The 57,671-nt window shown below is 48.8% G+C and carries 57 protein-coding genes, 1 other RNA gene, 1 pseudogene and 1 riboswitch (2 of these 60 cut by a window edge); of the genes and pseudogenes, 25 read left to right on the top strand and 34 right to left on the bottom strand.

The features are described from left to right. The 10 genes and pseudogenes from IE064_RS10880 to IE064_RS10835 form a co-directional block, all read right to left on the bottom strand. Window positions 1-342, bottom strand: partial view of a GDSL-type esterase/lipase family protein gene (locus IE064_RS10880; RefSeq protein ID WP_229799979.1) — the 5' portion only. It extends 261 nt beyond the left edge of the window; only the first 342 of its 603 coding nucleotides appear in the window; it begins with the start codon at window positions 340-342; its stop codon lies off the left edge, out of view. Window positions 343-767: 425 nt separating this feature from the next. Then, a pseudogene (locus tag IE064_RS10875) lies at window positions 768-913 on the bottom strand (IS4 family transposase); the annotation flags it as partial. A gap of 226 nt (window positions 914-1,139) precedes the next feature. Further along, window positions 1,140-3,086: a TonB-dependent receptor gene (locus IE064_RS10870; protein ID WP_189617836.1), complete on the bottom strand. Its 1,947-nt coding sequence runs from the start codon at window positions 3,084-3,086 to the stop codon at window positions 1,140-1,142. Between the two features lie 84 nt (window positions 3,087-3,170). Beyond that, window positions 3,171-3,373: riboswitch (cobalamin riboswitch) on the bottom strand. Window positions 3,374-3,493: 120 nt separating this feature from the next. After that, the gene (locus IE064_RS10865; protein WP_189617835.1) at window positions 3,494-3,853 is read right to left on the bottom strand and encodes a DUF805 domain-containing protein; all 360 of its coding nucleotides are present in this window, start codon (window positions 3,851-3,853) and stop codon (window positions 3,494-3,496) included. Between the two features lie 215 nt (window positions 3,854-4,068). Beyond that, complete coding sequence (locus IE064_RS10860) at window positions 4,069-4,590, bottom strand: DUF2059 domain-containing protein (RefSeq protein WP_165900125.1); 522 nt, start codon at window positions 4,588-4,590, stop codon at window positions 4,069-4,071. Window positions 4,591-4,669: 79 nt separating this feature from the next. Then, window positions 4,670-6,652, bottom strand: a complete 1,983-nt coding sequence (locus tag IE064_RS10855; protein WP_189617834.1) for an amylosucrase — start codon at window positions 6,650-6,652, stop codon at window positions 4,670-4,672. Window positions 6,653-6,673: 21 nt separating this feature from the next. Next, window positions 6,674-7,585 (bottom strand): PfkB family carbohydrate kinase, encoded by a 912-nt coding sequence (locus IE064_RS10850; RefSeq protein ID WP_189617833.1) that lies wholly within the window; start codon window positions 7,583-7,585, stop codon window positions 6,674-6,676. Next, window positions 7,578-8,435 carry an HAD-IIB family hydrolase gene (locus tag IE064_RS10845; RefSeq protein ID WP_189617832.1) on the bottom strand — a complete coding sequence of 286 codons (858 nt, stop codon included), beginning with the start codon at window positions 8,433-8,435 and terminating at the stop codon, window positions 7,578-7,580. The genes IE064_RS10850 and IE064_RS10845 overlap by 8 nt, the downstream gene beginning before the upstream one ends. Continuing rightward, the gene (locus tag IE064_RS10840; RefSeq protein WP_189617831.1) at window positions 8,428-10,617 is read right to left on the bottom strand and encodes an HAD-IIB family hydrolase; all 2,190 of its coding nucleotides are present in this window, start codon (window positions 10,615-10,617) and stop codon (window positions 8,428-8,430) included. The genes IE064_RS10845 and IE064_RS10840 overlap by 8 nt, the downstream gene beginning before the upstream one ends. A gap of 426 nt (window positions 10,618-11,043) precedes the next feature. Further along, window positions 11,044-11,922 (bottom strand): prohibitin family protein, encoded by an 879-nt coding sequence (locus IE064_RS10835; RefSeq protein WP_189617830.1) that lies wholly within the window; start codon window positions 11,920-11,922, stop codon window positions 11,044-11,046. A 270-nt stretch (window positions 11,923-12,192) separates the two neighbouring features. Here IE064_RS10835 and IE064_RS10830 point away from each other — a divergent pair, with 270 nt between their 5' ends. Next, window positions 12,193-13,059, top strand: a complete 867-nt coding sequence (locus IE064_RS10830; RefSeq protein WP_189617829.1) for an AraC family transcriptional regulator — start codon at window positions 12,193-12,195, stop codon at window positions 13,057-13,059. Window positions 13,060-13,121: 62 nt separating this feature from the next. Here IE064_RS10830 and IE064_RS10825 read toward each other — a convergent pair whose 3' ends face one another. Continuing rightward, window positions 13,122-13,361 (bottom strand): DUF3624 domain-containing protein, encoded by a 240-nt coding sequence (locus IE064_RS10825; protein WP_189617828.1) that lies wholly within the window; start codon window positions 13,359-13,361, stop codon window positions 13,122-13,124. 253 nt (window positions 13,362-13,614) lie between these two features. On the opposite strand from IE064_RS10825, the gene IE064_RS10820 reads away from it, so the two are divergent. Next, window positions 13,615-15,642, top strand: coding sequence for a methyl-accepting chemotaxis protein (locus IE064_RS10820; RefSeq protein WP_229799977.1), 2,028 nt, complete (start codon window positions 13,615-13,617; stop codon window positions 15,640-15,642). 51 nt (window positions 15,643-15,693) lie between these two features. Then, a complete protein-coding gene (locus IE064_RS10815; protein ID WP_189617827.1) occupies window positions 15,694-16,620 on the top strand; it encodes a ketopantoate reductase family protein in 927 nt (308 codons plus the stop codon). A 72-nt stretch (window positions 16,621-16,692) separates the two neighbouring features. Here the strand turns inward: IE064_RS10815 and IE064_RS10810 are convergent, their stop codons facing one another. Further along, window positions 16,693-17,448, bottom strand: coding sequence for an acyl-CoA dehydratase activase (locus tag IE064_RS10810; RefSeq protein WP_229799975.1), 756 nt, complete (start codon window positions 17,446-17,448; stop codon window positions 16,693-16,695). 11 nt (window positions 17,449-17,459) lie between these two features. After that, window positions 17,460-18,737, bottom strand: a complete 1,278-nt coding sequence (locus tag IE064_RS10805; RefSeq protein WP_189617825.1) for a double-cubane-cluster-containing anaerobic reductase — start codon at window positions 18,735-18,737, stop codon at window positions 17,460-17,462. Window positions 18,738-19,402: 665 nt separating this feature from the next. On the opposite strand from IE064_RS10805, the gene IE064_RS10800 reads away from it, so the two are divergent. Then, on the top strand, window positions 19,403-20,698 hold the full coding sequence (locus tag IE064_RS10800; RefSeq protein WP_189617824.1) for an L-cysteine desulfidase family protein: 1,296 nt from the start codon (window positions 19,403-19,405) through the stop codon (window positions 20,696-20,698). Window position 20,699: 1 nt separating this feature from the next. Here IE064_RS10800 and IE064_RS10795 read toward each other — a convergent pair whose 3' ends face one another. Beyond that, complete coding sequence (locus IE064_RS10795; protein ID WP_189617823.1) at window positions 20,700-21,158, bottom strand: Lrp/AsnC family transcriptional regulator; 459 nt, start codon at window positions 21,156-21,158, stop codon at window positions 20,700-20,702. 233 nt (window positions 21,159-21,391) lie between these two features. Here IE064_RS10795 and trxC point away from each other — a divergent pair, with 233 nt between their 5' ends. The 3 genes from trxC to IE064_RS10780 all read left to right on the top strand — a co-directional run bounded on the left by trxC (window position 21,392) and on the right by IE064_RS10780 (window position 24,548). Continuing rightward, window positions 21,392-21,832: a thioredoxin TrxC gene (trxC, locus tag IE064_RS10790; RefSeq protein ID WP_189617822.1), complete on the top strand. Its 441-nt coding sequence runs from the start codon at window positions 21,392-21,394 to the stop codon at window positions 21,830-21,832. Window positions 21,833-22,433: 601 nt separating this feature from the next. After that, window positions 22,434-23,477, top strand: a complete 1,044-nt coding sequence (gene rsgA / locus IE064_RS10785) for a ribosome small subunit-dependent GTPase A (RefSeq protein WP_189617821.1) — start codon at window positions 22,434-22,436, stop codon at window positions 23,475-23,477. Between the two features lie 114 nt (window positions 23,478-23,591). After that, window positions 23,592-24,548 carry a GGDEF domain-containing protein gene (locus tag IE064_RS10780; RefSeq protein ID WP_189617820.1) on the top strand — a complete coding sequence of 319 codons (957 nt, stop codon included), beginning with the start codon at window positions 23,592-23,594 and terminating at the stop codon, window positions 24,546-24,548. Window positions 24,549-24,581: 33 nt separating this feature from the next. On the opposite strand, the gene IE064_RS10775 is transcribed toward IE064_RS10780, so the two are convergent. Further along, window positions 24,582-25,271, bottom strand: coding sequence for a VIT1/CCC1 transporter family protein (locus tag IE064_RS10775; protein ID WP_189617854.1), 690 nt, complete (start codon window positions 25,269-25,271; stop codon window positions 24,582-24,584). Window positions 25,272-25,508: 237 nt separating this feature from the next. Here IE064_RS10775 and IE064_RS10770 point away from each other — a divergent pair, with 237 nt between their 5' ends. Next, on the top strand, window positions 25,509-25,703 hold the full coding sequence (locus tag IE064_RS10770; protein WP_133039297.1) for a hypothetical protein: 195 nt from the start codon (window positions 25,509-25,511) through the stop codon (window positions 25,701-25,703). A 194-nt stretch (window positions 25,704-25,897) separates the two neighbouring features. On the opposite strand, the gene IE064_RS10765 is transcribed toward IE064_RS10770, so the two are convergent. After that, window positions 25,898-26,236 carry a zinc ribbon domain-containing protein YjdM gene (locus IE064_RS10765; protein ID WP_133039298.1) on the bottom strand — a complete coding sequence of 113 codons (339 nt, stop codon included), beginning with the start codon at window positions 26,234-26,236 and terminating at the stop codon, window positions 25,898-25,900. Window positions 26,237-26,677: 441 nt separating this feature from the next. On the opposite strand from IE064_RS10765, the gene IE064_RS10760 reads away from it, so the two are divergent. From IE064_RS10760 to IE064_RS10750, 3 genes are all read left to right on the top strand, one after another. Beyond that, a complete protein-coding gene (locus tag IE064_RS10760; protein ID WP_189617819.1) occupies window positions 26,678-27,445 on the top strand; it encodes a substrate-binding periplasmic protein in 768 nt (255 codons plus the stop codon). 191 nt (window positions 27,446-27,636) lie between these two features. Next, the gene (locus tag IE064_RS10755; RefSeq protein ID WP_189617818.1) at window positions 27,637-28,098 is read left to right on the top strand and encodes a carboxymuconolactone decarboxylase family protein; all 462 of its coding nucleotides are present in this window, start codon (window positions 27,637-27,639) and stop codon (window positions 28,096-28,098) included. Window positions 28,099-28,119: 21 nt separating this feature from the next. Further along, the gene (locus IE064_RS10750) at window positions 28,120-28,851 is read left to right on the top strand and encodes an AraC family transcriptional regulator (RefSeq protein WP_189617817.1); all 732 of its coding nucleotides are present in this window, start codon (window positions 28,120-28,122) and stop codon (window positions 28,849-28,851) included. Between the two features lie 287 nt (window positions 28,852-29,138). Here IE064_RS10750 and IE064_RS10745 read toward each other — a convergent pair whose 3' ends face one another. Continuing rightward, window positions 29,139-29,336, bottom strand: coding sequence for a hypothetical protein (locus IE064_RS10745; protein ID WP_189617816.1), 198 nt, complete (start codon window positions 29,334-29,336; stop codon window positions 29,139-29,141). Between the two features lie 25 nt (window positions 29,337-29,361). Continuing rightward, window positions 29,362-29,763 carry a glutaredoxin family protein gene (locus IE064_RS10740; protein WP_189617815.1) on the bottom strand — a complete coding sequence of 134 codons (402 nt, stop codon included), beginning with the start codon at window positions 29,761-29,763 and terminating at the stop codon, window positions 29,362-29,364. Between the two features lie 392 nt (window positions 29,764-30,155). Here IE064_RS10740 and IE064_RS10735 point away from each other — a divergent pair, with 392 nt between their 5' ends. Then, window positions 30,156-31,694, top strand: coding sequence for a phospholipase D family protein (locus IE064_RS10735; RefSeq protein WP_189617814.1), 1,539 nt, complete (start codon window positions 30,156-30,158; stop codon window positions 31,692-31,694). A gap of 159 nt (window positions 31,695-31,853) precedes the next feature. Here IE064_RS10735 and IE064_RS10730 read toward each other — a convergent pair whose 3' ends face one another. From IE064_RS10730 to IE064_RS10720, 3 genes are read right to left on the bottom strand one after another with little or no spacing between them, the layout of a single operon-like run. After that, a complete protein-coding gene (locus tag IE064_RS10730; RefSeq protein ID WP_189617813.1) occupies window positions 31,854-32,660 on the bottom strand; it encodes an ImmA/IrrE family metallo-endopeptidase in 807 nt (268 codons plus the stop codon). After that, window positions 32,641-33,072, bottom strand: coding sequence for a hypothetical protein (locus IE064_RS10725; RefSeq protein WP_189617812.1), 432 nt, complete (start codon window positions 33,070-33,072; stop codon window positions 32,641-32,643). Before IE064_RS10725 ends, IE064_RS10730 begins: the two co-directional genes overlap by 20 nt. Next, entirely contained in the window at window positions 33,069-33,611 is a 543-nt protein-coding gene (locus IE064_RS10720; protein ID WP_189617811.1) for a hypothetical protein, read from the bottom strand. Before IE064_RS10720 ends, IE064_RS10725 begins: the two co-directional genes overlap by 4 nt. Before the next feature lie 228 nt (window positions 33,612-33,839). Between IE064_RS10720 and IE064_RS10715 the strand changes: the two genes are divergently transcribed. The 6 genes from IE064_RS10715 to IE064_RS10690 all read left to right on the top strand — a co-directional run bounded on the left by IE064_RS10715 (window position 33,840) and on the right by IE064_RS10690 (window position 38,013). Next, complete coding sequence (locus tag IE064_RS10715) at window positions 33,840-34,205, top strand: metal-dependent hydrolase (protein ID WP_189617810.1); 366 nt, start codon at window positions 33,840-33,842, stop codon at window positions 34,203-34,205. Window positions 34,206-34,217: 12 nt separating this feature from the next. Continuing rightward, window positions 34,218-35,468 carry a nucleotidyltransferase domain-containing protein gene (locus IE064_RS10710; RefSeq protein ID WP_189617809.1) on the top strand — a complete coding sequence of 417 codons (1,251 nt, stop codon included), beginning with the start codon at window positions 34,218-34,220 and terminating at the stop codon, window positions 35,466-35,468. Next, a complete protein-coding gene (locus IE064_RS10705) occupies window positions 35,458-35,949 on the top strand; it encodes a type II CBASS E2 protein (protein WP_189617808.1) in 492 nt (163 codons plus the stop codon). Before IE064_RS10710 ends, IE064_RS10705 begins: the two co-directional genes overlap by 11 nt. Then, window positions 35,946-37,049: an SAVED domain-containing protein gene (locus tag IE064_RS10700; RefSeq protein WP_189617807.1), complete on the top strand. Its 1,104-nt coding sequence runs from the start codon at window positions 35,946-35,948 to the stop codon at window positions 37,047-37,049. Before IE064_RS10705 ends, IE064_RS10700 begins: the two co-directional genes overlap by 4 nt. A 26-nt stretch (window positions 37,050-37,075) precedes the next feature. After that, window positions 37,076-37,321: a hypothetical protein gene (locus IE064_RS10695; RefSeq protein ID WP_229799973.1), complete on the top strand. Its 246-nt coding sequence runs from the start codon at window positions 37,076-37,078 to the stop codon at window positions 37,319-37,321. Window positions 37,322-37,470: 149 nt separating this feature from the next. Then, the gene (locus IE064_RS10690) at window positions 37,471-38,013 is read left to right on the top strand and encodes a YniB family protein (RefSeq protein WP_189617806.1); all 543 of its coding nucleotides are present in this window, start codon (window positions 37,471-37,473) and stop codon (window positions 38,011-38,013) included. A gap of 264 nt (window positions 38,014-38,277) precedes the next feature. On the opposite strand, the gene gcvP is transcribed toward IE064_RS10690, so the two are convergent. The 6 genes from gcvP to IE064_RS10660 form a co-directional block, all read right to left on the bottom strand. Further along, window positions 38,278-41,166, bottom strand: a complete 2,889-nt coding sequence (gene gcvP / locus IE064_RS10685) for an aminomethyl-transferring glycine dehydrogenase (protein ID WP_189617805.1) — start codon at window positions 41,164-41,166, stop codon at window positions 38,278-38,280. 109 nt (window positions 41,167-41,275) lie between these two features. Further along, window positions 41,276-41,665 carry a glycine cleavage system protein GcvH gene (gcvH, locus tag IE064_RS10680; protein WP_189617804.1) on the bottom strand — a complete coding sequence of 130 codons (390 nt, stop codon included), beginning with the start codon at window positions 41,663-41,665 and terminating at the stop codon, window positions 41,276-41,278. Window positions 41,666-41,688: 23 nt separating this feature from the next. Beyond that, window positions 41,689-42,783 carry a glycine cleavage system aminomethyltransferase GcvT gene (gcvT, locus tag IE064_RS10675; protein WP_189617803.1) on the bottom strand — a complete coding sequence of 365 codons (1,095 nt, stop codon included), beginning with the start codon at window positions 42,781-42,783 and terminating at the stop codon, window positions 41,689-41,691. Between the two features lie 241 nt (window positions 42,784-43,024). After that, on the bottom strand, window positions 43,025-44,248 hold the full coding sequence (locus IE064_RS10670) for an FAD-dependent monooxygenase (RefSeq protein WP_189617852.1): 1,224 nt from the start codon (window positions 44,246-44,248) through the stop codon (window positions 43,025-43,027). Beyond that, window positions 44,248-45,492, bottom strand: a complete 1,245-nt coding sequence (ubiH, locus tag IE064_RS10665) for a 2-octaprenyl-6-methoxyphenyl hydroxylase (RefSeq protein WP_189617802.1) — start codon at window positions 45,490-45,492, stop codon at window positions 44,248-44,250. Before ubiH ends, IE064_RS10670 begins: the two co-directional genes overlap by 1 nt. Window positions 45,493-45,526: 34 nt before the next feature. After that, window positions 45,527-46,102: a UPF0149 family protein gene (locus IE064_RS10660; protein ID WP_133040189.1), complete on the bottom strand. Its 576-nt coding sequence runs from the start codon at window positions 46,100-46,102 to the stop codon at window positions 45,527-45,529. 226 nt (window positions 46,103-46,328) lie between these two features. On the opposite strand from IE064_RS10660, the gene zapA reads away from it, so the two are divergent. The 4 genes from zapA (at window position 46,329) to sodC (ending at window position 48,175) form a co-directional block, all read left to right on the top strand. Further along, complete coding sequence (gene zapA / locus IE064_RS10655; protein ID WP_189617801.1) at window positions 46,329-46,637, top strand: cell division protein ZapA; 309 nt, start codon at window positions 46,329-46,331, stop codon at window positions 46,635-46,637. A 32-nt stretch (window positions 46,638-46,669) separates the two neighbouring features. Continuing rightward, a non-coding RNA gene (gene ssrS / locus IE064_RS10650) (6S RNA) lies at window positions 46,670-46,853 on the top strand. A 25-nt stretch (window positions 46,854-46,878) separates the two neighbouring features. Further along, window positions 46,879-47,544, top strand: a complete 666-nt coding sequence (locus IE064_RS10645) for a 5-formyltetrahydrofolate cyclo-ligase (RefSeq protein ID WP_189617851.1) — start codon at window positions 46,879-46,881, stop codon at window positions 47,542-47,544. Between the two features lie 103 nt (window positions 47,545-47,647). Then, window positions 47,648-48,175: a superoxide dismutase family protein gene (sodC, locus tag IE064_RS10640; RefSeq protein WP_189617800.1), complete on the top strand. Its 528-nt coding sequence runs from the start codon at window positions 47,648-47,650 to the stop codon at window positions 48,173-48,175. Between the two features lie 72 nt (window positions 48,176-48,247). Here sodC and IE064_RS10635 read toward each other — a convergent pair whose 3' ends face one another. Next, window positions 48,248-49,204: a DUF808 domain-containing protein gene (locus IE064_RS10635; RefSeq protein WP_189617799.1), complete on the bottom strand. Its 957-nt coding sequence runs from the start codon at window positions 49,202-49,204 to the stop codon at window positions 48,248-48,250. A 167-nt stretch (window positions 49,205-49,371) separates the two neighbouring features. Between IE064_RS10635 and rpiA the strand changes: the two genes are divergently transcribed. Next, on the top strand, window positions 49,372-50,028 hold the full coding sequence (gene rpiA, locus IE064_RS10630; RefSeq protein ID WP_189617798.1) for a ribose-5-phosphate isomerase RpiA: 657 nt from the start codon (window positions 49,372-49,374) through the stop codon (window positions 50,026-50,028). Window positions 50,029-50,118: 90 nt separating this feature from the next. Here the strand turns inward: rpiA and IE064_RS10625 are convergent, their stop codons facing one another. The 6 genes from IE064_RS10625 to brnQ form a co-directional block, all read right to left on the bottom strand. Continuing rightward, entirely contained in the window at window positions 50,119-50,430 is a 312-nt protein-coding gene (locus IE064_RS10625) for a cupin domain-containing protein (RefSeq protein WP_189617797.1), read from the bottom strand. Continuing rightward, the gene (locus IE064_RS10620; RefSeq protein ID WP_189617796.1) at window positions 50,427-50,972 is read right to left on the bottom strand and encodes a hypothetical protein; all 546 of its coding nucleotides are present in this window, start codon (window positions 50,970-50,972) and stop codon (window positions 50,427-50,429) included. The genes IE064_RS10625 and IE064_RS10620 overlap by 4 nt, the downstream gene beginning before the upstream one ends. 199 nt (window positions 50,973-51,171) lie before the next feature. Then, window positions 51,172-52,902 carry a single-stranded-DNA-specific exonuclease RecJ gene (recJ, locus tag IE064_RS10615; protein WP_189617850.1) on the bottom strand — a complete coding sequence of 577 codons (1,731 nt, stop codon included), beginning with the start codon at window positions 52,900-52,902 and terminating at the stop codon, window positions 51,172-51,174. Between the two features lie 87 nt (window positions 52,903-52,989). Next, complete coding sequence (gene dsbC, locus IE064_RS10610) at window positions 52,990-53,706, bottom strand: bifunctional protein-disulfide isomerase/oxidoreductase DsbC (RefSeq protein ID WP_133040197.1); 717 nt, start codon at window positions 53,704-53,706, stop codon at window positions 52,990-52,992. A 98-nt stretch (window positions 53,707-53,804) separates the two neighbouring features. Then, entirely contained in the window at window positions 53,805-54,710 is a 906-nt protein-coding gene (gene xerD, locus IE064_RS10605; RefSeq protein ID WP_189617795.1) for a site-specific tyrosine recombinase XerD, read from the bottom strand. 65 nt (window positions 54,711-54,775) lie between these two features. Next, window positions 54,776-56,170, bottom strand: coding sequence for a branched-chain amino acid transport system II carrier protein (gene brnQ, locus IE064_RS10600; protein ID WP_189617794.1), 1,395 nt, complete (start codon window positions 56,168-56,170; stop codon window positions 54,776-54,778). Between the two features lie 388 nt (window positions 56,171-56,558). On the opposite strand from brnQ, the gene IE064_RS10595 reads away from it, so the two are divergent. Both IE064_RS10595 and srmB read left to right on the top strand, forming a co-directional pair. After that, window positions 56,559-57,260: a tRNA1(Val) (adenine(37)-N6)-methyltransferase gene (locus tag IE064_RS10595; RefSeq protein WP_189617793.1), complete on the top strand. Its 702-nt coding sequence runs from the start codon at window positions 56,559-56,561 to the stop codon at window positions 57,258-57,260. Between the two features lie 79 nt (window positions 57,261-57,339). After that, window positions 57,340-57,671, top strand: the beginning of a protein-coding gene (gene srmB / locus IE064_RS10590) for an ATP-dependent RNA helicase SrmB (protein WP_189617792.1). 889 nt of this gene lie beyond the right edge of the window; the window shows 332 of its 1,221 coding nt (coding positions 1-332); the start codon lies at window positions 57,340-57,342; its stop codon lies beyond the right edge, outside the window.

Below are 57,671 nucleotides of genomic sequence, written 5' to 3'. Positions count from 1 at the left end.
CAGGTTATCTTGGATCTGCTGTGGTGGCACACCTTGTAAAATATCGTTACCACCTTCGAGCAAAATCAGCAGATCCGGCTGCATTTCATCTAATAGCGCTGGCAACCTTTTACGACCTTCGGCAGTTTGTTCGCCAGAAACCCCAGCATTAACAACTTCGCACCCACACAGTTTAGCCAACTGTGTCGGATAATCCTCATCTTTAGCAGCACCTTTCCCGGCAGTAAGGCTGTCACCAAACGCCAGAATGCGCCCCGTGGGTCCAAGATAGGGTAATGATGGTTCTGAGCAGGCGCTCAAACCCAACAGCAAGAAAAGAGATAAGGCAACACGCGGTAGCATAAGCATCTCCATTGCAATGATTGCCAGCATGGCTCCATCATGCGCATAAAAAAACCAGCAAGCAAGCCCATTTAGCTATCAACACTTGCCATAGGTTTTAACCCATTTGGCTGTAGAAGTGTTGACACAAATCGGCACTACTGTGCTTAAAACTCGGCGGCTTTATGCTGAAAATCGAGATGAAAGGAATACAGCCCAAACTCTGGTTAGAAAGTGGTGAGCTACCGCGCTCACACTGTGGCCAAGGGGGGATGCTCGGCCCTCGAACGACATCCTTGTCTTACGGCCAGCTCGCCATGCTTGGCTCACGCTCATAAGCTCACTCATCGACGATAAGTATTTGCCCTTATAATCCCTAAAGACGCCCCCACGTTGCTGACAACTCCTCGGGTTTATGGTGAAAATGGCTACACTCAGGATTCGCGGCCAATCAACCTATCTATCCGTTTGATGTTGTGCTTTGGTGCCACGGCGACAGCGATATTATGGCCAAGTTGAATCAGTACAGTTGATTGTTATCCAGCAATACTGCTGTTGCAACCATCAGAGAATTAAGCTGTTTTTGATGCATTTACGGACATTGCTTTTTGAGTAAATAGTGTAAGATGTGGACATCACTTATGGCGTTGGGTCTGCTAGTTTTTTGGCGAAATCAATTAAATCAATCAACACCATGCGGGTCTACTGAATTGAATAAAAAGGGAATTATCTGGGGATTCCCCAGCGTTGGTGTTATACGAATTTAAAATACAAACCGGGCAATTAAGCCCGGTTTGTATTGATTACCGTGACTCAGTTCAGAAGCGGTAGTTGATGCTGGCTTTTACACTGCGGCCGTCACCGACATAGTAGCCATTGCCCCAACTGCTGTAATAGCCGGAGCTGACGTAATCCTTGTCAAACAGGTTGTCGATACGCAGACTGGCTAGCCAGGCGTTACGGCGGTAGTTTAGCGCCAGATTACCCAGCCAGTAGCTATCAATCTGTGCCCCTTCGTTGGCATCATCACCTTCCATATAACGTTTACCAAGGTATTGCGCCTCTAGGTACAGCTGCCAGTGACGGGTCATATCAATGCTGGTGTAAGCACGGCCAGCATGTTTGGCAACCCAGGACAGCTGTTTACCATCATTAGCCCCAGCGGTGAACTCGGCATCCACATAGTGGTATTCGGCCCCTAACTGCCACAGACTGAACGGTTGCCAGGCCCATGACACATCGGCGCCATAGCGGCGGGATTTATCGGCATTAACATTGGCACCATCGAACAGGCCACCCACAGGTTTTGCAGCGCTCATGTCATAAACAATTTCATCTTCTAGCTTAAGCCGGTACAGTTTCACGCCCAACTGCTGGGTACTGGCCTGCCAGTCCCATCCCGCTTCTATTGAGTCACCGGTTTGTGGTTTCAGGCCATTCACCCCTGGCGAGGTATAAGCCTGTTCATCGACTTTAGCAAAGCGGAAATTTTGATCGGCCCGCAGATAAAAACGCTGACTGGTGGTGGGACGATAGTTGACCCCCAACTCCAGCGCATGAGCATGTTCATCCAGCACAGTGCCATCGGCATACACTGCTGCGTCACGCAGTTCATCCTTCACCTTGGCATAGCGACCACCCACCACATATTCCAGTGTGGAAGTTAACGGCACTGTGGCTTGGGCGTATGCACTGGTCATGGTCTGCGTATTGCTGCGGTTGGTGCTTGTGAGATCAAAATCGGCTTCGCCGCGATGCAGATCGGCGCCTAACACCCATTTCAGATTGCCCACGTTAGTGGCGTAATTCGCTAGGAATTTGGGGTTGAATTCCAGCAATGAACGGCTATTCTGGCCGCGACTGCCATAGTTGACACTACTTACCTGCGAGTCACTGTAGTTGAGATCGGCTACCATCTGCCAATGTGTGTCTAACTTCTGTTGTAACTGAGCGCGCCAGGCATCGGTCATTTCATGAAGGTAATCATCAGGCTGATAGATGGATGCCTGCCGTGGGTTACTATGCAGTTGCTCTTCGGTCAATGCACCGGGATTTTCACGCTTGTTGTCGTAATAACTGCCTTCAACGAAAAACTGCCGTTCATCGGTACGATATTGCAGTCGTCCCAGCAGTGAGCCGGTATGATTGGCATTGTGATCACGGTAATTATCGCTGCGGTTATAGGCACCTGACAGGTAGTAGCGCCAGTTATCACTGACGCTGCCAGCCACATCGCCACGACCTTCTGCGGTATTGAAACTGCCAGCCGCCAACGCCACATTTCCTCCCGTGGCTTGCGGTGCTTTGGTGACAATATTAATCACCCCGCCCACGGCCTGATCGCCGTATAACACGCCAGCACTGCCAGAGAGGATTTCTACCCGCTCTATCTGACTAAGCGGTATGGCGCTAAGACTGGCAGCCGCGATATCCATATTGTTGAGGCGACGCCCGTCCAGCAGGATCAAGGTGTTATTCGCCGCTTGAGTGCCACTAAAGCCACGCATTGCCAGCGTTGGCCCGGTGTTGCTATCTGACACCTGAATGCCACTGCGCCCCCGCAGCAACTCTGTCAGTGACGTCACACCACTTTGCTCAATCTCGGCAGCATCAATCACGGTAACATTGGCGGCAATATCCAATGGCGTTTCTGCCTGACGGCCAATCACGACGATAGTGTCATCAATTTTCTGGGGTTCGGCATAGACGGTGCCGCTGATGGCGATGCTGCAAAGCAGCGCCAGAGAAGAAGGTTTGAATCCCATTTCCTTAGCTCCTTAAGGGAACGGGGCAAGATGCCACGGCAGAAGCACTAGCCCTGCCGCATTTCGCGATATGCCCACCGAAATCAGCGAAATCCCTTCAGGGCCGGTCTCCGGACTTTGGCTATGCAGCAATCAATGCTGCGCGACAAGCGACTTTAAACGTCTCCATTTTGCAGAAACGCGCCGTTGTCTCACCATTTACCGTTGCGGGGGCAGTGCCGGAATTACGCCGGCTTCCCGATTATCCCAACCAGTAATCGTTGGGCACCACAGAAGGTTGACGAGTATTATCCCTCGGTTGAGGGACGGGCATTATAGACATCTAGGCGTATAAAAGTCTAACTGACAACCATGACTCACCGATAAAAAAAGCAGACAGATGTCTGCTTTTGAAGAACTGGGCGGGCTTATTCAATCGCCACATCCAAGGCTTTGGGATTGCTACCATACTCGTTTTCACCGGCATCACTGTCTTGGCACAGAAAAACTATCAGCACAATCCAGCCAACAACCGGGATCAACCATAGCAGTTGCCACCAGCCACTGCGGCTGGTGTCATGCAGACGGCGCGCTGTGACCGCCAGCGATGGCAGCAGTAACACCAACCCGTAAACGATACCCAACCATTTGGAATTACCCGCAACATCAATTGCCGAAATAATCAGTGAAATGATGTTGTAGATCAGCACATACATCCAGAAATTGCGGCGACGGCAGCGACCGGTAAAATCAGCATAACGCCGGATCGGGTCTAAAAAGTAATCCATGATAACTCCTGTTTTAATGATTACCTGGCTCGGCAGGCTTGTCCTGTTAAGCAATAAATATTAGCTAATTCAAATGGATATTTTTATTAGTGGGCTTACTTTATCACAAGAGGAATTGTTTAAAATCTGTTGCCTGCGAAATTTTAATCCCGGTAATGCTAACTGAGGTAAAAAAAGCCGCAATTGCGGCTTTTAGTCAAAAGCTGAACAGATGATCAGTGAGCAGAATGTTCGCTACGTCTTTCTTTGAGTTTTTCGGCAAACTCTTTTTGCAATTCGGTCATCTTCGGCAATATGGATGCCATAAAAGACTGCGAGGCAGCCATACTTTCCTGCATCACCTGTGGCATTTTAGCCACCATAGAGCGGCCACTCTCACTGGCATAAAAGGCGGCCATATCGGCAATTTCCTTGTCAGTGTAATGCTTGACATAGATATCCACCAGCGGCTGCTTCATCTTGTCCCAGCTCAGTTCCTCACGCATCATTTTGGTGTATTTATGCGCAAATTCTTCAAACAAGGGCTTTTCATCTTCGCTAATATTGAGCTGCTTTTGCATATTCAACAGCATCTGTTCCATCTGGTCGTACATGCTGTTGAGGGTGGTGTCCATGTGCATTTCTAACAGCAACTGCTCGACCTGCGCTCGGCGATTGTTCTCATCGGCGTGAGTGAGGGGCGCCAACAGCAAAGATGCGCCTAACAGCACAACGGCCAAACTTTTATGTGATTTCATTAAGTGCCTCCATGGCATATAAAAACAGCAGGCAATCTAGCACAATTCTACCGGATGCGGTCAATTGATAATTGATTACTTATCGACGTGCGCTGTTTGCCCGATAACTATTCAGAACCAACCAATAGAAGCGAAAGCCACTGAGCACCAGTTGGTTGGAGAAAATAGACGGTGGGCCTTCAGTCCATAGATCCTCTAGCATGGTTGGTTCCACGTAAGCCGTTTGTCGCAGTTGCTCCAGATCTATGCGTTGCGGTTCTGCTGACAAGTTAGCAATCACCACCACTTTCTCAGATGGATTGATATAGTTGTATCGCACATACCCAAACACCGCATCGTTACCGAGTTCCAGCAAGTCACGATTGTTGAAATCAGCAAACGCATCCGTTTGTTTACGCAGGCTGATCAGCCGCTGCATGTCGCTGAAAATCTGGTTTTCAAGGGTTCCCGGTTGATGGCGCCGTGCCATTTTCTGCCAGTCCAGCGTGGGGCGATGCAACCAGCGGCTGTCGCTGGATTTATCGGTATCACGCTCATAGTTATAATCATTGAGCGTGGCCACTTCATCGCCGTAGTACAGCAACGGGATGCCCCCAAATGACATGATCAGACTGTGTAACATAATGATATGTTTGTGGCTGTTGCGAATGAGCTGCTCATCGCCGGACTCAATCCCCGCTTGCAGCCCAACCAGCGAAGCCAGCGAACCGGAAATCCGCGCATCTCCGGTCTTGTCATTTTTGCCAAATGGCCGACCACGTGCAGAGCTGTTCTCAAAGTCACCAGTGAAGTAATCCACCAGGAACCTGCGGTGCATTACTGGGTTATAGCCGACACTGGCAATATCACGGTCGTCAAAGCCAAAACCGATATCATCATGACAACGCAGATAGTTGAGCCAAGTGGCGCGCTCCAGCTTCATCGGCAAACTCTTAAGCCCTTGATTTAGCAGTTTGGCATTTTTGGTGGCAACGGTTTCCCACAGCAATGCCATAAAGGTGGCGTTGTAGGCGATGTCGCACTCTTTGGCGACCACCGCATCTTCGCCGAAATATTTGATAATTTCCGAGGGCGACACAATCGCTTCCGCAATGAAAATCACCCCCGGTGCCACCACCTGGCAACAATCTTTGAACAGCTGCAATACCTTGTGGGCTTCGGCTTCATTCTGACAGGCACTGCCAATTTTCTTCCACAGAAATGCCACTGCATCCAAACGCAAAATATCTACACCGTGATTGGCCCAATACAGGATCACATCCAGCATCTCGATAAATACCTCGGGATTGCTGTAATTCAGATCCCATTGGTATTTGTGAAACACCGTCATCACCCATTTCTGCGCTTGCTCATTCCAGCTGAAATTACCGGGATCCGTTTCCGGGAAAATCTCCGGCATGGTCTGTTCAAACATGTCAGGGATGGTGCGGTCATCGAACATGTAGAAATAATTCTGATAACGTGCATCGCCAGCCATCGCCTGTTTTGCCCAGGCGTGTTGATCCGAGGTGTGATTGACCACAATATCCAGCGCAATCAAGGAGGATTGCCGATGCAGACCATCGATTATCTGTTGCAATTGGGCATTGGTACCCATGCGCGAATCCACTTTGCGAAAATTACTGACCGCATAACCGCCATCACTTTTCCCCAATGGGCATTCACAAATTGGCAGAATGTGCACCAGATTGACGCCGAGCTCGGCAAAATAGTCCACTTTGTCACATAAGTCGCTGAGGTTTTTGGCAAAGCCATTGGCATATAGCGCCATTCCTACCCAGCGCTGATGCAAAAACCAGTTGTGATCTGCCTCCCGCTGCCGATCTACCTGCTTCAATGGGGCACTGCGCTCGATATAGTTGCGCACCATCACTTCCACCAGTTGTCCCAACTGCTGCTCAAAGTCACGGCGGTTGCCATAGAGCCGCTGGAATAAGTTGTAAATACCGTAAAAATTGGCACCGAGACGGCTGTAAAAAAAACGCAGATCTTTAGGCTCAATGGCAGGTTTGAGCTCATCCAATATCCGGTTCAGCAGGGTATGAGATACCTCTTCATACATGTTTTTGCCCTCGCTACTGGATTAAATCAGGCCCCAAAGGCGTTTGAAATCACAATAAATGGCTGGATTATCTGACAACGCCCCCTGTTGCCCGACAATGAAACCAGCAAACTGTTGCGCCCGCTCAAGCGTGGTACGCCAGTCCCACTGATGCAGCATTCCCAGCAGCAAAACCGCCGAAAACGCATCCCCTGCGCCCACGGTATCCACAATATTGCTGGTTTGTGGTGTCAGTTCTGGCGTGACCACATTGCCGGTCTCATCCACCAAGAACGCCCCAGCGGCACCGAGGGTTACAATCAGGTGGGTAATGTTATTGGTCAGCCGATAATTAAGCGCGAGTTCTTCTAAATCACAGTGTTCGCTAGGTGCGTCGTCAAGGGCAGCCAGTTGCGCCAATTCATGTTGATTCAGCTTTACGCAGTAGGCCCCATGAACCATAGTTCGCAGCCAGGTTTTATCCCACCACGGCGCACGTAGGTTGACATCGATAAAGGTTTTTTGCCCAGGCAATCCGTGCAAACGCTCCAGGGCGGTTCTACTGCCGGGACAACGTGCGGCCAGCGAGCCGTGGTAAAAAAAGTGCTCACCGATGATCTGCGGTAACTGTTGCTCGCTGATATGATCATATGCAGCGTTAAGCACTATGTCATAGCTAGGTTCGGCATCAACAATGGTGACATTAACCGTACCGGTTGGATGTTGTCGATCCTGTTGGATCTGTGTGGTGTCCAAGCCCCACTGCTGCATTTGCTGGCAAATATTCTTACCCAAGGCATCATCACCGACCGCACTTATCATCACTGGCGCCACATCAAACGCCTGTAGATGCCAAGCGACGTTGAACGGCGCGCCGCCTAACATGGGAGCATTTTCGGGGAAGCAGTCATACAACACCTCCCCGAAGATATACACAGGTAATAATTCATTCATCGCCTTGCCTCTTTGCCGTCAACCAAGATTTCAACTCTGGGAAGAAATGCAGTAACCCTTCCACAATGCCCGCGCTGTAGTTGCCATTAAGCCCCAGCTCCGGCAGCCCTTGTGCCAGATACAAATGATGCTGATTACCCTGTGCCTTACTGCCTTGCAAGGCATTAGTCACCACTTCGGCAGTGGCATTTTTTACCAGCACTGTGCGATAAGGACTAATCAACACATCCAGATCGTTACCACTGTCGCCACTGAAAAAAACCTGCGATGCCACCAAGGACAATGACTGCACCAGAAAATCGATAGCTTGGCGCTTACCTGCGCTGGCGGGCAGCAAATCGACTAACCCTATGTCTTGGGTTTCATCCACGCTGCCGATAAGTTGCCAGCGGATTGGCAATGCCTGTAATTGCTGCTCCAACTGCGCCATGCCAGCCGCCATGTCAACGGCCGGAACACACTGATAGCTGAGCTTATACTGCTGCTGTTGCTGTGCAGACTGCAACTGTAACGGCGACGGCGTCAGCAACTTTGCTAAGTCACGGCTGTCAATACCGGGCCAGTCCTCAGCAATGTGCTGTTGCCAGCCGGATAACGGCTGATAATCGTTGCCAATACGCTGATAAATCCTGCTACCGACATCAGTGACCATATAATCCGGTTGTGGCAGTTGATAGTCGGCTATCGCCTTTAGTACCAGCGTCAAATCTCGGCCACTGACATAAGCCAACCGCAGGCCCGGATAACTTACCGCCCGAGCAAACCACCGTCGAGCATGGGGTGATTCCGCCTGTAAGCCGTTCGGCAGTAAAGTGCGGTCAAGGTCGGTACACAGCAATATTTCAGGCATCTGGCGCGGCTACCTCGACCCCGGGAATTTCATCAAAGAAATGGTAATGTTCAATCGCTTCCAAGATGCCCAGGGCATTAGGTTGAGTCGCAAAAAACACATTGTGCCCTTCTTGCTGATTTTCCAATGTTTCATGTTGGCGATTATGCACCACCACCGATAAGGTGTTGCCGGTGATCATATCTTCATCGGTACCAGCGCCAGCCGCCACCAACACCCGTTCTAACGGAATGCCCCAGATTTGTGCCACATAGCGCAAGGCTAACCCTTTGGAGACTCGCGCGGGCGTAATATCCAGATTTTGTCCTGCAGAAACAAAGACATTGACGCTCTGTTCTTCTTGGCGCAGCAATGACACTATTTTTTCCTTGGTGAGGATGCCCTGCTCTGAGGGATCAATATGAAAGGAGATTTTGAACTTACTCTGTTCAGAATCTTCCTGCAGTGTCAGCCCGGGAACGTCACGCAGAATGCGGCGGATAGCCCGTGGGTTCCAGTCATGATCCACATGAGATTCCCAATCGGTACTGACTTCTAACTCGCGGCCATAGTGGATTTGAGAGCCCAGACTGGAGATCAAGATATCCGGTTTGGGGATCCGATATTTCTTCAGCAATTTCAGCACCGAATCCAGCCTTCTAGCGGTGGCAATCCCAAACGCTACCTGTTTGCGACGCTCCCGCAGCATCTGACAAAATTCCCGCAAGCCAGTAGGGTTGCTCAGCAAGGTTTTATCCAGATCCGACACTATCAAACGGTCAGCAAAGCGAGAAGCTCGTAGAATAGCCGGCGAGAATTGCTGCGGTTTATGGGCTTCCACCAGCGGTTTTATCTGTTTTAAATAGCTGCGGGCATGGGCATCCCAAGAGTATTTCAGCGCGACATTTTTAATGCCATTGGCGGAAAATTTGCGCCACAGCTCACCGTCCAGCAGCAGGGTTTTCATGGTTTTACCAAGATCGTTGGCACTTAACGGATCGACCAGAATGCCCGTCTCACAGTTTTCCACAATATCCTGCGGGCCACCGTTTTCAGTGGCAATAAAGGGCAACCCGGTAGCGGCGGACTCCAGTAATGTCAGGCCAAAGGGTTCGGTTAATGCCGGATTGATAAAAATACCACAAGAGCGCGCGGCCATGCGGTAAATGGCAGGCACTTCGCTGGGTAGATGTTTTTTCGGTAACGCCAGTTTGCCATACAGATCGTAGTAATCGAGTAACACCAGCAATTCGGTGAGGACTTCTTGGGCACCATCATTCATCTCTCGGATATCATCGCGATTCCCAGCCACAATGACCAGATTGGCCATGGTGCGCAGCTCTGGCGATTCACCATAGGCGCGTACCAGTGTGGCAATATTCTTGCGCGGATCGGGCCGTGACAGCGCCAGGATCATCGGTTTATCCGGTTCATCCAGAAAGCGACGAATGGCACTGGCAATTTGGGTCTGAGCCTCTCCCAACTGCGGTGGATGAAACTGGCTTAAATCGGTGCCGGGCGGGATTACCCGCATACTCTCTGGACAGTAGTAATCATAGAGCTCGTACTGCGATTCAATCTCCTGACGGGTACTGGTGATCACCAGATTAGCATTGGCCAGCACCTGTTCTTCCGCTTCAATGCGGCGCTGCATATTGTATTTCTGTTCCACTTCAGACGAAGGCATACCTGATGCCATCAGGCGTTTACGTTTATCACGGCCTAAAGAGTGGCCGGTATGTACCAGCGGCATCCCGAGAACATGGCTAATCTGAGTTGCCACATAACCAGCATCGGCATAATGGCTGTGAAGCAGATCTGGCATACGCTGCTGTTGCTGAAAGAATCGCAGTAGATTGTCAGAAAAGGTATCGAGGTGTTCCCAGAGTTTTTCTTTGGCAATGTATTGTCTGGGACCACAGTCGATGCGGATGATCTGCGCCCCAGGGGCTTCCAACGGTTCCTGCTCTTCGCTGTAACTGCTATCAAGCCGTTCATCGATAACCCGCCGGGTGATTAAATCGACCCGAGCAACCCCAGGTTGCCGAACCAGCGCATTGGCGAGATCCACCACATATTTGGTTTGCCCACCGGTATCGGCATCTCGCCCCAGTTCTAAATCGCGCCCACGGATCAATCCATGAATACTGATGAGCGCAATATATAAACCATCAGCGGAGCCGTTGTTCTGATTTTGCTGCATAGACGTCTTCTCCGTAAGATTAGTCAATATGCGCCGCCTGGACAGAAGGGAAATAGGCTCCCGAAGGAACCGGAAAATTAAGAACCACCCGTGATATCTGTCCCAAAAGTTATGACAGTGTTGGACACCTTGCTGGTGCCCAATAATCACTTAGAAAACAACTGAGGTAGCGCTTTGCCAAAATCTGCAATGACCTAGAATGGCGGGCAGACTTGACGAAAAACATCCATAACTGCTGCTTTTTTCACCCTAACATAAACCATCAGGATCACCAAATGACCTGCAACCCAACACTGAGCGAGGGGCACGGGCAGATAAAATCAGGAGGGGTAAGAAGCTAACTCATGGAATATGAAGCAGTCATTGCGAGTTAACGCGGGGGATACTCGTCGGAGACAGCATAATCTGTCTCCGACGTGCATCATCTTATTTATTCGTTTCAAAAAATGGCAGGGTGCTGTTGGGCAACATGGTGCTCGGTAACTTGCCGTCCCATTTTTCAGCTTTTGTCAGTTCAATCAGATCTTTATTTTTTGCCAACGCATCAGCGCGACTCTTGATGGCTGACGCTTCCGCTTCCCCTTTGATGCGAATGGCTTCGGCCTCTGCTTTAGCGCGCGCCAGTTGCGAATCCGCTTCGGCCTGAGCTTTAGTGACAGCAATCTGGGCACTTACCCGCTCTTTTTCCAGATTCTGTTTCTGGGTCTGAACTTCCACTTCAGCCCGCATACGATCTTCTACTGATTTTTCATATGCATTTGAAAAATCGATATTTTCAACTTGTACTGAGGTAATATCGATGGGCCCATGCACGGAGTTTTTCAACGCCTGGTTGATATCCATGACAAATTTAACACGCTCCTGTACGGCAGAAATGGCGGTGTACTGACCAAAGATATTCTCAATCTGGGTCGGCACCTGGCGGTCCACTAATCGGTCAACCATGCCGTCGATGCTTTTAAATTCGGCATACACCTCTGTCACTTTATCTTCTGGCACGCGGAATGTAACAGACACGCGGATAGTGGCCGGTTGCTGATCACGGCTGTACGCCTGTAATTTGGGGTAACTCACGGTGTGAGTCTGGGTGGAAATCTTTACTATTTTATCAAACATCGGCAGCTTGAAGCCCATACCTGGCTCGGCGGTGCCGATTACTTTACCATTGCGCAAGTGTACCCCGCGCTCCCCCTGATCCACCGTAAACCAACTGCCAAAACCTATAACGACCAGCAAAATGATCACCAACAGTGGCACCAGTTTAGCCACGCTAAAATTTGCAGGAGTACTATATTGAATCGCCATTACCACTTCCTTTTTTCTTGCGGGGCTTAATCCCTGCGCCTGTTGTTACGCCGAACATGTTAACAATGGTTCAGCTGGCATAAAATGTTAACCATATGAAACGAATTAACTATTTAACCACAACAGGATTAACTTTGCGCTGTCGATTGTCCTTTTTTCATTTGGGGATGCGATGCGTTCGACTACAGCTTGGGAAAATGCGCAATATCAATCAGGTATTGCTTTCAGGCAACTGGCACACTGGCCGCAGTTTCTGAAGAGGGAAGCCGCATGAAAGTACTCAGTGAACGACATCAACAAAGCATCCTGCGGGTATGTGAATATATTCAGCAGCATCTGGATGATGAGCTAACCGCAGAACAACTGAGCGATATTGCCGCCTGTTCCAGATTTCATTTTCACCGGGTGTTTATGGCGTTTATGGGATTGAGCACGACGCGCTACATGCAGTTGGCTAAATTGCGGTGCGCATCATTCCGGCTGGCATTTGAACAACACAAGATTATTGATATTGCGTTGGAAACAGGCTTCAGCAGTAGTGAAGCCTTTACTCGTGCGTTTAAAAGCAGTTTTGTACAGACTCCCTCCCAATTCAGGAACCAACCTAACTGGCAGCACTGGCATAGTGTGTTGCAGTTACCCTCCATCCCTAGAGAGGAAATGATTTTGAACGTAAAAATTGTAGATTTTCCCGCGACGCATATCGCGTATGTGCAACACCGTGGTGCGCCACAACAAGTACTGGACAGTGCCGCCAAGTTTATTGCCTGGCGCAAACAAACGGGGTTGTCACCTATTGCTTCAAGCGAGACCTTTGGCATTCCGTACAGCGACCCCAATACTGTGGCACCTGAAGATTTCCGGCTGGATATCTGCGGCACAATTAAAGCATCGGCGATACCAGACAATGAGTTTGGCGTTATTGCCGGAGTCATTCCTGGCGGTCGCTGTGCCATAGCGCGCCACTATGGCAGTCATGACACCATAGCAAATACCGTCTATCAGCTGTATCGAGAATGGCTTCCAGACAGCGGTGAGGAGTTACGTGACTTTCCCTGTTTCTTCCACTGGATAAATTTCGTCCATGAAGTGGACGAATGTGAGCTGCTGACCGATGTCTATCTGCCTATCAAATAGTTTAGCAATGGGGCCTAGTGCCCCTTTAAGCAACGGCGCAGGCTGGCGACAACCTTAGACATTTAGCGTCGGCCACGCAGCCGACGGTAAGTTAACACCAACAAATGCAGTAGCAATAGCCCAGAGAAAGCACCGCAGAAAAACAGTAACGCGATAGAATTCACCGTGCGCGGCGTAGTGTGATACAACCAGTACCATAACGGCCAGCAGATGGCTGACAACAGCGCTAATTGCCACATACAGGTGGTGCAACGTCCGAGTTTGCGCCTGAAAATGGTGCCAAAACACTCTTCACATGCCATATTTTGCATCTCATCAAGCAGTTAATGTCCGCAACATGGTAACCGCAACTGCGCCGTAAATCTGTCAGCCACCAGCACAATTATCGGTTAAAACGACCTTGCCGCGCATATCTATCACATCACGACAAATAGCCAATGTGCAACGACCATTCTCAACTCACACCAACAAATAAGTGGATAAGTTGGCAAGATTGCTGAACTTTTCCTAGACTGCTAAACGGACGTTTAACTTGGATATGGATATCAGTAGGCCATGATGCGCATTCATTCAATCAGATTTAAAGTAATATTGCCGATTGCATTTTTGGCAGTGATTCTGGTGGGACTCTTCGGCTTTATGCTGTTGATGACCAAGGTGCAAAACGAAGCCATCCGCAAGCAGGCTGAGCACTATTTCGAAGCGGTATCGGTAGTGTTAAATGCCGACCGGGACTTATACCAGGCACGCATTGCCAGAGAAAAATTGCTGCACGGTGAGGGGAAAACTGAAGATAACCTCAACGACTTTAACGAAAATGCTCAGCAAGTACATGACCGCTTCAATAAATTTCGCGAATATCTTGCTGATGAACCAGAGATCATTAACCCGTTTCAGCGGTTTGATAGCCTCTACGACAAATGGTTAGCGGCCAGTAAAACGCTTATCCAATCCGGCCAAGTACAGATTGAACAAAGTGACGGTCTGCAGCAACTGGAGCAACAATTTCAGGCCATCAGAGAGATGCTCAACGACGCCGGAGATGGCCTCAGACAACATACTCGCGATCCCCAAGTACAACAGCAGCAAGATTTGAACCTATACGTAGAAGCTATCTCCGAGGTACTCAATGCCGATCGCGATATTTATCAAGCACGCTTGGCGTTATTGAAATTCATCAACGGCACTGGCGTATCCAGCGAAAATAAACAGGATTTCGAAGAGAATGCGGCGCAAGTCCTACAGCGTTTTCACAACTATCGCAGCTATCTAATCCGCGAACCGCAACTCGCGGCGCCTTACGAAAAGTTCGATCTATTGCTGGCGAACTGGCTGAAAGATTGCCGCCAGTTGATGAACAGCACCCAACAACAGCAGCAACAACTAAGCGGTGAACAGAAGGCTGCCGATGTCAGTTTTGCAGATATCCGCCAAGCACTGGATGAGGCTGGCGAAGCGATACGGCAACACGCCCGTACCGCCAAAGAAGAAGTCAAAAAGACCATCGATAGTTATCAGAGAATTGCCATGGTAATTATTGGCATCGCCTTTATTATCGCCTTGCTGTTCGGCTATTTTGTGCCGTTGCGGCTAACTCAAAATGTTAACGACATGACCCAGCGAATCCGGGAAATTGCTGAAGGTGATGGCGATCTAACCCAACGTATCAATTCCAGTGCTAAAGATGAATTAGGCGATCTCGCTAAGGAGTTTGACGGTTTTGTTGAACACCTGCGCAATATCATCCTCAATATCCAGAGCCAATCGGCCGCGTTGGGTGATACCACGCAGCTGATGAATCAGGTGGCAGATCAAGCAGGCAATATCACATCTGCATTGGTAAATGCGTCCGATTCCATTGTCAGCGCCAGCAGTGAAATGAGTATGTCGAACCAGCAAATGGCCGAGCTTGCCAAAGGCACGGCGGCTGAGTCCAACAACTCCAGTCAGTTGACCAATGAAGGTATCAGCGTGGTTAATCAGGCCAATAACGCCATTGAAGCATTGGTAAGCGACATTGAAACGGCACAGCGAAGTGCCGCCGAATTAGAGCAGAGTTCCGACGCCATTGCGTCAGTATTGGAAGTGATCCGCAAAATCGCCGAACAAACTAATTTGTTGGCGCTCAATGCTGCCATCGAAGCTGCCAGAGCCGGAGAACAGGGCCGAGGGTTTGCGGTCGTTTCAGATGAGGTACGGGTGCTCGCCACACGTACCCAAGCCAGTACCGACGAGATTGAATCTATGATTGAACGCTTACGCCGCAGTGTGCAGCAATCATCTCAAGCTATTCACAACAGCCGTGGCAATGCCGACAATACCGTTGAAAACTTCAGCGAAGTGATCCGTATTTTTAATACACTGAAGTCATCGTTCGATGATGTACAAGGCATGGCAGAGCAAACTGCGCAAGCTACCGAAGAGCAGTTTACTGTTGCCAACCATATCAACCAAAATCTGGTATCACTGAAAGAACAAACCGACAGCGTGCGCACCATGTCGGCGCAGGTACAGCAACAGTCAAATCACCTTTCCGAATTATATCAGCAGCTTAGCAAGCAAGTAGAAAGTTTTCGGGTATAGTGTCACCATAGCATGTCTCTTGGATGCCCTGAGTAATGAGGAAGGATAGCGATGAAAATCACAGTCATTGGTGCTGGTGGAGTGGGTGGTTACTTTGGTGGTCGACTTGCGGCAGCAGGCGAAGATGTCACCTTTGTCGCCCGCGGCGCGCACCTCAAAGCGATGCAACAGCAAGGATTGAAAATTAACAGTCCGTTGGGCGATGTGTGGTTACCCGAGGTTAAAGCGGTGGATCATCCCGCTAAGGCCGGAGCCGCAGATCTCTACATAGTGGCAGTAAAGTTGTGGGACACGGAGGATGTTGCGGCGCAACTGCAGCCATTAATTAACGGTGATGCCGCAGTCCTGTCACTACAAAACGGCGTTCAGAAAGATGACATGTTAAAGCGCTACATTCCTGCGCAAAACATCATCGGCGGTGTCAGTTATATTGCTGCCTCTATCGCCGAGCCTGGGGTCATCCATCACGGCGGTAAGTTACAAAAATTGGCATTCGGTGAATACGGCCAAGCTACTTCGGCCCGGTGTGAAGCTTTTCAGCACAGTTGCCAGTTGGCGGGTATTGACACAGAACTTAGCGACGACATTACACTGCGGATCTGGGAAAAGTTTGTATTTCTAGTGGGCTTTTCCGGCACCACTACGCTGTTTCGCACCACCATAGGCCCCATCCGTAGCGACAAAGAAAAGCGGCAATTGCTGCTCACCGCTATGCAGGAAGTCGTCAATGTTGCTCAGGCCAAAGGCATTGCCTTTCATCCAGAATTTGCCGAACAGCGACTACTGTTCACGGATACCCTACCAGAAGATATGCCTTCCTCGATGAAAATCGACCTGGATCGTGGCAAACGACTGGAACTGCCTTGGCTCAGCGGAGCCGTCGTAGATATGGCAAAAAGTTTAGGGATCGCCGTGCCCGCCAATCAACACATTGTTGATGAACTATTACCGTGGGCGATGGGAACTGCAGCAAAATGAGTATGAATGCGGTCTCGCATTGAGACCGCAATCTTTGGCTCACAATGCTTCAGCTACTAGCTAACAGTGACATTAATCAAGCCCAGCAGCTAACAATGCAGCACCATAGGCACCGATGAACTGTGGCTGTGGTGGCACCAATACCTGACGTTGCAACGCTTCTTCCAGAAACTGTACCATGCAGGCGTTATTTGCAACGCCACCGGTGAACACAATGTCACCGTCGGTTGAGACCCGGTTGAGCATGGTTTTTACCCGCCTGACCACACTCTGATGCAAGCCTCTGGCAATCGCCTGACGGTCCTGTCCCCGACCAATTAGCGACGTTACCTCTGACTCAGCAAATACCGTACACATGCTGGAAATATTGATATCACTGGTTGCCGCCAGCGCTTGTTCGCTGAATTCAGCTAAACTGAAGCCCAGTGCTTTCGCCATTATCTCCAGAAATTTTCCGGTGCCAGCGGCGCAGCGATCATTCATCTCGAACTTTTTCACTTTGCCAGTGGCAAACAACGCAATTGCCTTACTGTCCTGACCGCCAATATCCAATACTGTTTCTGCTGTTGGGAAACAGGCTCTGGCACCGCGCGCATGGGCTTTTATCTCTGTCACCGTGGTGGCATCAAACGAGATCTCAAACAGATTACGACCATAACCCGTTGCCATAATCTGCTGATACTCTACCTGCGCCAACATCCGTTTAGCTTCGGCCATAGGGTCAAAACCTGTGTCAGCCTGCAAACGTTGCTGCACCTGACCAGCGTCGTCCACCAACACCAACTCTATTGAGCGAGATCCGATATCAATTCCGGCGAAACCGCGCACAGACCCTCCCACTATTTCAGCTGTTCAATAAAGGCTTCGACGCGGGTTTTAAGTTGCCCCATATCTTCCATGCTGTAGTCCGTTTCAATGCGCAAACAGGGAATATTCTTCTGTTCCAAGGCTTTTTGCACTGGCATGGACTCCATCAGATACGGAGTACAGAACTGTAAACCATAGTGAATAACGCCGTCAGCGTTGTAGGCCTTCGCCATCTGCTCAATATGCTGCAAACGGTCACAGTTGGGCGTGAAGATGGCGCAGTCCACTTTGAAATAACGCTCAACAATAGCATCCAGCATTTCGTCAACGGTAGTGCCAGATTCATCCACCAGATTACGGACACCGCGTTCTCCCACACAGGACTCTTCGCCCACAATGACGGCCCCCGAAGTTTCGATAATGGCGGGCAGTTTCCAGTTCGGCATAGCTTGTGGACAGCCAGAGACCAAAATCCGTGGCATTTTTGCAGGGAAAGCCCCCGTATTATCTTTGATACGCTGTTCCAGCTCATCACAGATCTTGTTCACCGATGCAGTGAAACGTTCTGGGTTATCATAGAAAAACACCTGATTTGCCAACAAGGCATCAAGTCCTGATATGGGCGCAGGATCTGCTGCCCGCAGCTGATATAAGCGCTGCATTGCCGCCCGTTTGGCGTTCACTAACTTGATGGCGGCCTGCAATGACTCGGCAGTCACCTGCACCCCTGTCAGTTGTTCTGCGGCTTCTTTAAACCTGACATATTCAGCCTTAAGTAACGCTTTACCGTTAGCTGACTTCACCTGCGGTAGATCCATCACATACAGATTATTAATAATATCTTTGAAGGACTCGTAGGCTTTCTTTTTGCCGTCGCAGGTGTTCTCCCCCACCACCATGTCAGTAGTTTCCAGGTATGGGCACACCCGCCCGAGTTTAAAACCAAAGGCAGATTTAATCAGGGCACAGGTATTGCGTGGTAAGTATTTTTCCACTTCTTCGGTGGCAAAATCAGCACCGGTGCACAGGCCAATCAAGGTGGCGTTGGCCGCTAGCGCAATTTCCTCTGGCACAAATACACAGTAAGAGCCGATGATCTTGCGTCCTGCGGCTTTCTCATCCAGTAGCTCTTTAATACGCAGGCCATGGACTTCGCTCATCACAAAGTCAAAGTAACTCATGGCTTCTGGACGGTTGTCCTGCGCCATGAAGATATTCTGATACGCCTCAGACAATACGCCTAACAAGGCATCATGGGCCTTGAGGTCGAGGCCAAGTTCAGTCCACATCTGTCGATAATTTTCGCTCATGCCACACTCCAGTTGTTGTTTTTGCGCCACCAATAATCCCCTAACTTAATGCAACTCATCGCCGTCAGTTGGGGAACCGCAATACCGATAAGCTTGCGGCGTACACTTGGCAAAATTGGATTAACTGGGATGGGGAGCCGTGCAGAAAGCAGCAAAATAAGGTGCAGTTCGCTCGACCAATCAGACCAATATCCCGCCAGCCATCGGTTAACCGTTGGTTTGCCATTGGGTTGGTCCGGCGTGCTCTGCTGTTGCTGACGAATGCTGCCACCAATAAGGAAGGGGCAGATATACCCGTTCTGTCATCCGAGATTGATGAACAGAGGCGCCAGTGCAAAAGAGGAACTAAATCTCACGGACACATAAATTGCTTCTACAGAAGCAGCATCAGTCTACGCAGTTACCGCATCTGGAGAATTGATATAGGTAAAGGTTTTGCCGGAAATTTCCTCAGTCATGCCGCGGCAGCTAACACTTTTGAAATTTAGCGTAGTGAAAACGCAATCCACATCAGAACAGACGGAAATGTAAGAATAAAATTTTACTAATAATACAACATGAAGAAATATTTTCCCCAAATAACCATTTACGGCCCATAAATAGCAAGGCTATTCTCCAGTAATCCCGCTATCTTGGTGGCATCCAATTTAACGAGAGCCGTAAGAATGCATACTGATTTATGGGACCTGTTTATCAATACGGTTAAGGCCGAAGTCATCCCGGCGCTGGGTTGTACAGAACCGGTTGCAGTTGGGCTGGCCGCCGCCATTGCCCGCAGCAAATTGCAAGGGGCTCCAGAATCGATTCAAGCCGAAGTATCACCCAACCTGATGAAAAATGGCATGGGCGTACGAGTGCCAGGCACGGGTATGACAGGGCTGGCAATTGCGGCGGCCGCTGGCGCCATCGGCGGCGATGCCGATGCCGGACTGGAAGTGTTTCATACGCTCAACGATGCTAAAGTAAATACTGCTAAGACCTTAATAGAAAAAGGTAAAGTTAAAATAACTGTCGCAGATACATCGCGCGCATTATTTGCCAAGGTGACGCTGTTTGCCCAGCAGCGCTGGGTTCGCGTCACTATCGCAGATACCCACACCAACGTGGTAGCCATTGAAGAAAACGGGATCACCACCTTCCGACAACAACAGCCAAGTAGCACTGCGCCCGACAGCAATATGCCCAAGTTGCCATCACAAACAACGGTGCAGGATATTTATCAATTCATTACCGAAGTGCCACTACAACGACTAGCATTTATTGAACGGGCGAAACAACTCAATGAAGCACTGTCACAGGAAGGACTCAATGCCGACTACGGTTTACAAGTAGGGGCGACATTGCAACGCCATGTGGCCCGCGGCTTGCTCAGTGGTGGTCTACTCACCGATGTGATCAGCCGTTCTGCTGCGGCGTCAGATGCGCGTATGGGTGGCGCTATGTTACCCGCTATGAGCAATTCTGGCTCTGGCAACCAAGGCATTGCTGCGACGATGCCAGTAGTAGTGGCAGCTGAATATCTGCAATCGTCCCACGAACAGTTATTGCGGGCATTGATGTTGTCGCATCTACTGGCAATTTACATTAAGCAGCACCAGCATAAACTATCTGCATTATGTGCCGTGACCACTGCCGCTATGGGTTCGGCTGCCGGGATCACCTATCTACTGGGTGGCGATTATCAACAGATCAGCTATGCCGTCAGCAGTATGATTGGTGATGTGGCGGGCGTGATCTGCGATGGCGCTAAAAATGCCTGTGCCATGAAAGTATCCTCCTCCGCAGGTTCCGCAGTGAAGTCCAGCTTAATGGCAATTGATAATATCCACGTCACCGGTCAGGAAGGTATAGTCGCCGATGATGTTGATAGCTCCATTCGTAATCTGTCAGCATTGGCTAACGGTGCCATGAGCCATACTGACCAGCAGATCCTCGATATCATGGTACAAAAAGCGTTGTAACTTATAACGATAGCGCTGTGGTGTATTTCAGCGATTCCATGGCAAACGTTGATGTCACTTTCGAGATCCCCGCAACACAGTTGACGAGTTTTTTATAAAACTCGTCAAAGCTTTTCATATCAGTCACCAGCACCTTCATCATGTAATCATATTCACCGGCCATACGATAGAATTCCATCACTTCAGGAAATTCGGTGACGGCGTTGACAAAACGCACATACCATTCGTGGGAATGATCGTTGATCTTCACCATTACAAACGCGGTCAGTTCCAGTCCGACTTTTTCTGGATCTAACAATACGACACGCTTGTTAATCACCCCGGCATCTTCTAGGCGTTTTAAGCGTTTCCAGCACGGTGTACTGGTCAGATTTACCGCTTCTGCCAATGCATTCAACGACAAGGTGGCATCCTGTTGTAGCAGTTGCAGCAACGTTTTATCTGTTTTATCAAGTTCCATGGTGTTATTCCAAAGTGGATAATGACCTTATGATAAAAATTTCACTCAACTGACTCAATGTAAGAAAGAATTTTCTTTTTAAAACAGAGTCAGTACAAATTTTTCCTTTACCGTTATCAATAACGACTCTGTCGAAAAATAATCACCTATTCTGCTGTTGGCACCCTTGAAAATACATGCAAAAAATCTCATATATTTCGTAGTATCTATTTCAAGCGTGTTTTGGAGTTGTCATGAGTCAAACAACCGCCGTTCAACTGGTATGCCCACATTGTGGGGTAATTAACCGTATTCCTGCCGACAAACTTAGCGCTCAGCCACTGTGTGGCAAATGCCGTAATCTACTTATCAGCGCACATCCGATAATGGCTACTGACCAAAACTTCCAGCGCTTTATCGACAAAAACGACCTGCCCGTCGTGGTCGATTTCTGGGCCCCCTGGTGTGGTCCATGCCGTCAGTTTGCGCCGGTATTCAGTGATGTTGCTGCTGAAATGGCGACGCAAGCGACCTTTGTCAAACTTGATACGCAAGATAATCAGATGACGGCTGGCCGCTTGCAGATCCGCTCCATTCCAACACTGGCGGTATACCATCATGGCCGTGAAATCGCCCGCATCTCTGGCGCATTGCCCAAAGGGCAGTTTAAACAGTGGTTACAGCAATATTTGTAAGATGTCTGCTGTCTGCGAGTATACAGAGCTAATACAGGTTCATGCAGCCACTTGCTATTTATGACATTGACAACACTGGATATTTTTCAGCAGCTATTAGCCAATAGTGGCTTTATCTGTATGGGAATTGCCACGATGATAGGAACACTGTTGATGGCTTTAACTAGACGCCCTACTCGGGATTACAAGAATCAATGCGCCAATCTAGATCACTAACTATCTTGGTGATGAATGGTGTGTTGCTGGCAACAGCATTTATTGTATTGCTATGGCATCTAGCAAGTGGGCAGTAACATCAGAAATGGGTGGCTCGCAAAGATTGTGATCGCGCCTATACCCGCTGTATCTTACTTCTGCTATGCTTTGGTCGGTTAATTAGGCACTGAAAGGAGATCTTGATGATTGTATTACTGACCCACCCGGCAAAGGTGTCTGAGTAGATATCGTTTAGTTTTATCCTGCTGCTTGCCCCATTTGCCCGGTGTATTCTCGACCGGGAACACCAACCAATCTTGTTGCAGTTTTTCAACAACTGCTAGTTATAGTTCCCTCAACATTCGCTGATGTGCGCTCATCATTATGATGCGCGTAAGGAATGCATATGAGTTCAGCAATTTCTATTAACCGACTGGGATGGCAAGCTTTTTTTCAACAACAGCTCCACCTAGAAGAACTGGAACACGCCAGCATTGCCAGAGTCTGTGGACATCACAGAAATGGCTATCTATTACACACGATACAAGGCACGTTGACACTCCACGCCAATTCAGCTTTGCCAGAAATGACGCTAGGCGACTGGTTACTGCTGGATGAGCAACAACATTTTGTACGTCTGTTGGAGCGCAAATCACTGTTCAAACGCAAAGCTGCTGGCACGAGAGTCACTGAGCAGCTCATTGCGGCGAATGTCGATACCTTATTCATTGTTTGCTCGCTCAATCAAGATTTTAATCTGAGCAGAATTGAACGCTACCTAGCACTGGCACATGAAGCAACAGTTACGCCTGTAGTGGTGCTAACTAAGCAAGATTTATGTGCGGATGTTGAAGATAAACGTCAGGCAGTACAAGCACTCGACCCATTCTTGCAGGTAGAAACTGTCAATGCACTCGATAAAGACAGTTGTTCGAGTTTATTGGCTTACTGCGGCGCCGGGCAAACGCTGTCGTTGTTGGGTTCATCCGGTGTCGGTAAATCCACGCTGGTCAACAGCCTGCTAGGTTACGATATTCAGAAAACTGCCACCATCCGTGAAGATGACAGTAAAGGACGTCACACCACCACAGCGAGAACCATGCACTTTCTGCCAAGTGGTGCCGTGCTTATCGACACGCCAGGGATGCGCGAGCTACAGCTCACCGAGTGTGAAACTGGCGTAAGACAGACATTCGCCGATATTGAACAGTTGGCGCAACAGTGCCGTTTTAACGACTGTCAGCATCAAAGCGAACCCGGCTGCACCATTCAGCAAGCCATAGCCACCGGAGAACTGGAACCGAGGCGACTGAGCAACTACCTGAAACTGCTTGCCGAGCAAGCACATAATAGTGCGTCACTGCAGCAACGGCATGCCCAGGATCGACAGTTTGGCCGTATGGTCAAAACTGTCAGCACGGTTTCGCGCAAACTGAAAAAAGGTTATTAACGTCACCAAACCGCCCCAACAGTCATGCTGGGGCGGTATCGCCCCTGTCTTAGCGTAAGCAGCTAAGGTATAGTTGTGGCAGTTCAATCCAAGAGCAATCCGTAAGCCCGATTTATGAACGAGCATCAACGAAAGCTTGAGCAGCTGATAGAGGAAAATCGGCGCTTGCAACGCGAAAACAAACGCCTTGAAGAGAAGCTAAATGCGGCTCTGGATGGCACTGGATTGTGCTTGTGGGAACAACATGTGCCAACCGGCAAGCTGACGATTTTCAATATGGAATGGGGCCAGATGCTGGGCTATAGCTCGCAGGAACTGGAAGCAACCGTTGATATCTGGAAAAGCAAGTTACATCCAGATGATTATCAGAAAGTCGTCGGTGCGCTGGAAGATCACCTATCTGGCAAAACCAGCTCCTATCAAGTAGTTCACCGTATGCTGCATAAAAATGGCAGTCATAGCTGGGTATCTGACCGGGGACGCGTGGTCGAGTTTGACTCGCAAGGGCAGCCGTTGCGGATGATGGGCACACATATCGACATCACTCAGGAAAAACGCTATGAACTAGAGCTGGCAAAACTTGCCAGTAGCGACCCACTGACAGGGGTACTCAATCGCGCCAAGTTAGAGCAGGAATTCCATGCACTGAATCAGGCAGACGCCCCTCAAAATGCAGCACTGATTTTTATCGATCTGGATGATTTTAAAGCGGTAAATGATCAGTTAGGTCACAGATCCGGTGATGCACTGCTAATTCAGGTTGCCAGAAGACTCAGTGAGATTGCCCCAGACCATACCTTGGTGGCACGCATGGGGGGCGATGAATTTGTATTACTGTCGCATCAAACATCACGGCAAACCCTCAATACCTTCGTCGAAACCTTATTGGAATGGGGCAAACACGCCATCCCCTTAGAAAATGGTGTCGCCAACATAGGTTTCAGCATCGGGGTCTGCCAGTTCACCACACCTTACACCGGGTTCAACTTACTCTACAACTTAGCGGATCAAGCCATGTACCAGATTAAAAAACAGGGTAAACATGGCGTCGCCTTTGTGCAGGCAAACTAAAAACGCCCACATTGACGGCGGGTTACCCATGCCTTATACCGTCACCCCAAACCAGTGCCCTACTACAGCAGTTAGTAGCATTGCCATGGCCCCCCAAAAGGTGACTCGGGCACAGGCCCGCCCGATCGGCGCGCCGCCAGTCACTGCGGCTATACTGCCAAGCAGCGCTAAAAACACAAGCGAAGCGAGCGCCACCAGAGTAATGAGTTGCGTCAATGGCGCAAACCAAGCAACCAATAAGGGCAGCATAGCCCCGACAGTAAAAGTGGCGGCCGATGACAGTGCCGCCTGGATCGGTTGCGCCTTGCTGTCTTCGGTAATGCCTATTTCATCCCGAGCATGAGCCCCCAGCGCATCATGTTCCATTAACTGTTCCGCCACCTGATAGGCCAACTTAGGGGTCACACCGCGCTTTTCATAGATCTTTGCCAGTTCCTGTTTCTCAGATTCAATATCTTCGGCCAATGATTGTCGCTCAAGCGCTAGGTCCGCATTCTCGGTATCCGACTGTGAGCTTACCGACACATATTCCCCCGCTGCCATCGACATGGCACCGGCCACTAGTCCAGCTAACCCCGCCAGCATAATTTCACTTGTGGTGGTATTGGCCGCAGCCACGCCAATGATCAGACTGCTAGTTGAAACAATGCCATCGTTGGCCCCAAGCACTGATGCCCGCAACCAACCAATACGGTGGGAACGGTGATTTTCATGGTGTGTCACGGCACTCCCTCTTCGATTCATTCTGACCAGCCATATTTAAAAATCCCACAACATAACCTGAATAACCTTTTATCCAAGTGTGGCTGACACTCTCTAAGTGTAGTCTCAGCGGCAGAAAACGTCGCTGATATGTAATATATCTCTCTGAAACAAAAACGCTTTATCAATCAAGCGTAATCCTGAGGCAAAGTCGTCTATGCTTAGAAGACTGGACGGTTAGGATTGAAAGGAGGATTTATGCTCGCAGCGGAAATACAACTTAAAATTGACGCCAATAGTGCCCAGATCAGAAGTATTGCCAATCGCATTCATATGCTGGAAGAAGAACATTTAGCCGAGCCCGGTAACGCCGACTATGTCGAGCTAAGAACCCAGCATAAAAAACTGGTGGATGAAAACCGCCGACTGACAGACGAACTGCTGTCTGAATAACGTTTACCGTTATCGGCAATGAGGCTGATGTATCGGGAGCCAGATGGATGGGCAAGGATTACCACAAGCGCCTGTCATGTTGCCATCTCGCTCCCGCGCGCAAATTCAGGTGAATTGCAGCAGGCCAGTGCGGGTCGGTTCCACCGCAATAGCATTTTTGCCTGCATCACAACTTGCGCCACCCAAACAGGCCATCAAGCTTTTTTGACAAACTCCGATTTAAGTTGCATCGCGCCAATGCCATCAATCTTACAATCGATATTATGGTCACCTTCAACTAAACGGATATTTTTCACCTTAGTGCCCACTTTAACCACCAATGAGCTACCTTTCACTTTTAAGTCTTTAATCACAGTAACGGTATCGCCATCCGTCAACAACGCGCCATTGGCATCCTTGACTACCAGCCCATCATCCTGCTCAACCACTTCTCCCACAATCCATTCATGACCACACTCCGGGCACACCAGAGTGCTGCCGTCTTCATAGGTATAGCTGGAATCACAACTCGGGCAATTTGGTAAATCACTCATCAATCAGTTCTCTATACTTCTGGTAGCAAACAAAAAAATAGATACCAGCCACTGCGAAATTGGCTACCACAGCAGCGTTTTATTCTCTGGCATCATAAAGTTAAGACAGCATTTTACAATTAATGGCAGTGATTTAGCAAAAACCATCCGATAACTGAGATTTCAGGCATAAAAAAGTAAGTAAAAAAATGATTTCATAGTGGTTTAACGTATATTCACGTCATCTTGGCTGAGACGATTTAACTCTCATATAAGACGAAAAAATTTGATATAGCACGGCTAGATAGCCGTTAGTTAGTTGGTTGTCGCATCATAGGAAGCGTGTTTTATTACTCTATACTATAGTGTTAATCAAACGACTGATGGATCTATCGACAAGCGATTTAGAGCTACAGTGAAAATGCAGCTCCTTAAGTGTAGGCACGATGGGAGAACTGGGAGATGAGACGTAATTTCAATTGGTTATGCTACGTCTTCCTTGTTTTAACCATCACTTTCTACAATAACGCGCTGGCAGAAACTACCGAATTTCTGACCCATAGTGTCGAAGGCAAGGTTTATATTGACGAACATGGTGAATTGCGCGGTCTAAAGCATGGTGGCAGGCGAGCGTTCAATGTGGAGCTTGTTCGTGAAATGATGCTTCTTGTAGATCACCAGGTTCAATTCCAAATAGTGCCATTCGCACGAGGTCAGCTAGCGCTTAAAAAGAAAAGAAAAGCGTTATTTAATATCGCAAGAACCGAAAAAAGAGAGGCACTGTATAAGTGGGTAGGCCCACTCCAAGTTGATAATGTCTATTTCTATGAATCAGTTAATCAATCAAAGCCCGTCACCGATTTTGATCAAGCTAAAAATGTATCTGGGATCTGCGTTCTTCGCGGAACCTCTCAACATGAGAACTTGCTTGCGCTAGGCTTTAAAAACATTTTTGCAAACAATAGTTGGGTCGCTTGCTTACAGATGCTGGCAATGGGGCGGATAGATTTGGTTCCAATCAGTGACTCCTTGGTCAATACTCTGATGGTTGAGGCTCATCTCACCTATAAACAAATCCGCAAAACACCCGTTATGGTTCAAAAAAATGCCGGATATATCGCTTTTTCAAAAGACCACTCAGATGATGAAATTGCTCAATGGCAACAAGCCTTGGATAAATTGAAACGCTCTGGCAAGTACGATGAACTCGTTCAAAATTATCTACATTGATATGGAACGGGACCGCTTATCTATGCTCACCCAAGACAGGAACTGAGCACACCAATCTACCGCACCCGCAAAGGCGGCGTTTTTATATTTCGAGAACAACCGCACATTCACCTTCGATCGCAGGATGTCGGAAATATTCAATATCTTGATTGTCTCCTTCCTTATGCTCTAAAAAACAGAGGAGAAAGGCTATGTCAAAACGCATCAATTACATCAATATCGCACCGAAGGCCATGGACATTTTGTACACGCAGGAAGCGTACTTCCACGAGCAGTTTCGCCAATCGGACACCATGAATATGACCATCTGGGAGCTGGTCAAGTTACGTGTGTCGCAAATTAATCAATGCGCCTTTTGTATTGATATGCATAGCAAAGACGCGCTAAAAATGGGCGAGAAACCCGAACGTATCTGGGGACTGAGTGCTTGGAAGGATATGCCATTTTACAGTGATGCCGAACGTGTAGCTTTGGCTTTAGCTGAACAACTAACCGCAGGTCAACCGGTGGAAGATGAAGCTTACCAGCTCACCTTGAATACCTTTGGTGATAAAGCTATGGTGAACTTAACGCTGGCGATCAATGCCATTAATAGCTGGAACCGTATAGTAAAAGTGTTTAAACCAGCAGTGGGCTTGTACCAACCCAAGTAATTGTCACGAAGGAATGCCTGTTTGGATATAAATTTTAAGATCTTCAAACCACGGGGATTTTTAGCTGACCAGATCCAGGCTATCTGGTCAGTTTCTGTTATGCCTGCAACAGAACAAGCAGTGCGTAAACAGTTACTCAGCGATGCTGGGGCGGGGATCATTTTCATCTTGCAGCAGCAAGTGCAGATGGATAACGAATGGCTGACACCAGGCGTGGTGTTGCAACCGGTTAGTACATTGGCGCATCAAGTGGTTTTGCCACCTGGATCGCTTGTGGCTGGTGTCCGTTTTCATCCCGCTGTGAGCTATCAGTTGCTTGGTGAGCGCATGGATAAGCCGCTGCGTATTGAAGACGATCATCCGCTTAAGGCGTCTGCACTCGATACCTTTACGCAGCTTAAAACCGAGCGTTCACCAGCGGCCAGAATTGCCACCTTATATCGTTGGTGTCGAACGTTGATCATTCAGAGCAAACCACAGGATGTTGGTCATATTATTCATCAACAACCGGAGACCCTCTGCCTACGGCAACGCGAACGGTTGTTTCAGAAATGGCTCGGCATTACGCCGAAACAGTATCAGCGCATCGTGCGAGTTAAACAGACATTAGAACAGTTGCGCGCACAGCCCTACATGTCACTGGCAGAGCTAGCACTGGCACAAGGCTTTGCTGATCAAGCCCATATGACGCGAGAGTGCAACAATATTGCACACGTCACCCCCAAACAATTTATACGTCAGCGAACATCCTGATTGTTATAATAAAAAGCAATAAAAAGCATCGAGATATCGCACCAACAAGCCGCCACCTCAGGGAAAGATATCCTGGCCACAGTCACTAAACCGTGTTTCCGCTTAAATAGTCATTTGGATTCTACAGGGGGAATAAAAGTTTAAACTGATTAGAATATGAAAACATAACCTAACCAATGTAATTTATATGTTTTTATTATTCATTATTAAAATAAAAAGTTAGTTTTAAACTATATCACCTCGTAGACGTCTAAAACTAACTTTAAAGTATCATTTCTTACTAATTATCAGCAAGCCGTTGGGTCTACCCTACAGATCTGACATACTCCATTATATAAAGCACAAGCTGATGAACTAGGATCCTCAGCACAGATTTTCCCTAATGTTTCGCATGAACCTGCATCTGGGGCTGAGATTGCATTATTAATACCGAAACCTAATGTAAGACCAAATATAACTAAGAAAGCTTTTAATTTACTATTCATATAAAAATTCCTTTTTGTAGTTACTTCAGTTTTGAGGTGATAACTCATTCAATTCAGAGTCGAGTAATTTTTCATCAAACCCGATAAAAACTTTTCCTTTAAGTACTATTATTGGTATTGCTTCCTTATTAATCGATGCATATAGGCGGTCTATTTTTTCATTATGAATTTCAATATCTCTGTCTTCATAGGCAATCTTTTCACGATTAAGATATGCTCTAAGTTGCTTACAATACGGACACCATTGAGTAGTATATATAACAATTTTTTTATCCGTACCTAAAAAATGGGCATCAGTATTTTGCTCAAAAACTTTGCTCGGTGTGTTATACCAAGCATAGACTTGCGTTACGCCATAACCAGAAAATATAGCTGCAATTAGAATTAAAAAATATAGCGAAAATTCCTTTATTAATTTGGTGTTCATATTATCACTGTCCTTAGCATTTGAACTTTACAGATTAATAAAAAGCAGTCGCTCTAACTTCACATCTGTTTTGCTATGACACAAGTTTACGTTTGTAACATTTTGTAAATAATTTACACCATCAATAACAACATAAGTGTAACAATTAAACATATAAGACTATGAAAGAGAAAACGTTTACCTCTCTGACTTAAGATTAAATGACAATAGGAGCAGCCATAACGAACCTATGAACCACTCATAAAATTTTGTGGCTGTCCTGATTTTTCACTACAACAGAAATTAACATCTGAACTAATACAGGTCACGTTAACCGTAACGGTGACATCATTTGCTCAAACGAGTATGTTACTCAATTCCAACATAAATATATTTGCTTGTTATCCGTACTTATGTCGAACAAAACCTGCGTCCATATCGTTTTAGCTTCTATCTTGCTGCTCATTGCTGGCTGCGGCTCAACCCCGGATAGTGTGCCGTTATCCGATCGTGATTATTGTGCTGTGCGACAAACTAGCACCACGCGAACGCTCTCTGAGTTTACTGCGCCCTATGCCACTGAAATGCAGCATAAGACCGGTGTTTATGTATTGGAACAAGGTACAGAGGCGATGATGTCTCGGGCTTGGTTGGCCGAGCGAGCGGAGAAAACCATTGACGTACAATACTTTATCTTTTCCATTGATAATGTGGGTTTGATTGCCACCGACTATTTAGTACGGGCAGCAGAACGCGGCGTTAAAGTGCGGGTGTTGGTGGACGACATCATGTTGGAAGCACGCGGCGATGAGCTGTTAATGTTAGACGCCCATAAGAATATTGAGATTAAAATCTACAATCCAAACGTGAACGTGGGTAAGAATATCGTACAAAAGGTTACCGCACTGCTGACCGATTTTCACGGCATCAACCAACGCATGCACAACAAAGTCTTTCTGGTTGATCAGCAAATTGCCATTACCGGTGGCCGCAATATTGCCGATGAATATTTTGGTTTCGACCACGAATATAACTTCAGAGACAGAGACGTGTTTCTGGCCGGTAAAGCCGTTAAATCAGTGGAAAGCTCTTTTGAGCAGTATTGGCAAAGCAAGCTCAGTGTTCCTATCACCGAACTGTTTGATAAACTGCCATCCCCAGCCAACCCCGAATTTTCACGGCTACATTCCTACGCCTGCAACCCCGCCAATTTCAGTCCAGAGATTAGGGCAGAGATTGAAGACGTACCCGCCACCTTCAAACAGCTTGCGGATGAAGGTAAGTTTTTATTTGTCGATAACGTGGAATATGTGGCCGACATGCCGGGCAAGAATGATCGTAGCCATTTCCTCGGTGGTGGCAGCATCACCCACGATAAATTGGTAGCACTGGCTGAAACCGCCACCAACAGCATTGTGATTCAAACACCCTATTTAATCACCACCAAAAGCGACCGAGCATTCCTGCGTAAATTGGTTAAGCAAGGTATCAGCATTAAAATTCTCACCAACAGTCTGGCCTCCAACGACAACCTAGAAGCGTTTAGCGGATATCAACGCAACAGAGCCGCATTGCTAGATACCGGCGTAGAAGTTTATGAATTCAGACCCGACGCCAAAATCAGGCAACGAGTGATGTCGGAGCATATGTACAAACGCTCAGCCACCGTGCCGATATTCGGCCTGCATGCCAAAACCATGACCATTGATAACCACATCACCGTGATTGGCACCTACAATTTTGATCCCCGTAGCGCCAACCTGAATACTGAAAGTATCACAGTGATCAACTCGCTAGCGATCACCCAAGAGGTAAAAGCCTCCATGCTAAAAGAGATGGAAGCCGACAACGCCTGGCAAGTCACCAAAGACTTTAACCCCGACAGCGAGGAGAGCTTATCCAAACGCATAGGGGTGAAATTACGCAGAATCGTGCCGAAGAATATTCTTTAAGTAGTTATTAGGCAAGAGCTGAACAAGCAAATCAAGACAGATACAAGTTTCGTCGCAGATCTAGTCTGAACTAATACAATTGACCTGTTGAAGCCTGCACGTAATAATCCCGTTTACGGTGAGACGGTTATTTTTACTTGTCTGACCAAAATATTATAATCAGCTATCCCCTTCTTTACTATTGATACACTGCCAAATAGGCTCTTCATCTTCCCACCAAACCAGACTAATAAACATGTCGTTATGGTACTGAAAGGCGTGTTCATGGACTGTTCCATCATCCGCCCAACCTTCTCTGCACCACACACTACCATCTACTTCACCAGGACTAGATTTAATGCCATTGAATATCAAATCATGAATTTTAGATCCTTCTGGGGCTATATTGGTTGGGTAGAAACATCCAGGTAAATTACTATTCTTGTCGAACAGATAACGGCTTCCATCTTTACGATAGATAACAAAGTGGCCCATATGGTGATCGCTGGTAATAACACGTCGCATGGTCATCATGAAGCTTGTGTCGAAGGCTGACTTAACTGAACTCATTAAGTCTAAGTCGAGGCGACTACCTGCCAAATGAGCTTTTAACAAGTAACTAGGCACAAGCAGTTCAGACGCATAACTATTGGCAATGTTTTCACGATTTTTAGACACACCACTAGGACTCTCCATATCACTGTGTGAGCACAAGTTGCCCACTTTCCCGCGATCTTTAAACCAATGGCCAAGCTCATGTCCAACAGAAAACCGCTTTCTCGGTGTGTTGCTGGCTGAATTGACAGTGATAGTCGCTTTGTCTCCAGCACCAATAATCATTGCCTCGCAACCATTTAGAGGTCTTTCTAATACGATTGCCTGATGTTCATATGCAATTGCTTCAATATCTATTTCTTTTGGCTCTGAAATAGCAAATTCGTCTATGTATAACGATTCGACAAAATCCTTAATCGCCTTTATCGTCAACTTCAATCACTCCCATAGCTATCAAGTTTGCAACGATCTGATTTGCATCTTCATCATTGAATTCTTTGCCTTCTCGAAATGCCAAAGTAAGGTTTTCAGGCAATTTTTGTTGCATTAAAAGTTCAATAAGAACCTCCTTTGCATCTTTCCCTTTTTTCGCCAAATAGCTCATTACATCGACTGTTTCATGTTTTTTCTTTTCTGCTTCTAACTTTGTTCTGGCTGCCGTAAGTCTCGCTTTTTTGTATTGCTGTTTGCACTCTTTCACTCGATGTAACAAACGCGCTTGAGTCGTCTGAATTTCATCAGAAGTTAGCTTGTATTCAGCCATAAGCTCACTAACGGGAGCGCTGGCAATATGCTCGATCATGATATCTTCGAGTAAATTGTTCATCTCTTTGTTAGCCATCATCCAGCCTCCTTTAGGTACTTTTGTCCGTTTCTTACAATACGCCTACGAGTCGTGTCGTAGGCAGTTTCATCACCGGCAAAGACTGACTTCACGATTTCCGATTTATTCTGGCCTTCTTGTGTCGCGGCCAAAAACCTCATAGCGCCATCATCTTGACTAAAGATACTCATCAAAATTCTCCATCTTGGGTCAGTATCGTCTTCATTATCATCAGTGGTATCGGTAATTGTTTCGCTGTAACCATCAATTGATTCTGAGTATTTGAAAACCTTTTCCTGATTTCGTTCAGCCATTCCGTTGCAGATACTCCGAATCACATTACCAATTGTGACTGTAAGAGGGATATCTTTCGGCATATGCCTGGTATCGCTGAGAATCCGCATTAATGCTTCGTTGAATACCTCATCAGCTTCAACTGTCAATCTTGATTTTTTTACGAGGTACTTAGACAAGATTGTCGTTCTTGTTAGTACTTCATCAGTATTTGACTCCAGCGCCTGCAAAATCTCATCGACCGTGTAGTAGTCGTAGTCCTTCATTGCTACTCCCTAAGACGGACAAAAATAATTTTCTGGACATTGTCCAGTTTTAAACCTGAGTTTCGCCTTATTAGGTATAGGGCAAAACTGCACATTTAGATGTTACCCAATTAATTTGGATAAAAATAATTTTCTGAACAATGTCCAGTTTCTGACCAGCGTTCCGCCTTAATAAATAGGACAGAACTGAATATTTAGATGTTACCGAATTAATAAGGATAACAATATATGCCAAACGCACAGACGCATATGTTGGTTGGTGCTGGAGTGAGCGTAACAACCACTTTACTTGATAGAAACAAGCATCCAGTTAGCCATCATATTGCCATTGCTCCAGTTATTGGAGCCTTAATGGGAAAACTACCGGACATTTTAGAGCCTGCATGTCATCCCAATCACAGACAGTTTTTTCATGGCGTAACCGTACTGACATTACTTACCGCTGGATTGGTCAAAGCTTATCGGTGGTCGCCAGAAGAACCGTTCGAAAAATTTATCAGGGGGTTAATGTTGATAGGTGGGGTAGCTTACCTTAGTCACTTAATATGTGATGCATCAACGCCAAAAGGCCTTCCTTTCCTTGGAAAACTTTGATGGAGGTAGGCCATGACCGCACTATTTACTAATGCCCGTGCTCTAAGCGAGCACAAGAAAACCATGTTGGTGGAGATGTTGGACTCGGTGTTTAACAACCTTGACCTTACAAAAACCCAGCGAGAGCGTATTGAGACAGCCTATAAAGCTGTCGGTAATTATCTGGCGAGTTGTGACCATCCTCTACTGAAAGATGCTCAGATATACCCTCAGGGATCCATGAGATTGCGAACGACAAACAAGCCGTTATCTCAGGAAGAGTTTGACGTAGATCTTATTCTGTTTTTACCACACGCGGGATATGCGACACGAGACGAGATTGTTGAAGTGGTTAAACAGCATCTGTTGGATAACGACGTATACAAGGACTTGGTGGAAGACCTACCAAGGGGTCTTCGGATCAACTACAAGGGCGATTACCACTTAGACATTACGCCAGCAAAGGAATATAACCTTCTTGGATTGCCGGGCCATCCTCTATGGGTAGTTGATAAACATACTAGCTTCAAAGAGTCTAACCCGGAAGGGATGGCTCAAGGATTTGATAAAGCCTGTTCCATGTTGCCGGTAATTCGCAGAAGGCAAATATTACTAGAAGCTTTGACCAACAAATCCGTTACGGAATTACCGGATCAGTCAAAGAAGAAGCCGCTCAATCGAATTGTCCAAATTTTGAAACGCCATCGGGATGTTTGGTCTCAACTTGATGGAAACCTACACGCTGATTTCAGACCAATCTCTGTGATAATCACGATGTTGGCCAGCCAAGCTTATGTAGAAGTTGTGAAGTCTGGAAAAGAATACGACAACGAGTTTGACTTGATCCTGGACGTTATCGAACTGATGCCTCTACATATCGAGAGCAATTTTGATGAGGTCCTTGTTACAAATCCCACAATGAGACCTGAAAACTACGCTGAAAAGTGGAATCGTGTCGAAAGGCTAGAGGGGCAAAGATACCGGAAGGCATTTTATGCGTGGCACCAAGCCGCAGTCGATACGTTTGAGAGTCTGGCGGGGGCAAATAACCAAGGCATGGATAACGTTTTTGCAGCACTGTCTGGTGCATTTGGTCAAAGGCCAGTACTTGCAGCCAAAGACCTAATTATCAAGTCCTTAAATGCGAATAGGGATAATGGAAATCTGGGCGTAGCGCTGGGTACAGGAGCGATAATAGCAGCCATCGCAGGGAAGGCTCATTCGGCTTCACGAGTTGTTACCCCAGTTATGCCTGTTAAAAGGAATCAGTTTTATGGGGACTGATCCTTCGTTTTTAAGGCGATTGGAACAGCCGATAATTGGTATACGCGAACAATACCTAGCTCTAAAGCAGTTTTGCCCCGGAACAGTAGTGATATCCGATAATGACAAAACGGTGCAGTGGGAGGGAACGATTCAGCCACTGCCATTTTCTAGGGAATACCGGGTGGTTATTCGATATACCCTCAGTCATCCCCCCGTATGCGTCGTTAGAAATCCTGATTTATCAACCTTGGCTCAAGGCCGAAAGATACCTCATATCTATCAGAATCAAACTGGTATTAGGGGCACTCAACTCTGTCTCTACTTACCGGTGGTCAAACAAAAAAACAAAGTCAGCGAATGGCAACCAACCATGTTCTTGGCAAACACGATCCTGCCGTGGGCTTCAATGTGGCTATTGTACTTTGAGTTTTGGTTATCCAGCGGTGAATGGGACGGCGGTGGTGTTGAACATGATACGATTGAGGATAGCGGAAGATGAAAAAAGCTATCAGTTATTTTATTGAAAAAGCCGCAGATTGGTTGTTTAGGAAGCGTTCACCGGCATTGATGGTTTTCAGGGCTGGGGTTTACTTTTTACCTCCGACGTTGGCTGGGAGTTGGGCTGTATCGTTCATGTACAAAGATGCAGAGAGAACCTTGGTGTTGGGCTATCAATCTTCAAGTACGGCGCAGTTTATTGTAGGTATTTGTTTAATTGTCGAAATCGGGTTGATTGTGTTCGGAGCGGCTTGGGAATACCAGCGCTATAGGGACGAAAAAAAGCGGAACAACAAAAAGAAAACCATAGTCATCGAACAACGAGGCTTGGTCGATACATCGGATTCACCACTAAGCGAGTTTATAAAAAGCAAGTGCTCGTGGCAGGTCGAATCAATAGTTAATGACATCCGGGAAAAGATTACCGACAACGTAATCACTAGACCGGATGTGGCGTTAGCTAGGGTTAATAATTTGAAAATGAGTCTGTCAGAGAAGACGGCTCAGTTAGCGGCATCTGATATTTCAATCGCCTATGGCGGAGTTTCGCCAGTTCCATTTACGTTTTATACCGGCTACCTGCTAGATGACGAAAGCCAAATCTCTGTTTATGACTGGGATAGAGATATTGCGGACTGGCGAGGACTGGATGGCGCTGACGACGCAGAGCAATTTACCATTGAACCTTCATCGGTCAAAGGTAATTCCGTTGTGTTAGCGGTTTCGGTGTCTTACCCCGTTGATAGGCAGGCCATTGCTTCAGTTTTCTCTGGATTGCCGGTTCACTATTTGTCGCTATCTACGCTGGACAGAAACAACCACTGGTCGAAAGAAAAGCAAGATCGGCTAAGCGGGGATTTCCTTGAATATTGCAAAAAACTGCTGGGTCAAGGGGTCGATCACATTCATTTGGTGTTGGCCTCACAAAACAGTGTGGCGTTCAGATTTGGACAGGCCTATGACAAGCGCAATCTTCCCAGCGTTTCAGTTTATCAATACGAACGTCACCAACCAGTGAGATATCCCTGGAGTTTACTCATTCCCCATGAAGTAGGCGAAATACCGTCAGTCGTTCAAACCGAATTCAAGCATGTCGTTTGATGTTTAACCGTGAAAAGGAGTCAATTATGACTAACAAAAAGCAAAGTTCATCAAAGATGGCATCATTGGCTTCGTCTGTACTGACGGACAGTGGTTCATCTCAAATCCAGAAAACCTTGGCAGGTTCAGTCCTCAGTCAAGCTGGAACATCGCACCAGACCGGAACTGAAATGGAGAGCGTGGCGTCGGCAGTACTGCAAAGCGACAAGTACAACGAGACGACTAAGTCTCTGGCGGCTTCCGTGCTATCACAGTCAGATAAAAAACGTTAGTACGTTTAGGGCTGCGTATGCAGCTCTGCGTTATTCAGGATTGCTCAGAAGATGGGTATGAGGTTCACTTTTCTCATATTGGTTGTGAGATGAAAGTTAGTGCCTTCATGACGGTATCAGAATTTTCTAAATATTAAATGGAGTGTTGCGTGAATTTCCATGAAGCTAAATCGAAAGCGTTGTTTAAGAAGATTGTTGGGGTAGTCATGGCATTACCAGCTATTATATCCACCGTCATTTCTGTGCTTAAAATGTTGTACTTTCGATTGGATGATGGCACGGCATTTGGTGGTGCTATTGCCATGCCTTTCAAACAGTTGGTGCAGTTAATTTACGAGAATACACATATATTAAATATATTTTGGCAGCATTCTCCAACGCCAGATTTGGCAGATTTAACGAATATACAGAATTTGTACTTCTTTGCAGTGTATGTATTGTTTTTTGTGGGCTTGGCGTATTTTGCTTCGGGAGGAAAATTAAGCCACCGCTTAAAAAAAATAAGCCAAAAGATTGAAGACCAATTAATTGAAGAGTCAATTAAAGTGGCTGGAGGCAGAAATCGGCAACAAATTGAAGAGTCAATCGAGGTGTCATCTTCAACTATATTTTCACAATTGCATCAGTTGTACGTTGCCCCGGTTGTTACAGCCGTTGTTGGCGCTGTAATCTTAAAAGTAATGGGGATATAAAATACAAGCAAAAAGATTTTTCCCTCTTCACAGCCCGTTAAAATACCCAATTATCGAGGCGTTTTTATCTTGGTAATTTCAGTACTCCACACTCAGCTTAATTCGGCTGTTAGAAAAAGGTACTTACCGCTGTAAACCGCAAACTTACAGCCCATATTTTTTATCAGTAACATATGACTCTACAAACCAAAAGAGCGCCTTACGGCGCTCTTTGTATATGATTTACTTTCAAACTTTATTCGAAAGTGACAGATAAGAAGCCATTTACTTGTACTCAGAAACAGGCACACAGCTACAGAACAAATTCCGGTCGCCGTAAACATCATCAATACGGTTGACCGTCGGCCAAAACTTGTTGGCACGCACGGCATCGCATGGGAACACGGCCAGTTCACGACTGTAAGGCCGTTCGTCAAACGCTGGGTCCATGATATCAGCCATGGTGTGCGGTGCGTTGTGCAGCGGGTTATTGTCCGCTGGCCATTCACCGGCGGCCACTTTGGCGATTTCGCTACGGATAGACACCATGGCGTCGATGAAGCGATCCAGTTCCACTTTTGATTCAGATTCAGTTGGCTCAATCATCAGCGTACCCGCGACTGGGAAGCTCATGGTTGGCGCGTGGAAACCGTAGTCGTTCAAGCGCTTAGCAATATCCATTTCAGTGACACCGGAAGCTTCCTTGAGCGGCCGCAAATCGATGATACATTCGTGTGCCACGCGGTCGTTACGGCCACGGTACAACACGGGATAGTGCTCAGACAGCTTCTTCGCCAGATAGTTAGCGTTGAGCATGGCATTCTGAGTGGATAACCGCAGTCCTTTGGCGCCCAGCAGTTTGATGTACATCCAACTGATGGGCAGGATGCCAGCGCTACCGTACTGCGCCGCCGCAACCGCGCCGTTGTTATCACAGGCTTTACCCAGTTTTACCACGCTGTGACCAGCAACGAACGGTGCCAGATGCGCTTTGACACCGATAGGGCCCATGCCTGGGCCACCACCGCCATGCGGGATAGCAAAGGTTTTATGCAGGTTGAGGTGTGACACGTCAGCGCCGATAAATCCGGGTGAGGTAATGCCCACCTGCGCGTTCATGTTGGCACCGTCGAGATACACCTGACCACCGTGCTGATGGATCACTTGGCAGATATCGCGGATGGTTTCTTCATACACACCGTGCGTTGACGGGTATGTAATCATGATGCAAGACAGATTGGCGGCCATATCACTCGCCTTGGCACGCAGGTCATCCATATCCACGTTCCCCTGCTTGTCACATTCCACCACTACCACCTGCATGCCCGCCATGTGGGCGGATGCGGGGTTAGTACCGTGAGCAGACTGTGGGATCAGGCACACGTTACGATGTGCTTCACCACGGGATTGATGGTATCGACGAATTGCCAGCAAGCCAGCGTACTCGCCTTGGGCGCCAGAGTTTGGCTGCATACATACGGCATCGTAACCGGTGATTTCCACCAGCCAGTCACTCAGGTTCTGTACCAGCTCGTGATAACCTTCCGCCTGATCCTGTGGGCAGAATGGATGCAGATTAGCAAATTCTGGCCAGCTGATCGGTTGCATTTCCACCGCGGCGTTGAGCTTCATGGTGCAAGAACCGAGAGAAATCATTGAATGGTTCAGCGCCAGATCTTTGTTTTCCAGATGTTTGATGTAACGCATCATCTCGGTTTCGCTGTGATAGCGGTTAAACACCGGATGGGTAAGAATGGCGTCATCACGCAGCAGTGCCGCAGGAATCGAATTGCTGCCCGCCGCCACAATCGTGGCATCCAGCGCGGTGATATCCAGCCCGTGACCAGTACCGAGGATGATATCAAACAGCGTAGCAACATCGGCGCGAGTGGTGGTTTCATCCAGGCTCACACCCAGGGCACCATCGGCATCAATACGCAGGTTGCTTTGTGCCGCCAGCGCGCGGGCGATAACCGCGTCTTTGTCTGCCACCTTGAATGTTAAGGTTTCGAACCAAGTGCTATTTAGCAGTGTTACGCCTTTGGCTTGCAGTCCGGCAGCCAAAATATCGGTCAGCCGATGAATGCGATTAGCGATGGTTTTCAGACCATCTGGGCCATGATACACGGCGTAGAAAGACGCCATGTTAGCCAGCAGGATCTGCGCCGTACAGATATTGGAGTTAGCTTTTTCACGGCGGATATGCTGTTCACGGGTCTGCATTGCCATACGCAATGCCACGTTGCCGCGGGTATCTTTAGATACGCCAATGATGCGGCCAGGCATAGAGCGTTTATGTTCGTCTTTAGTGACGAAATACGCCGCGTGTGGGCCACCGTAACCCATAGGCACACCAAAGCGCTGGGTGTTACCAAAGGCGATATCTGCGCCCATGCTGCCAGGAGACTTCAGCAGCACCAGCGACATGATGTCAGCGGCAACTGCAACAACGGCTTTCTGTTGGTGCAGTTGGGCAAACAGTGCGGTGTAATCACGGATAGCGCCCTGCTTATTGCTGTACTGGAACAGCGCGCCGAAAATTTCGTGGTTAACGGCTTCGTCAGCCGGGCCGACCAGCACCTCAAAACCAAAACATTCGGCGCGAGTTTTCACTACGTCGAGTGTCTGCGGGAATACATCATCCGCCACATAGAAGATATTGGCTTTTTTAGCTTTAGAGACACGCTTGGCCATGGCCATGGCTTCAGCAGCCGCGGTAGCTTCGTCCAGCAGTGAGGCGGAGGCCAGATCCAAACCGGTCAAATCCATGGACAGTTGTTGGAAGTTGAGAATGGCTTCCAGACGGCCTTGGGCGATTTCGGGCTGATAAGGCGTGTATGCGGTATACCAGCCGGGATTTTCCAGCACATTACGCTGAATAACGGCAGGAACATCGGTGCCGTAGTAGCCCATACCGATGTAACTTTTGAAGACTTTATTCTTGGCGGCAATCTGCTTGATTGACTCAGTACCGGCGGCTTCGCCACAGGGATCATCAAGCGCCAGTTCCCGGTTCAGACGAATCGATCCCGGGACTATCTGCGCGGTCAAATCTTCCAGAGACTCGGCACCGACATAATCCAGCATCTGTTGTTGCTGGGTGTCATCGGAGCCAATGTGGCGGCGGATAAAGAGATCGTGCTGCTCTAGCTGAGTGAGGGTTTGCTTGGTCATGATTAACCTTAATTCTGTATTCGCCGATATGCAGCCGTAGGGCGGCGCTGTATCGGTCTCTTTTTTAAACGCACGAAGCCCTTAACAAGGGCTTCGTTGACACCCACGATTATTCTTCGTCGATGACAGCCTGATAGGCTTCTGCGTCCAGCAGGTTGTCCAGTTCGGACACATCTGAAGGCTTGATACGGAAGAACCAGCCATCACCATAAGCATCGCTGTTGACCAGTTCGGGACTGTCTTCCAGTGCTTCGTTAACCGCAATCACTTCACCTGACAGCGGCGCGTAGATATCAGATGCAGCTTTTACAGATTCAGCCACGGCGCAATCATCACCAGCATCAATGGTATCGCCCACTTCTGGCAGCTCTACAAATACCATGTCGCCCAGCAGTTCCTGTGCGTGTTCTGTGATCCCGATGGTGTAGCTGCCATCAGCTTCTTCGCGTACCCACTCGTGCGACGATGTGTACAGTAATTCGTTAGGAATATCGCTCATTCTTGTTAATCCTTTCCCGTGTTTCAGAATGCTTGTTTGCCGTTGCGCACAAAGCTTGGCGCAATCACTTTAACCGCTACGCGTTTTTTACGCATTTCCACCTCGGCTGAATCCCCGATTGATGCAGGAACCCGAGCCATGGCAATAGAATAGCCTAATGTGGGCGAGAAGGAACCACTGGTGATCACGCCCTGCTGCTCGTTACCGTTGGCATCGGTGAAAAATACTGGCATGTCGTGGCGCAGCACGCCTTTTTCTTCCATCACCAGCCCCACCAATTTATCACTGCCCTGCGCTTTAATGGCAGTCAGTGCGGCGCGGCCAATAAAGTCGCGGTCGGCAGGTTCCCAAGCAATGGTCCAGCCCATGTTGGCGGCCAGTGGATTGATGGTTTCATCCATATCCTGACCATAAAGATTCATCCCGGCTTCCAGACGCAGAGTATCGCGCGCGCCCAGACCACAAGGTGCAACGCCGGCATCTTTCAGTGCCTGCCACAGTGCTGCGGCTTCGTTTTCTGGCACCATAATTTCGTAGCCAGCTTCACCGGTGTAACCGGTGGTGGCAATAAACAGGCTTTCTGCTTGTACGCCAAAGAAAGGCTTCATGCCGTCAACAGCCGCTTTTTGGGCATCACTGAATACCGTTGCAGCTTTGGCTTTGGCATTCGGACCCTGCACGGCAATCATCGCCAACTGTGGCTGCTCAGTAATGGCAACGGCGAAGGCTTTAGCCTGGGCGTTGATCCACGCCAGATCTTTTTCACGCGTGGCCGAGTTCACCACCACCCGATAATAGGTGTCACTCAAGTAGTAAGTGATCAGGTCATCAATCACCCCGGCTTGTTCGTTCAGCATACCGCTGTACAGCGCTTTGCCGGGCTGTTGCAGTTTGGCTACATCGTTAGCCAGCAAATAACGCAAAAAGTCACGGGCACCATTACCAGTCACATCGACTACCGTCATGTGGGAAACGTCGAACATGCCAGCGTCATTACGCACCGCGTGGTGTTCCTCAATCTGGGAACCATAGTGCAGAGGCATGTCCCAACCGTGAAAATCAACCATCTTGGCATTGCTTTCAAGATGCTTGTTAAAGAGTACAGTTTTATTAGCCATTGTTATCCCTTTCTGTCGGGGCCTTCAGGTATTTATCACACCTGACATCAGTTTGAAGTGCCGGAAAAGTATACCTTGCGTGCGAAATATGTATACATGGGAAATTTCTAATCCGAAAGTTTCGGATTAGTTTTTCTTATTATTAACTTGAATAAAATTCACCTAGATAACCGCCGATAAAAAACAAAAGCCCGGAAACTCGCAGTTTCCAGGCTGTTTTTAAGGAGTTACTGAACTGGTTTCAACGGCCGTTATCGGCTCGACAAAGTGGGGGTAAGTTGAATTTTTGTCCCATGGCCTGTTGCATGAACACAGTTTTCACGGGAGCAGTATTATTCACCAAGTTGAGACCTAAATCGCGCAGTGCTTTTTTCAGCGGGTGACTGCCACTGAACAGCTGTTTCAAACCTTCCATTGCGGTAATCATCTGCATGGCATCAGCTTTACGCCAGCGCTCCAGCGGACGCAAATTCTCATAAGCACCAATATCTTTACCCGCATCATGTAACTTGGTAACGGTGTCGATAATCGCCGCGGCATCCAAAAAGCCCAAATTGACTCCCTGCCCGGCGAGCGGATGAATGGTATGTGCTGCATCGCCAGCCAGTAATAACCGATGCTGAGCAAAATGTCGGGCATAACGCATCCGTAACGGAAAACTCTGACGTTCACTAACCAGTTCACATAACCCCAGTTTGCCATCAAATGCGGCCGTTAGCTGTTGGCTAAACTGTTGTGGTGTTAACGCCAGTAGTTCATTGACCTGCTCCGGCGGCAGTGACCAAACGATAGAGCACAAATGCGCATCATATAACGGCAGAAATGCCAGCGGGCCTGCAGCAGAAAACACCTGCCGAGCGCAATTGCCATGTGGTAACTGGGTGCGGATAGTGGCCACAATGGCATGGTGATCATAATCCCAGAATGTCAGCGGGATCTGACATTGCTGCCGCACCCAAGAATTAGCGCCATCGGCGGCAACCACTAAGGTGGCCGATAAGCTGTCGCCATTTTCTAGCGTCAACCAGGCTTCACGCTCACCAAATGCCAGTCGCTGCAGACGAGAGTTTTCCAGTAGTGTCAACGTATCTAGTTCGGCAGCACGCTGCGCCAGCGCATAATGGATAGCATCGTTCTCGATAATGGCACCTAGGCTATCCGCACTCAGTTGTTCGGCATCAAACTGAATACGGCCCATGCCGTCTTTATCCCACACATCCATTTTGCTGTAAGGCGCCAAGCGCGCCTGAGGCAAGTTACTCCAAGCGCCGAGATGTTCCAGCAATGTCCGGCTGGCCTCATTGATGGCACTGACACGCAGTTTAGGCTCGCCACTGACAGGTGCTGCCGCAGCGGCATCAATCACCAATACAGATAATCCGGCTTCGGCTAGCCCGCAAGCGGTCGCTAGCCCCACCATGCCACCGCCAACAACGGCAACATCATAGCTTTGCGATTTAAACATCATCGACTCCTTGCTAGTGCCATACAGGCTTCGCGGCCGTGCCACCCCATCGCCCGATGTGCCACCGGTACCTTTAATGGTGGCAACCAAGATAACAGCCGCAAGCCAAGATTACGCCCCGCCACCAGCGGCCAATATTGATTGGAGAAACCACGCACTAGAAATTCAATATTATTGATGGTTTGTCGCCGATCATTTTCACGACAGGCCAAATAATCATGGATCACCGTCACTGCGCCCACATCACCGCCTTGTTGTAGCACGGGCGTCAGCACTGCCAGCAAGCCGCTGATATCTCTGAGTCCTAAGTTAAAACCCTGACCAGCTATCGGATGTAGCGTTTGCGCGGCATTACCAACATACACAGTGCGGTGAAACGCTGGTCGCGGCATATAACTTAATGCCAACGGATAGCTGTGGCGACTGCCAACCGCCGTAAACTGTCCAGCGCGATGACCAAACGCCTGTTGTAATGCGTCAAGAAAATCATTGTCCGATAATGCTAAGCGCTCAGCCACGGCGTGTTCGGGCATGGCCCACACCAGCGACAGCCGCGGCTGACCGTTACTATCTGCCATCGGCAATAAGGCAATCGGGCCATGTTCAGTAAAACGTTCCCAGGCCATGCCCTGATGCGGACGCTTGCTGGCAACGTTAGCGATAATGGCGCTCTGCCCAAAAGCGCTGATCTGCTGTGGCTGTTGTTGCAGTTGCCGCACTTTGGAATGTGCACCATCCGCCGCCACCAGCAATTGACACCGCAGCTGTTGCCCATCGCCCAACGTCAGAGTGTGGCCTTGGGTTTCGCTATCAATGCGAATGAGTTCCGCAGGACAAAATAGCGCGATGTCGGTTTTTGCCAGCGCAGCAAACAGCGTTTGCCCCACCCGTTCCAGTTCTACCACTCCCCCTAAGGCATCGAGGTTAAAACTACGGCTGTTGATCTCGGTCATACCGAAATGGCCTCGATCCGACACATGAATATCGTGGATAGCCGTGCCAAGCGGTGCCAGTTTCGGCCAGATCCCCAACTGTTGCAGTAGATGACGCGAGCCGTGCGCCACGGCAATGGCGCGGGCATCGAACCCGGATTGTCCGGTGCCAGGTGCATGGGCTTCAATAAGCGCCAGTTTTAACGGCCGTTTCAGCTGACGCCCAAGATTATCCAACGCCAGCGCCAGCGATGCGCCCACCATGGCACCGCCGACAATGGCAATATCAATATCAGTGGATTGCGGATTCATTCATCCCTCACTGGGCCGCGGTTAGCGGCCAGTATTAATGCAGTATGCCCTGTTCCTGGGGCTCGGCATCCGTTTGCTGATGCAGCACAAATTCGGAATAACACAAAATAGCGGACATGCGCACAAACTCTAGCAATTCTTGGAAGGCTTGCTCACATTCATCGTCTTCAGCCACATTGAGATCCACCTGAGTTATTTCAGCCAGATCCTTGATCACCTCACGCACATCTTCCGACGCCTGATTCAGCCCCGGCTGCGCAATAGCAATGCCGGTCAGGAAACTCTGCGTCCACAATGATAGGGCTTCCAAGCGTACGGCGAGCAATTCTTCCTCTTCCGGTAACAGCAGGGCAAATCCAAACTCCGCATCCTGCAACCGATTAACCGTATCTTGCGCCAGCTCCTGAATAAGGCCTGCCAATTCCGACGGCAATGGCTGCCCGTCGTTCATTAGTTCCAGCAAAGGTTGATGCCATTCTTGCGACTTTACCGCTCCGCCACAGATGATACCTACCAGTGCACCGTGAACCTCAACCGGATGTTGGCCGATCTCAGCGCTGTCCAGCGCCAACTGGAGATTGTCAATTCGTAATGATGGGGGAGTTGCCATAACCAAGTTGTCCCGTAGATAAATACTTTGTCATGCTATCAGAACTGTGACTTTGCACCAAGGGCAGCAAGGAAAACTGCGGTTATTGCCATGATTTTCAACGATTGCTCAGGGAATCGGCAATCACTCGGTAACCATGGAAAACTGTGGTCAGGGCAACTTGCACTTTACCGGCGAGGCTTATATAGTCCGCCTCAAGAGCCTGGCAAAAGGAAAGTCGCGCAACATGAGTAACTGTGCTGTAGATATCTCCCTGATGGGGCGCACATACTCGATTGCCTGTCCGAAAGGACAAGAACAGGCGTTGCAGAGTGTTGCCCGTCAATTAGAGCAACAACTGGAACAGATTAAAGTCCGCACTCCTGCCCTCAGCCGTGAGGATATGGTGTTGATGGCAGCGCTCAATATTGGTCACGACCTTTATGTTGAGCAACGTAAGAATCAGGATTATATGCAGCAAATGGATGAACGCATTCGTTTGTTACAACATACTCTCGAGCAAGCGCTGGTTGAGCGCAGCCGCAGAGAAGACTAAACTAAGATTAAGGGCCAACGCCCAGCCGAATTTGCTCCCTGGGGTGTACGATAGTCGGTAATGTCCCTGTGCCGATATTTTTGAAAAAAGGGCTACTTTCTTACTGACATTGCGCATGCTCGGCTTGTACCGAGAAGCCTTAGGAGGTAACCAGCAGCCCGCCTTGAACTGTTAGGTTCAAGGGCTTACACCGACACCGGCATCGCCGGGGAGCATCCTAACTTTAGCGCCTATGACTTCTATGCCCGTGGCACCTCATCCCAGTCATCACGCCCAGCGTCAGGACTTATGGTCTGAGCGGGATGAGGCATGTCGGCAGTTAAGGCGTAATATCCGCAGGCAACGACGAAATCTCAGCCCCGATGTTCAACAACAGGCTGCAATACAGGCTAAACAACGGCTGCTGCAGTTGCTGGATGAACTGATAGTAACCGGGCACCCCATCAACACCGTATCGCTGTATTTCAGCGGCGATGGCGAACTGGATACAACGGCGTTATTTCCCGCATTGTGGCAACAGGGTATTCAGACGTGTCTGCCGGTGTTACACCCGTTTACCCCGGGCAATCTACTATTTCTACATTACCGGGCAGACTCGCCCATGACGCTTAACCGTTTTGGTATTCCAGAGCCCAAGCTGGATGCACGGCAAATCGTGCTGCCATCGCAACTAGATGTGCTGCTTACGCCCTTGGTGGCGTTTGATGCCAAAGGTAATCGCATGGGCATGGGCGGTGGCTATTACGACCGCACATTAACCATTCCACACATGAAGGCCTTGGCAGTCGGCTATGCTCACGATTGTCAACAAGTTGAAACGCTGCCGCTAGCCCCATGGGACAAACCACTACCCGTTATCGTCACACCAACATCTATCCTGGATAATCGCTCTGATTTTTTTGATTGATTGCTGAACTAGGTATTTAAGGATAAGCTAAAAAGGTGTCGCAGATCACATTCTTGCTTATTGTTTGACTGTGATTACATCGTTAACCAATGGAGAGGTTTATATGATCAAAAAATCAATTGTTACCCTCGGTCTGGCATCACTGCTATGTTCCGCAGCTACCATGGCGGCAGAAACTGAAGTGAGCGTGTCCTTGCTCTCCGATAAAGGTAATACACCGATAGGTACTGTTGCGTTAAGTGACTCCGCCTATGGCCTGGTACTGATACCTAAATTGCATGGACTGACACCTGGGGTACATGGTTTCCACATTCATGCCAATGGCAGCTGCGAAGCTTCAACCAAAGACGGTAAAACCGTGCTTGGCGGTGCCGCTGGCGGTCATTTTGATCCTGATAAAACTGGTAAACATGGTTATCCGTGGACTGATGACAATCATAAAGGTGACCTACCGCCGTTGTTTGTGACTAGTGACGGCAACGCCATAGAACCCGTGCTGGCACCACGACTGAAGGTAGCTGATGTCAAAGGCCATGCATTGATGATCCATGCCGGTGGTGACAATTTCTCCGACTCACCTAAACCATTAGGTGGTGGTGGGGCACGCATGGCTTGTGGTGTGATTGAGTAACCCGTTACAGACAAATGCTGATGAACCAAAACGCTGCCTCGGCAGCGTTTTTTATTCACTATGTAATGTGCGTTAGTTGGATTTAGCGCGAAATTTTGCTCGTAAATGGCTCAGCGACGTCATCACAACTAACACTATCGCCCCGGCTATCAAACCGTAGATAATTTGCAACAATAATGGCAAGAGATGTGATAACAGCGAACCAAACGTCGCCATTTCCGAAGCGGCCGCTGCCAAGTGGTGTTCCAGTGTCGCCAGTGGTGCAATGCCATGAGCAAGAATGCCGCCACCCACCAAAAACATTGCAATAGTGCCAACGATCGTCAGCAACTTCATCAACTTGGGTGCTGCGCTCACTAAGGTCAAGCCCAAGCGTCGTAACCACGACATCACGATTGAACGCCCTTTACGGTGACTGAGATAAAGTCCAAGGTCATCCAGCTTAACAATGGCGGCGACGACGCCATATACGCCGGCCGTCATCACCACAGCAATAATGACCAGCGTCGCTAATTGTGTAAAAAACACTTGGTCGGCGACAATGCCCAGTGTCAGCACAATGATCTCCGCAGACAACACAAAATCGGTGCGGATTGCGCCTTTTACTTTTCGCGCCTCCCACGCCTGCAAATCTTGCACTTGTTCAAGCGCCTTGGCGGCCTTAGCTGCTTCATCAGCACTATTTTCAGTAGGGTGAGTCAGCTTATGCCAGACTTTTTCAAAGCCCTCAAAGCTCAGAAACAAACCGCCTAACATCAATAACGGCAAAATTAGCCAGGGCACCACGGCACTGATCAGCAATGCACCAGGCACCAAAATTGCCTTATTACGCAATGATCCTTTAGCAACGGCCCACACCACGGGTAATTCACGGTCAGCGCTGAACCCGGTCACTTGCTGTGCGTTCAGCGCTAAATCATCACTCAGCATCCCGGCGGTTTTCTTGGCAGCGACTTTGCTCATTACCGCCACATCATCCAGCAGGGTGGCAATATCATCCAGCAACATCAGCAGACTTGCTCCAGCCATTAAAAACTCCGTGTTGTTATTGTGTTGGTAAAACCTTGGCATATGTTACCCAAGCGCCAACAGCCGCGCAGTAAAAATCCACCACTTGTCGGCAAAAGCTGCCGCAATCTGGGTGCAGACAGTTTATAATGGCGTCAGCGAATTTCCTTTCCACATGGATTACAAATATGACCCAAGATGAATTGAAAAAGGCGGTCGGCTGGGCAGCCCTGAAATATGTAGAGCCCGATAGTATCGTGGGTGTCGGCACTGGTTCTACCGTTAACCATTTCATTGATGCCCTCGCCACTATCAAAGCGAACATTGAAGGCGCGGTATCCAGCTCTGAAGCCTCAGCTGCACGCCTGAAAGCAGCCGGGATCCCAGTATTTGACTTAAATGCTGTCGATTCATTGTCGGTATACGTAGATGGTGCAGACGAGATAAATCATCATAACGAGATGATCAAAGGCGGTGGTGCCGCGCTGACCCGCGAGAAAATTGTCGCGGCAGTTGCCAAAAAGTTTGTCTGCATTGTTGATGAAAGCAAACAGGTGGACATCCTCGGGGCTTTCCCGTTGCCAGTAGAAGTGATCCCAATGGCGCGTTCCTATGTGGCACGTGAGCTGGTAAAACTGGGTGGCGATCCGGTATATCGGGAAGGGGTGATTACGGATAACGGCAACGTTATTCTGGATGTGTACAATCTGAAGATCCTGGATCCCAAGACACTCGAAAAACAGATCAATAATATCGTTGGTGTAGTAACTGTTGGCCTATTTGCTGCCCGTGGCGCTGATACCGTATTAGTGGGAACGCAAAACGGCGTAGTGACAAAAAACTAGCTTGCCACTGCTGACCCACCTATATAGCAAAACAGCCACAATTGTGGCTGTTTTTGTTGATAGGATAATTATGATGACCGTGCCCGCTGTTTAACGGTAAAACACCGTCAGCCAAATAGTGAGTTGCTGCGGTGCCGTCCAACTGACCCGATGACGGCAATGTGCAGGAATATCCACACTATCGCCGACGTTAAGCAATATTTCACTGCCATCAGCGTACTGAATGCGACCCGCACCTTGCAGTACTAGCACCCATTCATGCTCTACCTGATCGTACCATTGCCCTTCTGGGGTGACCTGCCCGTAAGACAAAATACGTTCAACACGCACGGCTGGCCGCGATAACAATTCATCAAACTGCTCCGCTGTCAGTTGTTCCGGCAATGATGCAAACAGATTCAACGTAACATCTCGGAGTTACCGCTGGCCACACCGGATTTACTGACAGCCATTTCACGGTTATCAATCATGGTAATGTAGCCATTATCCGGATCCAGCATCAACTTCACGGTATATTTGAACGGCTGCGGCGGTGTATGTTCGTCGAACACCACATTGACATCACAGTTGTATTTGTGACCCTTAAGTAGTGCTTGCTGTAGTTTGACAAAATTCTGCCGCGCTTGGGGTGACAACTCGTATTGGTAACGGGCACGCACCTGAGTGGTAAAGATCCAACTCTTACGTACTGGCAGGATCTCTTTGGAGATCAGCGTTAGCGGAAATTCCAGCTGTTGCACACCATCGGCGGCATTGATCTGCGCCTTCAAGGAGATGTCTTTGAGTTTTACAAAATCATCCACCACCAATCGTGCGCGGATTTGGTTGGGATCCAGTGCGGCAAAGTCCTGCTCGTCAAAGGTGGCAAAATGCGTCAACGTTGATAAAGGAACGGACGAACACCCAGATAACAACAGCAGCAATACCATCAACAAATACTTCATTTAACTCTTATCTCCTCGCAACGACCCACCGATGGATCGCACGGTCAGCCCGCGCCACTGACAATACACAGGATCTTGCGAGCGTTGTAAAGACGTAAACAAATTATTTACATTTTTTCTGTTCTGTGAGGAATTATTGATGAAAATTGTGGTCTGAGTGCAATTATCGTATTGGATAAGCGGCCTTTTGTGATCTTGCTTAACTTTTCAGCGGTTCCAATTGTTCCACTAATAACTGCAAGTTGCTGTTACCGCGAAATTCATTGACGTCGAGTTTATACAATAATCTCACCCGCTCAATTGTTGCGTCAGGCCAGATGTTCAAATCAACATTGAAGGCGATGGCGTCGGCCATCACACTACCGCATTCGCTTTCTAACACCAGTTTCAAGTGTTTCTCACCCACCAATCGCTGCTGCAATATTCGAAAATTACCGTCAAAAGTGGGCTCAGGAAATGCCTGTCCCCAAGGTCCGGCATCGCGCAGCAACTGTGCTGTATCTAAAGTGAAATACTCAGCGGCAAGCTCACCGTCGGACCAGAGTTGGCCCTGCAGATCTTCCTCCGCTAACAACTCACGTACCGTACTGTCAAAAGCGATGGCAAAGTCGCTAAAAGCGGTTTTCGCCAGCGTTAACCCGGCGGCCATGGCATGCCCACCGAATTTGCTGATCATTCCCGGATGGCGGCTATTGATCAGCTCCAACAGATCGCGCATGTGTAAGCCATTGATAGAACGGGCAGAGCCTTTGATCTCGCTGTCAGAAGCTTCAGCAAAGGCAATCACCGGCCGGTGATAACGATCTTTGATCCGTGAGGCTAGAATACCGATTACTCCCTGATGCCAGTCTGCCTGATATAAAGCGATGCCCCAAGGCAGCTGCTGCTCGCCAAAATCCATGGTGCGCAAAAACTGCAGCGCCTCTTGTTGCATCCCGGCTTCCAGTTCGCGACGTTCACTGTTAAGCCCATCTAGCTCGGCTGCCATGCGGCGGGCCTGATACAAGTCATCACATAGCAGTGTCTCGACCCCCAGCGCCATATCATCCAGCCTGCCCGCTGCGTTCAATCGAGGACCAACCGCAAAGCCAAAATCCGCGGCGACCAGACGCTGCGGCTCACGTCGAGCGACTTCCAGTAATGCGGTGATCCCCGGACGGCACTGCCCGGTACGCACACGTTTAATCCCCGCTTCGACCATGATGCGATTATTGGTATCTAAGGCGACGACATCAGCCACTGTGCCCAATGCCACTAAATCCAGCAAATGTCCAAGGTTAGGCATCATGAGGCCATTGGCCTCAAAATAACCACGAGCGCGCAATTCAGCCCGTAGCGCGGTCATCAAATAAAATGCCACGCCAACGCCAGCGATGGACTTTGAGGCGAATCCACAACCGGGCTGATTGGGATTAACGATAGCGTCAGCAGTGGGCAGTTGTTGTCCCGGTAGGTGGTGGTCAGTAATGATCACCGTCATACCTGCAGCTTTGGCAGCCGCCACCCCTTCGATAGAGGAAATACCGTTGTCAACAGTCACCAACACCTCAGCTGCCTGAGCAGCGGCCACCGCAACAATCTCTGGGCTAAGTCCATAACCGTAATCAAAGCGGTTGGGGATCAAAAAGTCACAGTGGCGAGCCCCCATCTGCCTTAATGCCAGCAGGCAGACACTGGTTGAGGTGGCACCATCGGCATCAAAATCGCCAACAATCACTATGCGCCGTTGCTGTATCAGCGCATCGGCCAGCAACTGTGCAGCTTGGTTCAACCCTAGCATGGTGTCGGGGCGCAACAGCCGCGTTAACACCAACTCACAATCCTCGGCACTGAGACCACGGCTGGCGTATATCTGCTTCAAAAGTGGCGGTAAATAGGCGGGTAAATGACTGTCATCCACGCGGGGGCGGCGCACAATTTTCTGGTTCAAGGCGGTTTCACTGGCTAACAAATGCTGCAGGCAAGATAGCAAAAAGGCGAGCATTTTGCCCGCCTTTTTGGCCCACGCACTATTGGGTTAGTGCATTTTCAGGCTTTGCAGCAACTGCTCTGGCGGCAGATAGCCGGGCACCATAGAGCCGTCTTCTAGGATCATCGAGGGGGTGCCGGTAATGCCCATTTTTTCACCCAGTTGATACTGTCCGGCAATATCGGCATCACACTTGGCAACCATGATGTTTTTACCGGCTTTGGCTTCATCCATGGCTTTTTTAGGATCTTTTGAACACCAAACCGCTTCCATCTCATCAGCAACGGCCGACGGTACGCCCTGACGCGGATATGCCAAATAACGAATGGTGATGCCCAGATCGTTATACTGCTGCATCTGGCTGTGCAGTTTGCGGCAGTAACCACAGGTGACATCAGTAAACACAGTCACCACATGTTTTTGATCTTTGGCTTTATACACCAGCATCTTACTTTCAAAGGGCTTGAGCATTTGCAAGCGCGGTCCAGACATTGCCGCTTCAGTGAGATTTTCCATGTCATTATTCAGATCATAGATATTGCCATGAAACAACTTGCTACCGTCTTCGCTGACATACAACACGCCGTGGCTAGTGACCGCCTGCAGCAACCCGGCAATGGGAGACGCTGAGAGCGATTGCACCTCAATCCCCAGCACGCTACTTAATCTTTGTTTTAGTTGATCGGTCTGACTGGAGGATGCGGCGTGTACCAGCGGTGTAACCGCCAGCGCCAGACACAGGGAAAGTGTACGGGTTAACTTCATGAGAATTCCTTGGTTTACGGTCTGCAGAACACCAGTTATCGATTCAGACCTGTTCAGTGGTTGAAAGTTACCGCCAAGTGCATCAGAAAGCAAATTCCTCAGCCTCGCGGGTGATGTGCCGCATGCAACGCCTGCAGGCGGGCGTTGGCAACATGGGTATAGATCTGCGTGGTCGACAGCGAACTGTGTCCTAGTAGCAACTGTACCACCCTTAAGTCAGCACCGTGATTCAATAAATGAGTAGCAAAGGCATGCCGCAACGTATGTGGTGATAAAGCTTTATGGATGCCCGCCCGCTGGGCATACAGCTTAATACGATACCAGAAGGTCTGGCGGGTCATCATGCGACCACGGTTAGACGGAAACACCACATCACTTTGACCATAAGCCAGCAACGCCGGACGGTTCTGCTGCAGATACCGCTCCAGTTCGCTGATAGCGACTTCTCCCATCGGCACCAACCGCTCTTTGCCGCCTTTGCCGGTAATACGCACCAGCCCCTGCCGCAGACTTATCTGCTCCAGCGTTAAGGCAACCAGTTCACTGACACGCAAACCGGTGGCATACAACAACTCCAGCATTGCCTTATCACGCCCTTCAACGGTGTCCTCACTATTGGGTTCGGCCAGCAACGCATCCACATCAGCCTCGCTTAACGTATCCGGCAGTTTTCGCGGCAACTTTGGGGAGGCGATTAATGCTAGGGGATCTTCGGTAATCAGCTGTCGGGTCAGCAGGAAACCATAAAAACGTCGCAAACTGGAGAGCAAACGGGCACTGGATGTACTGGCGGCCCCTTGCTCAAAGCGCCAGCCGAGGTAATCCTGAATCACCTCGCGCCCAGCATCACGCAACGCGACCTGACGTTGCTGCAAGTACGCTTCAAAATGCTGCAAATCGCTGCGGTAAGCGCTGAGGGTATTATCACTGAGGCCCCTGTTGGACCAGAGTTCATCAAGAAAGCCCTCAATCAATGGATCGGGATGGTAGGACGGCTGGGCCATGACGTTATAAACCCTCGGTGCGATAACGACCAACAGCATAACGCCGTCATCGCACAGATACTATGTCAGCTGTTAATGGGCGGCTTTTTACCGAAGAAGAAACAGCCTATCACCACAATCAACGTCGGCACCAGCCACGCCATGCCCTGATCATATAGCGGCATCTTCGACATTACGGGTGAAACCCCTTCAACAAAATGTACCAAGGCCATGGTAACAGGGCTTTCCGATTTAACATCAAAGGATTGCAACGATGCCGCCGCCACTTTTAGCCCGTCAAAAATCCCAAAAATCAGTGCGACACTGAGTGCCGCCCGGTGTGCCAGTCGCGGATTGCGGAACCAGTTATTAACGAAGGTGACCAGTACCAGCGCGATGGCAACGGGATAGACCATCATCAACACCGGGATACTGATAGAAATCAACTGACTCAACCCAACATTTGCCACGACGGCACAGATAACACTTAATACCACCACCAACATGCGATAAGTCAGCTTCGGCAGCAAACTGCTGAAAAAATCGGAACAAGCACTGACTAGCCCCACCGCTGTAGTCAGACAGGCCAAACTCACCACCACCGACAACGCAATGGTGCCGGTATAACCAAACTGATGCGTCACATAATTGGTTAAGATCTGCCCACCATTTTCGGTGCCCTTGGCCAAATCGCCTGCCGTGGCCCCCAGAATAAACAGCGAGACATAAACAAACGCCAGACCCGCCGCCGCAATCAACGCGGCCCAGATCAGGTAACGGGTCTGTAAGCTGGTGTCATGAATATCTTTTTGACGCAGCAAGTCAATAATTAGCACGCCGAACATCAGCGAAGCCAGCGTGTCCATCGTGTTGTAGCCTTCGACAATCCCCTTACTTAGCGGATGCAATGCATAATCACCGGTTGCGGCGGGCATAGGGTTGCCAATAAATTCCACCACCGACAGCGCCAATGCCACCAGCAGTAATAGCAGCACAGGCGTCAACACCTTGCCAACACTGTCCATTAACCGTCCGGGGAAAGCGGCCAACAACATGACCACCGCAAAAAATGCTGCGGTGAAATACAACTGTGCTTCGTTGAGCACCAATCCACCGATAGTAAGTGTACTCTCCACATCCGTTAGAAACGGCCGGGCACCGATTTCAAAGGCCACCAGACTAGTACGTGGTGCAGCAAACGCAGGACCGATAATAATATAGATGGCAGCCGCAAACAGTGTTGCCGCCGTAGCAGGCAGCATGCGCATCACCCGCCCCTTGGCTTTGGCAACGGCGATCAGCCCAGCCAATGGCAACCCCACCGCCGTGATCAGAAACCCCAACATGGCAGTATAGCTATGATCACCAGCTTGATAGCCAGCAAATGGTGGGAAAATCAGGTTTCCAGCACCCAGAAAAAAAGCGAAAGTCATGAACCCCAGGCTCAGGGTATCAGCGACTGTCAATTGTTTATCATGCACAAGATGCCTCTGTATTTATTATGTTTTTATAAAGAATTTATGATTATAAACGGCATATCTGTCCGCAATTTTTAGCCGAAATGCACCGGAAAAACTCCCCGCAATCGGCCATTTCAGACAATCAGTCACTGTCGGCAAAACTGACCACTTAGCGACAACTGACGCTGTTTTGTTTCATATATGTGTGTTTTCGGCTTTCACTATTACCAAAGGCAACCGACAGGGGCAAGAGCACTCCAGTAAAAAAACGGCAGCCGTTAGTTCGGTTTGCGTTGTAACTCTCAGCATAAGTTGCCAAAAACAGCCATCGCCACAGCGACAACAGGACAAAAATACCAGGCAGGATTACAATGCGCCGGCGGAATTTTTGTGTTTCAGGATGTTAATCGTGGGCTTTAGTTTCAAACAATTTCATGTCGATGATACCGGTTGTGGCATGCCCGTCAGTACCGATGGCGTACTACTGGGCGCGTGGGCACCACTACAACAGGCGGAGAAAATACTGGATATTGGTGCTGGCAGTGGTTTGTTGAGTCTGATGGCCGCCCAGCGCAGCCAGGCGCAGATTGATGCGGTAGAGCTAGATGCTCAGGCGGCAACTGTATGTTTGAAAAATTTCGCGGCCAGTCCTTGGTACGAGCGTCTACAACTGCATCACTGCAGTATCCAGCAATTCAGCCCGCCAAGCTCCTATGACCACATTCTGTGTAATCCGCCTTATTTTGAAAACGGTCCGCACGCATCATTGCCAGGCAGAGCGAGTGCCCGCCACACCGATTATCTGAGTTATGCCGAATTGGCGGCAGCGCTTGCGAGATTATTGCAGCCGCAGGGGGTAGCCAGCCTGATCCTGCCGTGGCACAACGTGCCTTCACTACAACGTCAGTTACAACAGGTCGGTCTGCATCTGCTACAACAACTGGATGTTAGTGGCCGCCCCGGCAAAGAGCCCAACCGCAGCCTGTTGCTGGTCAGCAAGCAAAGCAGTGACACAGCACCGTTAATGTCGCCAATCTGGGTACGCGATAGTGATGGCCGTTATTCCACCGCGATGCGACAGCTCACCCAAGATTTTTATCTTAAACTCTGATGCTAAAGTGTTCGGCTACGCTATAAAGATTGTTGACGAGCAGGTATACTGCCGCGCGATATTCACTGAGAGTTCCTGCATGCAATTTGAAGAGTTCGAACTGGAGCCAGAACTGCTGGCATCCCTGAAAACCATGGGGCATAAAACCCCCACTACTATTCAGCAACTGACCATTCCGCTGGCCATGGAGCAACGGGATGTGTTAGCCCATGCGCCAACCGGCACCGGCAAAACTGCCAGCTTCCTGCTGCCGGCATTACAACACTTGCTGGATTTCCCACGGCGCCGCCCAGGTCAGGCGCGAGTATTAGTGTTAACACCAACGCGAGAACTTGCCAGTCAGGTGCACCGTTATGCCAGCCATCTAGCCACTCATGTCGATCTGACTATGGGCATCGTCACTGGTGGCGT

Origin of the sequence: Shewanella fodinae (assembly GCF_014651955.1) — a bacterium.
In the GTDB taxonomy this organism is placed as follows: domain Bacteria; phylum Pseudomonadota; class Gammaproteobacteria; order Enterobacterales; family Shewanellaceae; genus Shewanella; species Shewanella fodinae.
The sequence above is the reverse complement of the archived record's forward strand: the minus strand, read 5'-3'. Positions and strand labels throughout refer to the sequence as shown.

What these genes read in the sequence shown, in the direction of transcription:
- IE064_RS10870 (WP_189617836.1), bottom strand. Translation starts at nt 3,086, where the DNA reads ATGGGATTCAAACCTTCTTCTCTGGCGCTGCTTTGCAGCATCGCCATC.
- IE064_RS10865 (WP_189617835.1), bottom strand. Translation starts at nt 3,853, where the DNA reads ATGGATTACTTTTTAGACCCGATCCGGCGTTATGCTGATTTTACCGGT.
- IE064_RS10860 (WP_165900125.1), bottom strand. Translation starts at nt 4,590, where the DNA reads ATGAAATCACATAAAAGTTTGGCCGTTGTGCTGTTAGGCGCATCTTTG.
- IE064_RS10855 (WP_189617834.1), bottom strand. Translation starts at nt 6,652, where the DNA reads ATGTATGAAGAGGTATCTCATACCCTGCTGAACCGGATATTGGATGAG.
- IE064_RS10850 (WP_189617833.1), bottom strand. Translation starts at nt 7,585, where the DNA reads ATGAATGAATTATTACCTGTGTATATCTTCGGGGAGGTGTTGTATGAC.
- IE064_RS10845 (WP_189617832.1), bottom strand. Translation starts at nt 8,435, where the DNA reads ATGCCTGAAATATTGCTGTGTACCGACCTTGACCGCACTTTACTGCCG.
- IE064_RS10840 (WP_189617831.1), bottom strand. Translation starts at nt 10,617, where the DNA reads ATGCAGCAAAATCAGAACAACGGCTCCGCTGATGGTTTATATATTGCG.
- IE064_RS10835 (WP_189617830.1), bottom strand. Translation starts at nt 11,922, where the DNA reads ATGGCGATTCAATATAGTACTCCTGCAAATTTTAGCGTGGCTAAACTG.
- IE064_RS10830 (WP_189617829.1), top strand. Translation starts at nt 12,193, where the DNA reads ATGAAAGTACTCAGTGAACGACATCAACAAAGCATCCTGCGGGTATGT.
- IE064_RS10825 (WP_189617828.1), bottom strand. Translation starts at nt 13,361, where the DNA reads ATGGCATGTGAAGAGTGTTTTGGCACCATTTTCAGGCGCAAACTCGGA.
- IE064_RS10820 (WP_229799977.1), top strand. Translation starts at nt 13,615, where the DNA reads ATGATGCGCATTCATTCAATCAGATTTAAAGTAATATTGCCGATTGCA.
- IE064_RS10815 (WP_189617827.1), top strand. Translation starts at nt 15,694, where the DNA reads ATGAAAATCACAGTCATTGGTGCTGGTGGAGTGGGTGGTTACTTTGGT.
- IE064_RS10805 (WP_189617825.1), bottom strand. Translation starts at nt 18,737, where the DNA reads ATGAGCGAAAATTATCGACAGATGTGGACTGAACTTGGCCTCGACCTC.
- IE064_RS10800 (WP_189617824.1), top strand. Translation starts at nt 19,403, where the DNA reads ATGCATACTGATTTATGGGACCTGTTTATCAATACGGTTAAGGCCGAA.
- IE064_RS10795 (WP_189617823.1), bottom strand. Translation starts at nt 21,158, where the DNA reads ATGGAACTTGATAAAACAGATAAAACGTTGCTGCAACTGCTACAACAG.
- trxC (WP_189617822.1), top strand. Translation starts at nt 21,392, where the DNA reads ATGAGTCAAACAACCGCCGTTCAACTGGTATGCCCACATTGTGGGGTA.
- rsgA (WP_189617821.1), top strand. Translation starts at nt 22,434, where the DNA reads ATGAGTTCAGCAATTTCTATTAACCGACTGGGATGGCAAGCTTTTTTT.
- IE064_RS10780 (WP_189617820.1), top strand. Translation starts at nt 23,592, where the DNA reads ATGAACGAGCATCAACGAAAGCTTGAGCAGCTGATAGAGGAAAATCGG.
- IE064_RS10770 (WP_133039297.1), top strand. Translation starts at nt 25,509, where the DNA reads ATGCTCGCAGCGGAAATACAACTTAAAATTGACGCCAATAGTGCCCAG.
- IE064_RS10765 (WP_133039298.1), bottom strand. Translation starts at nt 26,236, where the DNA reads ATGAGTGATTTACCAAATTGCCCGAGTTGTGATTCCAGCTATACCTAT.
- IE064_RS10760 (WP_189617819.1), top strand. Translation starts at nt 26,678, where the DNA reads ATGAGACGTAATTTCAATTGGTTATGCTACGTCTTCCTTGTTTTAACC.
- IE064_RS10755 (WP_189617818.1), top strand. Translation starts at nt 27,637, where the DNA reads ATGTCAAAACGCATCAATTACATCAATATCGCACCGAAGGCCATGGAC.
- IE064_RS10745 (WP_189617816.1), bottom strand. Translation starts at nt 29,336, where the DNA reads ATGAATAGTAAATTAAAAGCTTTCTTAGTTATATTTGGTCTTACATTA.
- IE064_RS10740 (WP_189617815.1), bottom strand. Translation starts at nt 29,763, where the DNA reads ATGAACACCAAATTAATAAAGGAATTTTCGCTATATTTTTTAATTCTA.
- IE064_RS10735 (WP_189617814.1), top strand. Translation starts at nt 30,156, where the DNA reads ATGTCGAACAAAACCTGCGTCCATATCGTTTTAGCTTCTATCTTGCTG.
- IE064_RS10725 (WP_189617812.1), bottom strand. Translation starts at nt 33,072, where the DNA reads ATGATGGCTAACAAAGAGATGAACAATTTACTCGAAGATATCATGATC.
- IE064_RS10720 (WP_189617811.1), bottom strand. Translation starts at nt 33,611, where the DNA reads ATGAAGGACTACGACTACTACACGGTCGATGAGATTTTGCAGGCGCTG.
- IE064_RS10715 (WP_189617810.1), top strand. Translation starts at nt 33,840, where the DNA reads ATGCCAAACGCACAGACGCATATGTTGGTTGGTGCTGGAGTGAGCGTA.
- IE064_RS10710 (WP_189617809.1), top strand. Translation starts at nt 34,218, where the DNA reads ATGACCGCACTATTTACTAATGCCCGTGCTCTAAGCGAGCACAAGAAA.
- IE064_RS10705 (WP_189617808.1), top strand. Translation starts at nt 35,458, where the DNA reads ATGGGGACTGATCCTTCGTTTTTAAGGCGATTGGAACAGCCGATAATT.
- IE064_RS10700 (WP_189617807.1), top strand. Translation starts at nt 35,946, where the DNA reads ATGAAAAAAGCTATCAGTTATTTTATTGAAAAAGCCGCAGATTGGTTG.
- IE064_RS10695 (WP_229799973.1), top strand. Translation starts at nt 37,076, where the DNA reads ATGACTAACAAAAAGCAAAGTTCATCAAAGATGGCATCATTGGCTTCG.
- gcvP (WP_189617805.1), bottom strand. Translation starts at nt 41,166, where the DNA reads ATGACCAAGCAAACCCTCACTCAGCTAGAGCAGCACGATCTCTTTATC.
- gcvH (WP_189617804.1), bottom strand. Translation starts at nt 41,665, where the DNA reads ATGAGCGATATTCCTAACGAATTACTGTACACATCGTCGCACGAGTGG.
- gcvT (WP_189617803.1), bottom strand. Translation starts at nt 42,783, where the DNA reads ATGGCTAATAAAACTGTACTCTTTAACAAGCATCTTGAAAGCAATGCC.
- IE064_RS10670 (WP_189617852.1), bottom strand. Translation starts at nt 44,248, where the DNA reads ATGTTTAAATCGCAAAGCTATGATGTTGCCGTTGTTGGCGGTGGCATG.
- ubiH (WP_189617802.1), bottom strand. Translation starts at nt 45,492, where the DNA reads ATGAATCCGCAATCCACTGATATTGATATTGCCATTGTCGGCGGTGCC.
- IE064_RS10660 (WP_133040189.1), bottom strand. Translation starts at nt 46,102, where the DNA reads ATGGCAACTCCCCCATCATTACGAATTGACAATCTCCAGTTGGCGCTG.
- zapA (WP_189617801.1), top strand. Translation starts at nt 46,329, where the DNA reads ATGAGTAACTGTGCTGTAGATATCTCCCTGATGGGGCGCACATACTCG.
- IE064_RS10645 (WP_189617851.1), top strand. Translation starts at nt 46,879, where the DNA reads ATGCCCGTGGCACCTCATCCCAGTCATCACGCCCAGCGTCAGGACTTA.
- sodC (WP_189617800.1), top strand. Translation starts at nt 47,648, where the DNA reads ATGATCAAAAAATCAATTGTTACCCTCGGTCTGGCATCACTGCTATGT.
- IE064_RS10635 (WP_189617799.1), bottom strand. Translation starts at nt 49,204, where the DNA reads ATGGCTGGAGCAAGTCTGCTGATGTTGCTGGATGATATTGCCACCCTG.
- rpiA (WP_189617798.1), top strand. Translation starts at nt 49,372, where the DNA reads ATGACCCAAGATGAATTGAAAAAGGCGGTCGGCTGGGCAGCCCTGAAA.
- IE064_RS10620 (WP_189617796.1), bottom strand. Translation starts at nt 50,972, where the DNA reads ATGAAGTATTTGTTGATGGTATTGCTGCTGTTGTTATCTGGGTGTTCG.
- dsbC (WP_133040197.1), bottom strand. Translation starts at nt 53,706, where the DNA reads ATGAAGTTAACCCGTACACTTTCCCTGTGTCTGGCGCTGGCGGTTACA.
- xerD (WP_189617795.1), bottom strand. Translation starts at nt 54,710, where the DNA reads ATGGCCCAGCCGTCCTACCATCCCGATCCATTGATTGAGGGCTTTCTT.